Raw genomic sequence first — 56,614 nt, 5'->3', positions numbered from 1 at the left:
GCACCGGGTCGGCCGGGAAGCCGAAATCGGCACTGCCGGCCAGGTTGAGATGTTCGCTGTAGCGCCGGTCGAACACGTTGTCGATGCCGGCGCTCAGCCGCAGCCCCTCGCTGACCCGGTAGCCGCCGCTCAGCCCCAGCGTGGCGAAACCGGCGCTGCGGCCGAGGTCGCGGCCGACCACGTTGCCCTGGCCCAACGCCACCCGACCCTGCCGCGCGACCGCGCGCAGCAGCGCCCCGGCCGACCAGCGTTGCCCTTCCCACTGCACCTGCAGCCGCGATTCCAGCGGCGGCATCTGCGGCAATGGCGTGCCGTCGCTGCGGTTCTCGCCCCAGGCATAGGCCAGCGTGCCGCCAAGGGTCAGGCCCGGCAGCGGCTGCCAGTCCAGTCCAGCCTCGGCGCCGGCGATGCGCGCATCGACGTTGTCGACGCGGGTGGTGGTGCCCATCATCCCGCCCTCGGCATAGGTGAACAGGATGAAGTCCTGCACCCGCCCGGCGTAGGCGGAGACCCAGCCCTGCACGGTCGCGCCGCGGTACTGCAGGCCGAGATCGAGCTGGGTGGTGCGCTCGGGGCGCAGCCCGGCAAAGGCGTTGGCCGCGCCGCTCGGGCCCATGTCGGCGGAAAACAGTTCCCAGTAGTCGGGCATGCGCGCGCTGCGGCCGAGGCCGGCATACCAGACCGTGTCGGCCGAGAGGGTGCGCTCCACGCGCAGGAAGCCGCTGCCCAGGTCTTCGCGGCGCGTCTGTCCGGCGGTGGGATTGGGCATGCCCATCATGCCGACGCTGCGGCGGGTGTCCTCGACCTGCGCGCGATCCAGGCGCAGGCCTGCGATCCAGCGTTGCGCCGTGCCGGCGCCGAAGGTGGCTTCAGTGAACGCGCCAAGATTGTCGAAGCGCGCGTCGGTACGCCACGGCACGCTCCGGTACGCGCCCTCGCCGCTGGCGCTGCGGTCGCGGTGGCGGCTTTGCTGGCTGTCGAGGCCGGCCTGGACCACGACCTGGTCCCAGCGCCACTCCGACTCCACGCGCCCGCCGCGGATGCGCCGGTCGACGTTGGAAGCCATCGGCATCGGCATCGCCGACTGCGGGTTGGGCCGGCGCAACGTGTAGTTGTCCATGACGTGGTCGGCATCGTTGACGTAGGCGTTGGCGCGCAGCGCCTCCCAGGCGCCGGGCAGGTCGGTGCGCTCGAAGCGCGCGGCGTAGCTGGTGCGGCGGAACTGGGTGCCGTCCATGCTGCGCCCGGCGTAGCGCGCCAGGCCATCGCCGCTACCGGCGGAGAACTCCAGCACGGTGTCCGGGTCCGGGGTCCAGCCGACCGCGGCATCGGCATTCCATTTGCGCCAGCGTGCGGGCACCACCGCACCGTCGCCATCGCGGTAGTCGCCGGACTCGGAGCGGTTGGCGTCCACGCGCGCGTAGCCGCTGCGGTTGCCGCCGCGCAGGTCCAGGTTCTGGTCATTGCGGTTCCAGGAGCCGACCAGCGCACTGGCCTCGCCCTCCAGCGTCGGCCCGGCGTAGTGCGGTGTATCGCGCTCGAAGCGCACGGTGCCGGCGGAGGCGCCGGGTCCCCAGCGCACGGTCTGCGGGCCCTTGACGATGGTGAGCCGGTCGAAGGTTTCCGGGGCGATGTAGGACAAGGCATTGTCCATGCGCGCCGGGCACGCCCCGACCAGGGTGCCGTCGTTGCTGAGCACGTTGAGCCGCGAGCCGAACATGCCGCGCAGCACCGGATCGCCGTTGGTGCCGCCGTTGCGGATCGCGGCGAAGCCGGGCACGGTCTTCAGATAGTCGGCGCCGTCGCTGGCCGGCACCGGCTGCCGCGGCAACTTCGGATCCACCGTCCAGGTCAGCGGCGCGACCGGGGCGGTGGCGGTCACCTGCATCCGGTCGAGGGTGGTGGCGTCGGGCGTCTCGGCATGGCCGAACGCAGGAAACAGACTGGCGAGGATGCAGCACGACAACGCCGCCCGCGTGGGCGACGGCAGGAAGTGGGACATGGATTGGACTCCAGAAAGGAACGGCGCCGGCGCGCCTAGCGCACCGGAAACAGGAGAGCGTTCTGGAGATTGAGTGGCGGTGCGCGTGCGGCGTGCGCGCGCCAGCGCACGGCAGCGTGGATGCGATGGCGCAATGGCGTCGCGGCTGCAGGCGCGGGCAGCGCAGCGGCCAGCAGCAGAACGATCGCCAGCCACGGCAACAGCCGTGCGGCGAGCAGGCAGTAGTCGCAGGCGGCGTGCGCCAGGCCATGGTCGCGCTGCACACCCGACGCGTCTTCATGGCCGGCATTGACGGCGCCGTGCTGCGGCGGCACGTCCGCGTCGGCCTGCAATCCGATCGAGGTGCACAACGGCACCGGCAGTACCGCCGCCTCGAGCAGGCGGCTGGCCACCGGCGCGACCACCAGCAACAGCGCGGCCAGCAAGGCGGGCCAGCGCATCAGGCGGCGCAGTCGGGCGGGAGCGCGGAGGGCGGACACGGCGCCATTCTAGGCGGCACTGACAGCAGCGAACGGACCAGGGAAGCGGGTGCGACAACGTGACGCAGGGTGGCAAGGCCATGCGCTACTTGGCCTACGCGGCGCTTTCATGTGTGTGGCACACCACGCGAACGGCCAGTGCGCCTGCCCAATCCATGCAGCGTTAGTTCGACTCCCAGGTCGAAGGCAAGGAAAAAGCGCGCGCGCTAGTGCGGATGGTGCGAGCGCCAGCGCGATGCACTAAGAACGCAATCGAAAACCCCGCAACCGACGCCAGCCAACGCGGCCGCCGACATCCGGCGCGACGCCCCGCGTCGCCACTCACATCCAATCGGTAATGCCCTCCCGCCGATAGGCTTCGTGGAACGCCGGGCGCGCCTTCATCCTGTCGGCCAACGCCTTTAGTGCCGACCAGGTGTCGGTGGGCCGCGACATGTTGCGCGACCAGCGCATCAGCATGACCAGCACGAAGTCGGCGGCGCTGCAGTGCTCGCCGAGCAGGTAGGGACCGCCCTGCTCCAGTTGGGTCGCCACCTCGTCCCAGGCCTTTTCCAGGAACGCGCGGGCGTTGGCGCGCACGCGCTCGGCATTCTCGGCGCCGGCCGGTTCGTCGGGATAGAACCAATCGCGGTAGGCCGGCATCAGGGTGTAGGCGCCGAACAGCATCCAGCGGTAGTAGGCCGCGCGCTCTGGCGTGCCGGGCGGCGGCGCCAGGCCGGCATGCGGATACAGGTCGGCCAGGTGCATGGCGATGGCGACCGATTCGGTCAGCACCTGTCCGTCCAGCACCAGGGTCGGCACGCGTCCCTGCGGGTTGAGCGCCAGATACTCGGGACTTTTCTGCTCCTGGCGGTCGAAATCGAGCATGCGCAGTTCGAAATCGACCTGCAGTTCGATCAGCAACCAGTGCACGACGAACGAGGCGGTACTGGGCGAGCCGTAAAGCACGATGGACACGACGCTTTCCCCGGAGGCGAACCAGCGCCGATTATTGCCGCGACGCCGGCGCACCGCCAGCGCCACGCACAACGCCGGCATCCACGCCGGCGTTCGCGCTGCCGCCGATCAGGCCTCGACCACCACCGGGATCTTGCCGATGCGCGCCTGCCACTCGCGCGGGCCGGTCTTGTGCACCGACTCGCCGCTGGCATCGACCGCCACGGTCACCGGCATGTCCTTGACCTCGAACTCGTAGATCGCCTCCATGCCCAGGTCTTCGAACGCCAGCACCTTGCTGGCCTTGATCGCCTTGGACACCAGATAGGCCGAGCCGCCGACCGCCATCAGGTACACGGCCTTGTTGTCGCGGATCGCGGCGATCGCCGCATCGCCGCGCTCGGACTTGCCGACCATGCCCAGCAGGCCGGTCTGCTCCAGCATCTGCCGGGTGAACTTGTCCATGCGCGTGGCGGTGGTGGGGCCGGCCGGGCCGACCACTTCGTCGCGCACCGGATCGACCGGACCGACGTAGTAGATGAAGCGGTTGGTGAAATCCACCGGCAGCGTCTCGCCGCGGTTGAGCATGTCGATCATGCGCTTGTGCGCGGCGTCGCGACCGGTCAGCAGCTTGCCGTTGAGCAGGATGGTCTCGCCCGGCTTGAAGCTGGCCACGTCCTCGCGGGTGATGGTGTCCAGGTTCACCCGGCGCGCGTTGGTCGGGTTGTAGGTGAGCTTGGGCCAGTCTTCCAGCGAGGGCGGATCCAGCATCACCGCGCCGCTGCCGTCCAGGGTGAAGTGCGCATGGCGGGTGGCCGCGCAGTTGGGGATCATCGCCACCGGCAGGTTGGCGGCGTGGGTCGGATAGTCCTTGACCTTGATGTCCAGCACCGTGGTCAGGCCGCCCAGGCCCTGCGCGCCGATGCCCAGCGCGTTGACCTTCTCGTACAGCTCCAGGCGCAGTTCCTCGGCACGGTTGGACGCGCCGCGGGCCTGCAGATCGACGATGTCGATCGGCTCCATCAGCGCTTCCTTGGCCAGCAGCATCGCCTTCTCGGCGGTGCCGCCGATGCCGATGCCGAGCATGCCCGGCGGGCACCAGCCGGCGCCCATGGTCGGCACGGTCTTGAGCACCCAGTCGACGATGGAGTCGGAGGGATTGAGCATGGCGAACTTGCTCTTGGCCTCCGAGCCGCCGCCCTTGGCCGCGACGATGACGTCCACCGTGTCACCGGGGACGACCTTCACGTTGACCACGGCCGGGGTGTTGTCCTTGGTGTTCTGGCGCTTGCCGGCAGGGTCGGCCAGCACCGAAGCGCGCAGCTTGTTGTCCGGATGGTTGTAGGCGCGGCGCACGCCCTCGTTGACCATGTCCTCCACGCCCATGGTGGCGTCGTCCCAGCGCACGTTCATGCCAATCTCGAGGAATACGGTGACGATGCCGGTGTCCTGGCAGATCGGCCGGTGGCCCTCGGCGCACATGCGCGAATTGATCAGGATCTGCGCGATGGCGTCCTTGGCCGCCGGCGACTGCTCGCGCTCGTAGGCCGCGGACAGGTTCTTGATGTAGTCGACCGGGTGGTAGTAGCTGATGTACTGCAGCGCGTCGGCGACGGACTGGATGAGGTCTTCCTGCTTGATCGAGGTCACGGCTGGCTCTGCGGCTGGCGGGGGGAAACCCGCTCATTTTAGGGCAAAGTGGCGGCCCCGCCCGCTGTCACGCCGGCACGCCCTGTTCCGTCCTGGTCGTCATGACCCACGATCCGACCTTCGAATCCCACCGCCCCCGGCTGTTCGGCCTGGCCTACCGCCTGCTCGGCAGCCGCGCCGACGCCGAAGACACCGTGCAGGATGCCTGGCTGCGCTGGCAGGCCAGCGACCGCGGCGCGATCCGCGACCCCGAAGCCTGGCTGGTGACCGCCACCACCCGGCTCGGCCTGGACCGCCTGCGCGCGGCGCGCAGCGCCCGCGTCCACTACGTCGGCCCGTGGCTGCCCGAACCGCTGGAGATCGCCGACGCCGCCGACCCGGCCGAGCGCCATGACCGCACCGAACAGGTGTCGCTGGCGTTCCTGGCGCTGCTGGAGCGGCTCGGCCCGCACGAGCGCGCCGCGTTCCTGCTGAAGGAGGCGTTCGACTACGACTACGCGCAGATCGGCCGCACCCTGGAGCGCAGCGAGGCCGGCTGCCGGCAACTGGTGCACCGGGCGCGCGCGCGGCTCGGCCAGGGCCAGGCGCGCTTCGCGGTCACGCCCGAGCGCCACCGCGAGTTGCTGGAGCGCTTCCTGCACGCCTCGCAGCGCGGCGACCGCGCCGCCATCGCCGCCTTGCTACATGCCGACGCGCAGTTGCGCTCCGACGGCGGCGGCAAGGTTACCGCCAGCCTGCGCCCGTTGCACGGCGCCGAGCGCATCGGCCGGCTGTACTGGGCCGTGGCGCGGCGCAACCTGGGCCTGCAGGCGCGGATCGGCACGGTCAACGGCGAACCGGCGATCCTGCGCTTCCTGGGGCCGCGGCTGCATTCGGCGACCGTGCTGGTGATCGACGGCGAGCGCATCGCCGAGGTGCTGACCCTGATGAACCCGGACAAGCTGCCGGTGCCGACGGCCCCGCCTGGCGCCGACGACTGAGCTTCGCGGCCCTGTCACGCCGGCGCGCCCCGCCGCGTCCTGGAGGGGAAGGCGGCCATGGTGGCCGCCATGGGCGAGCCGCCATGCACTTCCACCGTATCGACTACACCCGCCACGAACCCGAGGCGTACCGCGCCCTGCTCGGCGCCAGCCAGCAGGTCCACGGCGGCCCGCTCGGCAGCGCCCTCACCGAACTGGTGTTCCTGCGCGTCTCCCAACTCAACGGCTGCGCCTACTGCATCGACATGCATGCCACCGCGCTGCGCCGCGCCGGCACCGAACCGCGCAAGCTCGATACCCTCGCCGCCTGGCGCGACAGCCGCTTCTTCGACGCCCGCGAGCGCGCCGCGCTGGACTGGGCCGAGGCGCTGACCACGCTGCCCGCGGGCGCGCCGGCGCAGTCCGTCTATGAGGCACTCGCGGCGCAGTTCGACCCGGCCGGGATCAGCGCACTGAGCATGGCGGTGGCGGTGATCAACGCCTGGAATCGGTTGGGCGTCGGGCTGCAGCCGGCGCTGCCGTAAAGGCGCTGCGCGCTGGGATCGGGGATTCGGGATTCGGGATTCGGGATTCGGGATTCGGGGGCAGGATCGCGCAGTCGACAAGGATGCGTGGTGCTTCCCGAATCCCGAGTGCTCGCCGCTGGACACTACCCACGCGCCAATGCAGGCAGACCCACAGAGCGCGCGGTTCTGCTTCCACGAATCCCCAATCCCGAATCCCCAATCCCGCAACACGCCCACCGACATGTCCTCGCAACACGGCGCCGCTAGCGTGGCGCGCATCCCCGACGCGGAGCGCGCGCATGATCGAGAACGTCCTTGCTGTCGGCCTGGCCGATGAGGCCGACCTGGCCCTCGCTTCCCCCGAACCGCAGTCCCGCGCCAGCGCCAGCTATCGCCACCGCCTGCTGATGTGCGCGCCGCAGCACTTCGCGGTGGACTACGTGATCAACCCCTGGATGGAAGGCAACGTCCACGCCGCCAGCCGCGAGCGCGCGCAGGCGCAGTGGAACGCGCTGGTGGCCGCCGCCGAGGCGGCAGGTGCCCGCGTCGAGTGCATTGCTGCCGCGCCGGGCCTGCCGGACATGGTGTTCAGCGCCAACGCCGGCCTGGTGCTCGGCGACGGCTTCGTGCCCAGCCGCTTCCGCCACGCCGAGCGCCGTGGCGAGGAAGCCCTGTTCACCGCCTGGTGCCGCCAGGCCGGCCTGCGCATTCGCGAACTGCCGGAACAGGTGTATTTCGAAGGCGCCGGCGATGCGCTGCTGGACCGCGGCGCGCGCCGGCTGTGGATGGGCCACGGCCACCGCAGCGACCTGGCCGCGGCGCACGAACTGACCGACTTGCTGGACATCGAGGTGGTGCCGCTGCGTCTGACCGACGCGCGCTTCTATCACCTGGACACCTGCTTCTGCCCGCTGCGCGACGGCTACCTGCTGTACTACCCGGCCGCGTTCGACGCCGCCGCGCAGCAGGCGATCGCCCAGCACGTCCCGGCATCGCGGCGCATCGTCGTCAGCGAGGCCGACGCCCTCGCCTTCGCCTGCAACGCGGTGGACCTGGACGACACCCTGCTGCTCAACCGCGCCTCGCCCGGACTGTGCGCGGCCCTGGCCGCGATCGGCTACCGCGTGGTACAGACCCCGCTGGACGAGTTCCTCAAGGCCGGCGGCGCCGCCAAGTGCCTGACGCTGCGGCTGGACGAATAAGCCGAAAGAGGCCCCCTCAAGACGCCGCGATCAGCCCCTCTCCCACCGGGAGAGGGGTTGGGGTGAGGGTACGGGACAATGCATGCCACGGCCGTCGCGCCAAGCAGAGCGACCACCACCAACACCCCATCAGCACAGACCGAGCACCGCATCGAGCACCTCGCGCCACAACTCACCGAGATCGATGCCGCCGCGGCCGCCGAACAAGCGAAACAGGCTGTAGCCGATCGCGAAGCCCACATAAGAAAGCGTCAGCACCACCATGACGACGTTGCCCCACCACAGCAGCGCGGCGGCGAACAGGACCAAGACCGTGCAACCGAGCAGCTCGCGCCGCGACGGCAGGTACGCACCCAGGCGGGCGACGATAGGCGCGACGGGATCGGACATGGCAACGGCCTCGGCGGGACATCGACGAGACTAACCGACGCCTCGCCTTATGAGATCGCGCGCCAGCCACCGGCGTCAGCCCCTGTGCAGCCTCTGACCCGGCGCAGCCCACACTCCCCGCCCACACCCGCCCCCGGCACAATGCGCCGATGGCATCTTCTTCCCCTTCTCACGGCGGCGCCCGCACCGCGCCCCGCACCGGCCCGAGCCTGCGCGAGCGCTTCGACGCGATGCGCAACCTGCCGCCGTTCCTGCGCCAGATCTGGCAGACCAGCCGCTGGCTGACCCTCAGCAGCATCGGCTTGCGCGTGATCCGCGCGCTGCTGCCGGTGGCCTCGCTGTACGTCGGCAAGCTGATCATCGACGAGGCGATCCACCTGGTCGGGCAATCGCCCGGCTTCGACGCGCTGGGCCAGGCCCTGGCCAGTGGCCGCCTGAACCGGCTGCTGGAACTGCTGGCCCTGGAACTGGCGCTGGCGATCGCCTCGGACCTGCTCGGGCGGCTGGTCAGCTATGCCGACACGCTGCTGTCGGAGCTGTTCAACAACACCACCAGCGTGCAGTTGATGGAGCACGCCGCGCAACTGGACCTGGAGGATTTCGAGGACCCGGAACAGCAGGACCGGCTGGACCGCGCGCGGCGCCAGACCATGGGCCGCATGAACCTGATGAGCCAGTTGTTCGGCCAGGTGCAGGACGCGATCACCGTGGTCAGCTTCGCGGTCGGCCTGCTGGTCTATGCGCCCTGGCTCATCGCCCTGCTGGCGGTGGCACTGGTGCCGGCCTTCATCGGCGAGGCGCACTTCAACGCGCTGGGCTACTCGCTCAACTTCCAGTGGACGGCCGAGCGCCGCCAGCTCGACTACCTGCGCCAGCTCGGCGCCAGCGTCGAGACCGCCAAGGAAGTGAAGATCTTCAACCTGCACAACTTCCTGATCGCGCGCTACCGCGCCCTCGCCGACCGCTACTTCCAGGCCAACCGCGCGCTGGCGCGCAAGCGCATGCTGTGGGGCACGCTGCTGGCGGCGCTGGGCACGCTGGGCTACTACGGTGCCTACGGCTACATCGCCTGGCGCACCGTGCGCGGCGACTTCAGCATCGGCGACCTGACCTTCCTGGCCGGCAGCTTCCTGCGCCTGCGGCAGTTGCTGGAAGGGCTGCTGATCGGCTTTTCCCAGGTGGCCGGGCAGGCACTGTACCTGGACGACCTGTACTCGTTCTTCCGCATCGTCCCGGAGATCCGCACCCGCCCCGGCGCGGTGCCGGTGCCGCGACCGATCGTGCAGGGCTTCGTGTTCGAGAACGTCGGCTTCCGCTACCCGGACGCCGAGCAGTGGGCGGTGCGGCACCTGGACTTCGCCCTGCGCGCCGGCGAAGTGCTGGCCCTGGTCGGCGAGAACGGCGCCGGCAAGACCACCCTGGTCAAGCTGCTGGCACGCCTGTACGACCCGGACGAGGGCCGCATCCTGCTCGACGGCCGCGACCTGCGCGACTACGACCTGGACGACCTGCGCGCCAACCTCGGGGTGATCTTCCAGGACTTCGTGCGCTACCACTTCAGCGCCGGCGAGAACATCGGCGTCGGCCAGGTCGACGCGCTGGACGACACCCCGCGGATCCGCGCCGCCGCGCAGCGGGCGATGGCCGCCGAGTTGATCGACGGCCTGCCGCAGGGCTATGCGCAGGTGATCGGGCGCCGCTTCAAGACCGGCGTGGACCTGTCCGGCGGGCAGTGGCAGAAGATCGCCATCGCCCGCGCCTACATGCGCGACGCACAAGTGATGATCCTCGACGAGCCGACCGCCGCGCTGGACGCGCGCAGCGAGTTCGAGGTGTTCCAGCGCTTCAAGGAGCTGTCCGACAACCGCACCGCGGTACTGATCTCGCACCGTTTCTCCAGCGTGCGCATGGCCGACCGGATCCTGGTCCTGGCCGACGGCCGGATCGAGGCCAGCGGCACCCACGACGAACTGATGGCGCAGGGCGGCCGCTACGCGGAACTGTTCGAATTGCAGGCCGCTGGGTATCGTTGAGCCTGGTCCGCCCCCTTCCGACGCCGCCATGCTCCGCACCCTGCCCTGTCTGTTCGCCGCCGCCCTCGCCGTCCCGGCCGTTGCCGCTCCCGCCGCGGAGACGCCAGCGCCCTCCGACTACGCCGCGGCCAAGGCCCTGGCCGACCGCGACGAGGCCAGCCTGCCTGCGGCGATGGAGGAACGCCTGCAGACCCTGCAGCGCGCGGCGCTGGACGAGGGCGTGGCCAGTTGCGCCACGCCACGCCCGGACACCTCGCCGTTCACGGTGGTGGTGCAGGTGCAGGCCGACGGCAGCGTCGGCGCCAGCTGGCGCAACGGGACCACCCCGCTCGCGCTGTGCCTGGAGCGTTTCCTGCGCCAACGCCCGCTGCTGGCGCCGCCGCAGGCGCCGCTGTACCTGTCCTACGAGGTCTCGTTCGAGAAGTGAGCCGCTTCGCCAGGATCGGCACGGCGCCACAAATGAGAGTTGATCTCATTTGAACCCGCATGGGGTAGAATGGCCGCCGTTCCTTCCCCATCACGATCAACGGCATGTCTTCCGCTTTTGGCCCCGAAACGGTGCTCGATGTCCGCCACTGGACCGAGGACTACTTCAGCTTCACCACCACCCGCAACGACGGCTTCCGCTTCGACAACGGCCAGTTCGTGATGATCGGCCTGGAGACGGAGACGCGGCCGCTGCTGCGCGCCTATTCCATCGCCAGCGCCAACTGGGAAGAGCAACTGGAGTTCTTCAGCATCAAGGTGCCGGACGGCCCGCTGACCTCGCGCCTGCAGCACATCAAGCCTGGCGATTCGGTGCTGGTCGGCAAGAAGCCCACCGGCACCCTGCTGATCAGCGACCTGCACCCGGGCCGCCACCTGTACCTGCTGGGCACCGGCACCGGCCTGGCGCCGTGGCTGTCGGTGATCAAGGACCCGGAAACCTACGAGCGCTTCGACAAGGTGATCCTCACCCACGGCGTGCGCTTCGAGAAGGACCTGGCCTACCGTGACTATTTCGAAAAGGAACTGCCGCAGCACGAGTTCCTCGGCGAGACCATCCGCGAGAAGCTGCTGTACTACCCGGCGGTGACCCGCGAGGACTTCCGCAACCGCGGCCGCCTCACCGAGTTGCTCGAGAGCGGCGAGATGCAGCGCACCCTCGGCCTGCCGCCGCTGAACCCCGAACACGACCGCGCGATGATCTGCGGCAGCCCGCAGATGCTGGCCGACCTGCGCCACACCCTGGACGCCCGCGGCTTCGTCGCCTCGCCGCGCATCGGTTCGCCGGGGCACTACGTGTTCGAGCGCGCATTTGTCGAGAAGTAAAGCGGCTGTGCATCTCCCGTCGTACGTCGTAGGAGCGGCTTCAGCCGCGATGGGCGTTACCGGTAAAGCGTCGCGGCTGAAGCCGCTCCTACCGGCATAAGCGACACGACGGCAGGTCAAAGCGAATAGTGGCGAAATATCGTGGGAGGGACTTCAGTCCCGACGCGTTTAGCTGAAAAGCGTCGGGACTGAAGTCCCTTCCACAAGAGCAGCCACCGGTACCCGCAGCTACCCCAGTTCCCCACTTACCCCAGCGCCCGCTCGATAGCGTCGGCCAGCGCTTCCGGCTTGTCGGTCGGTGCATAACGCGCCAGCACCTGACCGTCGCGGCCAACCAGGAACTTGCTGAAATTCCACTTGATCGCGGCGATGCCGAGCAGCCCGGATTTTTGTTGCTTGAGCCAGCGCCACAGCGGATGCGCGCCGTCGCCGTTGACCTGCACCTTGGCAAACATCGGGAAATCGACGTCGTAGCTGAGCGAACAGAACTGGCGGATTTCCGCGGCATCGCCCGGTTCCTGATGGCCGAACTGATCGCAGGGAAAACCGAGCACCACCAAGCCGCGATCGCGATAGCGCTGCCACAGCGCCTGCAGCCCGGCGTACTGCGGCGTGAAGCCGCACTTGGAAGCGACGTTCACGATCAGCAACACCTTGCCGGCGTACTCGGCGAGCGGCTGCGCCTGCCCGTCCAGCGTGGTCGCAGTGAAGGCGTAGGCGGTGGTCGGCGTGTCCATGGATCCTCGTGGCGCGGCGCGCCGCTGCGGCGCTGGGTCGACCCGATGCTACGCGGTGGCCGCAGGCGTCGCCAGCAGGCAGCCACACGCGCGCGCCCGCGTCATCCGCGCGGAGGAAGACAACACGCTGCCAACGCACCACCCATACGTGCCTGCACCGGCACAGCATGCTGGAGAGCGTACTGCATCAACGTTCACGCCAGATGCCGCAAAGCCCCGTGAAATACGCGCAGATGCTGCAGCGCTCCCATGGCTTTCGTCACGGGTCACGCCTGCCGGCCTGGGGTAGCCTGCCCGATCACCATGATTGCGGATACCGCTTGATGACCTCTCGCCTCGCCCTTGCCCTCGCCGCCACGCTCGGACTCGCCATGCCCGCCTACGCCGCTCCGGCCACCACGCCCACCGCCGCCACGGCGGCCACGCAGGCCAACCCGTTCTTCGCCGAAAGCCCGCTGCCGCTGCACTACCCGCAGTTCGACAAGATCAAGGACAGCGATTTCGCGCCTGCGTTCGACGCCGGCATGGCGCAGCAGCTGAAGGAAATGCAGGCCATCGCCGATCAGACCGCCAAGCCGACCTTCGACAACACCATCGTGGCGATGGAGAAAAGCGGGCAGATCCTGGATCGCGCCACCACCGTATTCTTCAACCTGGTCGGTGCCGACACCAACGACACGCGCAAGAAACTGCAGGCCGAGTACGCCGGCAAGCTGGCCGCGCACCGCGATGCGATCGCGCTCAATCCCAAGCTGTTCGCCCGCATCCAGACCCTGTACGACACCCGCAACCAGCTCGGCCTGGACGCGGAAGGCGTGCGCCTGATCGAGAAGTACCACAGCGACTTCGTCCGCGACGGCGCCAAGCTCAACGACGCCGACAAGGCCAAGCTCAAGGCGATGAACGCCGAACTGGCCGAGTTGGGCACCAAGTTCAGCCAGAACGTGCTGGCCGAAGTGAACGCGGCGGCGGTGGTGGTGGACGACGTCAAGCAGCTCGACGGCCTGTCCGACGCGCAGATCGCCGCAGCCGCCGAAGCGGCCAAGGCGCGCAAGCTCGACGGCAAGTACGTGATCGCCCTGCTCAACACCACCGGCCAGCCGCCGCTGGCGCAGCTCAAGGACCGCGCCCTGCGGCAGAAGATCTACGAAGCCTCGGTGTCGCGCGGCAGCCATGGCGGCCCGTACGACAACACCGCGCTGGTGTCGCGGATCATGACGCTGCGCGCCGACCGCGCCAAGTTGCTGGGCTACCCGAACCACGCCACCTACTCGCTGGAAACCCAGACCGCCAAGACCCCCGAAGCGGTCAACGCCATGCTCGGCAAGCTGGCCCCGGCCGCGGTGGCCAACGCCAAGCGCGAAGCCGCCGACCTGCAGGCGATGATCGACCAGGAGCAGAAGGCCGCCGGCAAGCCGAGCTTCAAGCTCGAAGCCTGGGACTGGGCCTACTACACCGAGAAGGTGCGCCAGGCTAAGTACGACTTCGACGAGGCGCAGCTCAAGCCCTACTTCGAACTGAAGAACGTGCTGGAAAACGGCGTGTTCTACGCCGCCAACCAGGAGTACGGGCTGACCTTCAAGCAGCGTACCGACCTGCCGACCTACCGCGACGACGTGCTGGTCTACGACGTGTTCGACGCCGACGGCAGCCAGTTGGCGATCTTCATCGCCGACATGTACGCGCGCGAATCCAAGCGCGGCGGCGCCTGGATGAGTTCCTACGTGTCGCAGTCGGCACTGACCGGCGACAAGCCGGTGGTCGCCAACCACCTCAACATCCCCAAGCCGCCGGCCGGGCAACCGACCCTGCTGACCTGGGACGAGGTCACCACCGCGTTCCACGAGTTCGGCCATGCGCTGCACGGCATGTTCTCGAACGTGAAGTACCCCTACTTCTCCGGCACCAGCGTGCCGCGCGACTTCGTCGAGTTCCCCTCGCAGGTCAACGAGATGTGGGCCGACGATCCGGCCATCCTCAAGCACTACGCCAAGCACTACCAGAGCGGCGCGCCGATGCCGCAGGCGCTGCTGGACAAGGTGGTGGCCACCGCCAAGTTCAACCAGGGCTTCGCCACCACCGAGTACCTGGGCGCGGCCATGCTGGATCAGCGCTGGCACCAGCTCGGCGCCGGACAGGTGCCGCCGGCATCGGGCGTGATGGACTTCGAGGCCAAGGCGCTGGCCGCCGACGGCATCGCCTATGCGCCGGTGCCGCCGCGCTACCGCACGCCGTACTTCAGCCACATCATGGGCGGCTACGCGGCCGGCTACTACGCCTACATCTGGTCCGAGGTGCTGGACGCCAATACCCAGCAGTGGTTCAAGCAGCACGGCGGGCTGAGCCGCGCCAACGGCGACCGCTTCCGCAAGACGCTGCTCTCGCGCGGCGGCAGCGTGGATGCGATGCAGCTGTTCCAGGACTTCGCCGGGCACGCCCCGCAGATCGAGCCCTTGCTGGAGAAACGCGGCCTCAACGCCGCGCCTGCCGCCACGCCGAGCGCCCACTGAGGCGTGCCGCGGCACGGCCCATGCGGCCGTGCCGTGGCCCGGTTGCGGCGACAGCGCGGCAACATACACCGGACCAACCGCTTCACGCACCACGCCCGGCTCCGCCGGGCGTGGTGTTTGTTGTCCGCAATCCTGACGGCGACGCGTGCTGCGTCGTGCGCGGCCACGGCGTACTGGCCGTCGCTGGAGGCGTTGACGCTCGCGCCCGGCGAGGCCGCGCCACCGGACTGCCCCTGCGCCTGCCCGTTGTCGGCCTGCGCACCGCCCTTGCCGCCCGCACCGGCCTGGTCCGACACCGACCCGCCACGCGTGCCCGCGCGATGCGAGGCGCCACGACTGGCCGCGTCAGTGACATTGCCACTTCCAGACAGCGCCGTCGTCCCACCCTCGTTCACCGCAGCGCGGTGGTCCGCGAGTGGCCGCGCCACGCGCCGCCGCCCGCTGCGCCGCCATGCGCGCACGCTGCGTTTGTTGCTCGATCCCGCTGCGCGCCGCGGTCCAGCGGAACCCTGGCGTCCAGGCAGCCGGCACCCATGCGGTACAGAAGAGGCTGCGGGACGGGAAACGCGCGCCCTGGGCGGCGGCGCCTAGGTCATCGACTCGGCGGCAGCGTCGAGGCCGTCGATGCCGGCCAGCATCTTCTTCAGCAGCATCTCCAACTGTTGCTGCTCGCCGGCATCCAGCGCCGCGGTCTCGGTATCCAGGAACGTGCAGACGTCCGGCAGCAGCCGCTCGATCAGGGCGATGCCGGCCGGCTGCAGGGTCAGCGCGACCTTGCGACGGTCGTCCGGACTGGCGGTGCGCGACAGCAGCCCCTTGCTGCACAGGCTGTCGGTGAGACGGGTGATGTTGGCCGGCTTCTCGCCCGCGGCCTCGGCCACCTCGGTAGGGGTGATGCGCTGCTCGGGCGTGCCGTACAGCATCATCAGGATCTCGTACTCCGGCGGGCTGATGCCGTAGTCCTTGAGCACGCCGCTGGCGTTGGCATGCACGCGCTTGTACAGATGCTTGACCAGCCGGACCAGGACGGCGGGTTCGCGTGGGAAGGCCGGATAGCGCGCGCAGGTGTGCGCCACACGTCGCTCGGTCTGATCGAAACTGCCCATGAGACATCGATTGCAAGTGGGGTAGCCGTCAATCCTACCCATTGCGCCGCGCGCCGACGAGGGCATGGGTTGCGTTCCCGCGCGCTGTCGACGCCATGCACCGGAGGCACACGCCGACGCGCAGCGGCGCGCCGGCGAACGCTCAGGCGGCGAACAGCGGCGCGTACTCCGGCGCCACCAGTTCGCGCAGCACGCTGGCCGGCACGTCAACGGTCTGCGTGCCATCGGCGTATGGCCCGACCTGGTACGGCGGGAACACGAAGCGCAGCGCGGTGATCTTGCCCGCCGCATCGACCAGCGGCTGGAACTGGCTGAAGTTGCTGGCCTGCGGCTCGGTGCCTTCGGCGATCATCTTGCTGGCGCTGCGCACCTGCTCCTCCTGATCCTCCGGCGGCACCTGCTCGGCATCGACCCGCGTCTGCACGGCCTGGCGCAGCTGCGCGGCGACATAGGCGGCCACCTGCTTCCAGTGCGTCGCATCCGGGATCAGCGTCTCGGCGGTGAGCATGCGCTGCTGCTGCGGCAGCCATACCCAGCGCGCCACCAGCGGCTCGCCGTGCGCACCGCCGGTGTAGCGGCTGCCATCGGCGCTCAACGCCACCAGGTCCGGACGCTCCAGCAGCATCTCGAACTGCAGCGAGAGTTCGTAGGGCGCGCGCGGGCGATCGTTGCCGAGCCCGTCGACCGCTTCCATCAGTTCGCTGCGCGCGTTCTGCGCATAGCGGTTGGCCGCGTCGGCCAGCCCCGGGTAACGGTTGATCGACGGCGGGAAAGTGATACCGACCACATAGCTGGGGCTGTGTTCGACGATGTCCTTGAGTTCCGGCGGTGCGGTCTGCGCCTGCTCCGATGCCGCCGGCGTGGCCGCCTCGCTCTGCGCCGGTGCCGCGGCGGGTGCCGGTGCGGCGGCCGGTTCCTCGCGCTTGCAGCCGGCCACTGCCAGCGCCGCCGCGACCGCCAGCGCCGTCCATGCCATCCGCCCGTTGCCCATCGTCTCTGCCCTGCTCACGTCGACTGCCCCTGTTCCTGCGATTTTTGTGGAAGTGCGCGCATTATCGCGCCGTTGCGATGCCGCGCGCTCAACCGAGCAGGGCGGCGTAGTGCGGATGCCGCTGGATGAACACCGCCGCGTACGAACACGCCGGCACCACCTTCCAGCCTTGCGCCTGCGCGTGGTCCAGCGCGGCGGTCACCAGCTGCGCCGCCAGGCCGCGCCCGCCGATCGGCGTCGGCACCCCGGTGTGGGTGATGACCATGCGCCCCTGCTCCAGCACGTAGTCGAGTTCGGCGCGGTGACCGTCGACCTCCAGGGTGAAGCGGCGCTGCTGCGGATCGTGCGCGATCGGGACGTTGGCTGCGGACATGCGGAAATGGACGTGGCGCGGAGACGCAGTGTCCTCTGCCGCGTGCCGCGGCCATGTGAAGCATCTGCCCCAACGCGTCATGCCACCGACGCGGCGGGTCAGCCGCGCGCCGCTCAAGTCGTGCCGCGCGCGGCCGATACCGCCAGGACAGGCCGCAAACCTGGCATGGGAGTTGCACCTCCCATTACGCAGCGATCCAACAGGAAGCCACGCGCATGAGCGAGAACGAGAGCAAATACGACCAGGGCGACCACAACGCCTCCCTGCTGGAAGGGCTGTTCCAACTGTCGGTCAGCGGCGACCACCAGGGCGGCGAGTTCCAGCAGCTCGACGACGAGGTCTACCAGCGCCTCAAGCGCACCTACGAGAACGCCGCCATCGGCAGCGCCAAGGTGCAGCTGCGCGGGCAGCAGACCCGCTGAGCGCCAACGGCGGCCACACGGGCCGCCGCAGCCAGCCCATGCGCAATGCAGTGGCGGTCATCCGCGGCCGCAGCGAAGCGCCAGCATCCACCTCAACGCCTCGAACCCGACCCGGTCGAACGCGCGGCGCCGCCCATTCGCGCAGGCGCCGCCGCGCAGCACATCACCCGCGGCCGAAGCGCGGGTTCGCCAGCTCGCCCAGGAAGTGCTGCAGCACCGACGGCTCCATGATCAGCAGGAACATCACGCCGAACGCGGCGCCGGCCAGGTGCGCGCTGTGGTTGACGTTGTCGCCGCCGCGGCGGTCCATCCAGATGCTGTAGCCGACATAGAACACGGCATACAGGATCGCCGGGATCGGGATCGGGATGAAGAAGAAGAAGATCCCGGTCCACGGCGCCATCAGGATGAAGGCGAACAGCACCGCCGACACCGCGCCGGACGCGCCCAGGCTCATGTAGTTGGGGCTCTTCTGGTTCTTCAGGTAGCTGGGCAGGATCGAGACCACCAGCGCCGACAGGTAGAACAGCGGGTACACCAGCATGTTGCCGGTCATCCGCTCCATCAGCACCTCGATCGGGCCGCCGAAGAAGTAAAGCGTGACCATGTTGAACAGCAGGTGCGGGAAATCGGCGTGGATGAAGCCGTAGGTCACCAGCCGGTCGTACTGCTTGTGGCGGTCGATCGCCGGCGGCCACAGGATCAGCCGGTCGAGCAGCCGGCGGTTGTTGAACGCCGCCCACGACACCAGCACGGTGAGGACGATCAGGATCAGGTTGACGGGGGTGACGGAGGGCATGCGGGGTCTCAGGCGGGGCGGTAGTGGTCGACCATGCGGTAGCGGCGCGCGTACAGCCCGAACAGCAGTGCGGCGACGAACGCGAAGGCGGCGAAGAAGAACATCAGGAACGCGGTCTCGCTGAGCCCGGTGCTGCCGATGTGGGCGGTGACGCGGTCATTGCGCACCGCCGCGTTGGACAGCAGTACCCACAGGTTGCCGACGGTGGTGGTGAGGTTCCAGAAACTCATCACCACGCCCTTCATCGACTGCGGCGCCTGGCTGTAGGCGAACTCCAGGCCGGTCGCCGAGACCAGCACTTCGCCGAAGGTCAGCAGCGCATACGGCAGGATCTGCCAGGCGATGGACAAGGCGTCGCCACCGTCCATCATCACCTGCAGGCTGCCGACCACGATCCAGGCCAGGCCGCTGAAGGCGATGCCGGCGGTCATCCGCCGCAACGCGGTCGGCTCGTAGCCGCGCCGGCGCAGCAGCGGGTACAGCACCAGGTTGTTGAACGGGATCAGCAGCATCACCAGCGCCGGATTCAGCGCCTGCATCTGCGAGGCGCTGAACCAGTCGGGCATCTGCATCTGCTGGCCCTGCAGCACCCAGGTCGAGGCCTTCTGGTCGAACAGCGAGAAGAACGGGGTGACCAGCGCGAACACCACCAGCACCCGCAGCACCGCGCGCACGCCGTCCACTGCGGCGTCCGGATGCACCGCGCGGGCGCGTTCCAGTTGCCACCAGGTGCCGCCACCGATGCCCGCCAGCAGCAGCACCAACGCCAGGCACAGGCAGATCACCAGGCCCAGCGTCGGCACCAGCGCGAACGTGCCCAGCGCCAGCAGCACCGAAACGCCGGCCAGGGCCAGCCCGGGCCGGCCCTGCCCCGGCGCCTGCCGCAGCAACGCGGTGCGCACCACCTGGGCGAAGCCGTGCGGATCCTTGGGCGGCAGCGGCACGCGCACGTAGCGGTGGCGCCCGGCCCAGAACACCAGGGTCGCCACCAGCATCAGGATGCCGGGAATGCCGAACGCCCACGCCGGACCCAGGTTCTTCAGCGCCAGCGGAATCAGCAGCGAGGCGAACAGCGAGCCGAAGTTGATGATCCAGTAGAACGCGTCGAACACCACCTTGGCCAGGTGCTTGTTGCCCTGGTCGAACTGGTCGCCCATGAACGAAGCCACCAGCGGCTTGATCCCGCCCGCGCCCAGCGCGATCAGGCCCAGGCCGAGGAAGAAGCCGGTGCGATGGCCTTCGAACAGCGCCAGGCACAGATGCCCCGCGCAGTAGATGAGACTGAACCAGAGGATGGTGCTGTACTTGCCGAAGAAGCGGTCGGCCAACCAGCCGCCGAGCAGCGGGAAGAAGTACACGCCGATCATGAAGCTGTGCATGATGTGCTTGGCCTCGGCCTCGCGGCCGGGCGCGGTCACTTCCTGCAGCAGCAGCGAGGTGATCAGGAACTGCACCAGGATGTTGCGCATCCCGTAGAAGCTGAAGCGCTCGCAGGCCTCGTTGCCGATGATGTACGGAATCTGCCGCGGCATGCGCGCAGTGGCGCGCTCTTGCGCCGCGCTCATGCGGCGTGTCTCGTGGTGGCTTGGCTGCTCACGGGCCCTCGTCCAGGCAAAATTTTCAGAAGGTTACCCGATCGTTCCGGCGAATCGAACCGCTAGGGCGTGTCACCCATTCCCGAGGATGCCGCGTTGGGTCTGGCAGGCGCGCGGCCGGCGTTGCGTGGCGCAGCGCCTGACTGGCCGTCAGGTCAAGCCGCGCGGCGCCGGCCGCGCGCCTGCCAGGCCCAACCCGAAGGGCCGCGATTGCGCGTGCCAGTGGCCGCGTCGTCGCTCGGGCGTGGACGCACGTCCACGTCCTCGCTCTTCCCTGCCACAGGCACGCGCAATCGCGGCGCGGCATGCTCGGGAATGGGCGACATGCCCTAGGGTGCTTTCGCAATCGGCGCGCTGCCCGCATCATGGGGGTCTGTCCCGAGACGGTGCCGAGATGATCCGAGCCAGGCTGGCCTCCCTGCTGTTGCCGATGCTGCTGTGCAGCATGCCGTCGCTGGCCAGCGAGGCGGGCCTGTCCACCGAGGCCGAGCGCAGCGGGTTCGCGCGCACCGGCCGCTACGCCGAGACCATCGCCCTGTGCGATGCGTTCGCGCAGCGCTATCCGCAAGCGGTGCGCTGCTTCGACGTCGGCACCACGCCGGAAGGCCGGCCGATGAAGGCGCTGGCGGTGTCCACCGCGGGCGCGCTGGATCCCGCGGCTGCACAGGCGCGCAAGCTGCCGGTGGTGCTGATCCAGGGCGGCATCCACGCCGGCGAGATCGACGGCAAGGACGCCGGTTTCCTGGCCCTGCGCCAGTTGCTCGACGGCCAGGCCGCACGCGGCGCGCTGGACAAGCAGGTGTGGCTGTTCGTGCCGGTGTTCAACGTCGACGGGCACGAGCGCTTCGGCGCCTGGAACCGGCCCAACCAGCGCGGCCCCGAGCAGATGGGCTGGCGCACCACCGCGCAGAACCTCAACCTCAACCGCGACTACGTCAAGGCCGATGCGCCGGAGATGCAGGCGATGCTGCGCCTGGTCGAGCAGTGGGATCCGCTGCTGTACGTGGACCTGCACGTCACCGACGGCGCGCAGTTCGAGCACGATGTGTCGATCCAGGTGGAACCGCTGCACGCCGGCGACGCCGCGCTGCGCGGCGACGGCCTGCGCCTGCGCGACGGCGTGCTCGCCGACCTCAAGCGGCAGGGCTCGCTGCCATTGCCCTACTACCCCTCGTTCGTGGTCAACGACGACCCGGCCTCCGGCTTCGAGGACGGCGTGCCGACGCCACGCTTCTCGCACGGCTATTTCCAACTGCGCAACCGCTTCGGCATGCTGGTGGAAACGCACTCGTGGAAGCGCTACCCCGAGCGCGTGCGCATCACCCGCAACACCATCGTCTCGGTGCTGCAGCAGGTGGCGCGGCACGGCGCGCAATGGCGCGCCGACGCACTGGCCGCCGACGCGCGCGCGCAAGCGCTGGGCGGTAAGACGGTGGCGTTGGATTACCGCACCACCGACGCCTCGCACCTGGTGGACTTCCGCGGCTACGCCTACACGCGCACGCCCTCGCCGGTCTCCGGCGCGCTGATGACCCGCTACGACGAACGCACCCCGCAACTCTGGCGGGTGCCGCTGCGCGATCAGATCGTACCCAGCGTCGAAGTCGCCGCGCCGCGCGCCGGTTACGTGGTGCCGGCGGCGCAGGCCGCCCTGGTCGGCGCCAAGCTGCGCCAGCACGGCATCGCCTTCCGCACCCTGGAGCACGACGCCACCCTGCCGGTGCAGACCTTCCGTGCCGAGACCGCCGACTTCGCCGCCCGCTCGTCCGAAGGCCACCAGCGGCTCAGCGTCACCGGCGCCTGGAAAGCGGAGACCCGCGCGGTCGGCGCCGGTGCGCTGTTCGTGCCGATCGCCCAGCCCAAGGCGCGGCTGCTGATGGCGCTGCTGGAACCGCAGGCGCCGGATTCGCTGCTGCAATGGGGTGAGTTCAACAGCGCGTTCGAGCGTGCCGAATACATGGAAGACTACGTCGCCGAGGACGTGGCCCGGCAGATGCTGGCCAGCGACCCGGCGCTCAAGGCGGAGTTCGAGGACAAGCTCGAACACGACGCGGCCTTCGCCAAGGATCCGCAGGCGCGGCTGGAGTTCTTCTACCGCCGCCACAGTTCCTGGGACGAGCGCTACCGCCTGTACCCGGTCATGCGCAGCGACGAAGCCCCGTCCTGACGCGCGGTTCCACTCTCCCCCCGACTCCCCCGATGCGCCTTCCCTTCATCTGCTTAGAGAGGCTGTTCGCCCCGATATGAAAACGTTTACAGGATCCCTTTGCCTGACCCTCGCGCTGGCCGCGCCCGCCACCGCCGCGCCGCCGGCGACCGCCGCGCGCGCAGCCTCCGCGCCGCACGCCAGCGCCGCTGCGCAGCGCCCGTGGAACGACCGCAGCCTGTCGCCGGACCGGCGCGCCACGTTGTTGGTGCAGGCAATGACCCCGGACGAGAAGTTCCAGATGCTGCACAGCTACTTCGGCCTGGGGAAGGACGGCGGCCCGCGGCCGCCTGGCGCGGTCGGATCGGCCGGCTATGTGCCGGCGGTCGAACGCCTGGGCATTCCTGCGCAGCAGTTGGCCGATGCCGGCGTCGGCGTGACCAACCCCGGCAACATCCGCCCTGGCGACCACGCCACCGCGATGCCGTCCGGTCCTGCCACCGCCGCCACCTGGAACCGCGAACTGGCCTTCGCCGGTGGCGCCACCATGGGCCGCGAGGCCTGGCAGCAGGGCTTCAACGTGCTGCTGGCCGGCAGCGTCAACCTGCAGCGCGACCCGCGCAACGGCCGCAACTTCGAGTACGCCGGCGAGGATCCGCTGCTGGCCGGCGTGCTGGTCGGCGAATCGATCCGCGGCGTGCAGAGCCAGCACGTGGTCTCGACCATGAAGCACTTCGCGATGAACGACCTGGAGACCGGGCGCAACACCCACAGCGCCGACATCGGCGAGCAGGCCATGCACGAGTCGGATCTGCTGGCCTTCGAGCTGGCGCTGAAGATCGGCCAGCCCGGCTCGGTGATGTGCTCCTACAACCGCATCAACGGCGTGTACGGCTGCGAGCACGACTACCTGCTCAACCAGGTGCTGAAGCGGGAATGGAAGTTCCCCGGCTACGTGATGTCCGACTGGGGCGGCGTGCACAGCGGGTCCAAGGCGGCGCTGGCCGGCCTGGACCAGCAGTCGGCCGGCGAAGTGTTCGACAAGGCGGTGTACTTCGACCAGCCGCTGCGTATGGCGGTGGCCGCCGGCACCGTGCCGCAGGCGCGCCTGGACGACATGGTCAAGCGCATCCTGCGCGCGTTTTTCGCTACCGGCAGCTTCGACAACCCGCCGCAGCACCAGCCGATCGACGACGCCGCCGGCGGCCTGGCCGCGCAGCGCGTGGTCGAGGAAGGCACGGTGCTGTTGCGCAACGAAGGCAAGCTGCTGCCGCTGTCGCGCAACCTGCGCCGCATCGCGGTGATCGGCGGGCATGCCGACAAGGGCGTGATCGGCGGCGGCGGCTCGTCGATGGTCGGCGTCACCGTCAACGGCGGCAACGCGGTGCCGGGCATCGCCCCGACCACCTGGCCGGGCCCGGTGATGTTCCATCCATCCTCGCCGCTGCAGGCGCTGCGCAAGGCCCTGCCCGACGCGCAGATCGACTACGCCAGCGGCGATGACCCGGCCGCGGCGGCCAAGCTGGCGCGCGAGGCCGAAGTGGCCATCGTGTTCGCCACGCAGTGGTCGGCCGAGTCGGTGGACCTGCCGGACATCAGCTTGCCCGACAAGCAGGACGCGCTGATCGCGGCGGTGGCCAAGGCCAATCCGAAGACGGCGGTGGTCCTGGAGACCAACGGCCCGGTGGCGATGCCGTGGCTGCAGCAGGTGCCGGCGGTGCTGGAGGCCTGGTACCCGGGCATCCGCGGCGGCGAAGGCCTGGCGCGGCTGCTGCTGGGCGAGGTCAACCCGTCCGGGCGCCTGCCGGTGACCTGGCTGCGCGACGTGTCGCAACTGCCGCGGCCGTCGATTCCCGGCCTGGGCTTCAAGCCGGCGCAACCGCCGGGCAGCAGCGTCGACTACACCATCGAAGGCGCCAACGTCGGCTACCGCTGGTTCGCCGCGCGCGGCCTGGAGCCGGTGTATCCGTTCGGCTATGGCCTGTCCTACACCACGTTCGCCTACGCCAACTTCAAGGTGCAGGCCGACGGTAGCCGCGTCGTCGCCAGCTTCGACGTGCGCAACACCGGCGATCGCGAAGGTGCCGACGTGCCGCAGCTGTACCTGCGCCTGCCACAGGGCCACCACACCCCGATCCGCTTAGTCGGCTGGGACAAGGTGATGCTCAAGCCGGGCGAGAGCCGCCACGTCAGCATCGTCGCCGAGCCCAAGACCCTGGCCGACTTCGATCCGAAGAAGCGCCACTGGCATATCGCCGCCGGCGACTACGAGCTGCTGCTGGGTCGTTCGGCGACGCAGGTGGAGGCGCGCGCGCCGCTGCATCTGCAGGGCGGCGTGCTGCAGCACTGAGCAAGGGCCGCAGCGCCGACGCCGCGTCCCGCTTCCCGTCCCGCCTCCGCGCCTGCGCGCCGGAGGCGGGGCGATATGCGCGAGTGCCACCTGCGCCGCAGCGATTGTGTGGCGGCTGCCGCAGCACCGCTGGCTGTATACGCAACCCTGAGACCCTGCGCCGTAGCATCGCCCGCATGACTCCCCGCGTCTTCCGATGGCATCGCACCGGCTGGCTGTTGCTGGCCGTGGCCGCATTGGCACAGGCGCACGTGGCGGCGGATGCGGCGCCCGCGGTCTCCGCAACGCCGGGCCCTCCCCTCACCGTGGTCACCCTCACCCTCGCCGGCGATCCACGCCAGGCGCAGGACGGCGACGACTGGAGCGCGCGCCGCGAGCGGATCGTCGAGGCCCTGCAGCGCCTGCATCCCGACGCCGTCGCGCTGCAGGAGGTGCTGCAGACGCCGGAGCTGCCGAACCAGGCGCAATGGCTGGCCGCGCGCTTGGGCTACCACTGCCATTTCATCAGCCCCGATCCGCCGAGCCGGCCGCAACGCCGCGGCAATGCGCTGCTGACCCGCCTGCCGGTGCTGGAGGAAGCCGAAACCCTGCTGCATCCGCTGGAGGACTACAGCGTGGCCGGCCTGGTGCGGGTGGATCTGCATGGGCAGCCGGTGAACCTGTACTTCACCCGCCTGCACGCCGCGCGCGACGGTGGCGCCAGCCGTCGCGAACAGGCCGAGGATCTGATGGCATGGATCGATGCCACCGCCGAGGACGTGCCGTCGGTGCTGGCCGGCGGCTTCTTTGCCGCCGCGCGCGCGCCCGCCCTGGCGCCGCTGGCGGCCCGCTTCGAGGACGCCAGCGTGCGCGGCGAGGCGGCGCGCAACCGGATCGACGTGCGTGCGCGTGCACCCGGCACGGCGGCGGCCGCGGACCATGTGTTCTTCGAACGCGGCCACTTCCGTCCCGTGCACGGCGCACGCCTGTTCGCGCCGGCGCCGGAGCTGCCCCCAGCCGGCACGCGCGGCTTGCTGATGGTGCTGCAGCCGCTCGACCAGATACCGACATCGCTGCAACCGGCGCCGTAGCGGACGGCAAGCTGGGCGCGTTCCTGCGCCGCGCGATCACGGCCGTGCGATGCGGCGGATGGGATGGACCGGCATCGACATGGCATCGGCCCGGAGCGATCGGGCACCACTGATGCCATGCGTTCGTCACGCATCGCTGCATCTGTTGTAGGAGCGGCTTCAGCCGCGACGGGCATTCCCGGTAACGCCCGTCGCGGCTGAAGCCGCTCCTACAAGTGGCCCTTTGTCGTTGTTTGCGCTGCCCTGAAGCCGCTCCTACGCATGTACACCCAGGTTTTAGCGGTGCCCTGGCGACGCAGCAACACAAGCGGTCACCGATGCGGCGCAGACCGCCATCGCTGCGAAGCAGCCTGCGCACGCGCGCGAAGGCGACGTACCAAGCTGCCTTTCTTTGCCTCGCAGCCACACCCCGTCCGCACCTCCAGCGCATCTGTCTGGTATCCACACAAAAAAGGCCGGGCGAACCCGGCCTTTTTCATTTCGCGATGCTGGCGCGCGATCAGCCGATCGCGGCGTGGTAGCGGCGCTCCACTTCCTTCCAGTCGACCACGTTGAAGAACGCACCGATGTAGTCCGGACGGCGGTTCTGGTACTTCAGGTAGTAGGCGTGTTCCCACACGTCCAGGCCCAGGATCGGCGTGTTGCCCTCGAACAGCGGGCTGTCCTGGTTGGCGGTGCTCTCGACCACCAGCTTCTTGTCGGGGGTGACGCTGAGCCAGGCCCAGCCGCTGCCGAAGCGCGTCAGCGCGGCCTTGGTGAAGGCGTCCTTGAACTTGTCGAAGCCGCCCAGTTCGCTGTCGATGGCCTTGGCGACGTCGCCGCTGGGGGCGCCGCCGGCGTTGGGCGCCATCACCGTCCAGAACAGCGAGTGGTTGGCATGGCCGCCGCCGTTGTTGCGCACCGGACCCTGCAGGTTCTCCGGCAGCGACTTCAGCTTGGACACCAGCGCCTCGATCGGCAGATCGGCGTACTCGGTGCCTTCCAGCGCGGCGTTGACGTTGTTGATGTAGGTCTGGTGATGCTTGGTGTGATGGATCTCCATCGTCTGTGCATCGATGTGCGGTTCCAGCGCGTCGTAGGCGTAGGGCAACTTGGGGAGGGTGTAGGCCATGCGGTTCTCCTGGACTTTCGCCGTCGAAAGGACGAGCGTTGCGTGAGCAATGGTAGGGACGGTCGGCGGCCTTACCAAGGGCGCGGCCGGGGAAACATCGTCCCATCCCGCGGTGGCGGTGCCGGCCGGCCTTGCGAATCGGCGCCTACCATGCCCCACGCCCCGGTTAGTCGGATGTGAATCGCCTGCGTCACCGGCATGACCGGCGGCGTTTAGAGCCGGAACAGGCAGGCCGGCCCATACTGTGCGCGATGGCGCCATGCCGCGCGCCGCTGCCGTTCCTGCAGGAGAGTCCATGCGCAAGCCCGTGCTGTTGATCGCCGCCATCGTGTTGCTGGTGGGCGGGCTGTGGGGCATCCGCGGGCTGCAGCATCCGCCGCACCAGCAGTTCGCGCCCTCGCTCGACGCGGCCGCACAGGCGCCCTACACCGCGCCCGGCAGATCCGCGCCCGCAGCCGACGCGGCATCGCCCGACCTGCCGGCGTTCCTGCCGCCCGAGGCACGCGCCACGGTGGCGCTGATCCTGCGCGGCGGGCCGTTCCCGCATCGCCAGGATGGCAGCGTGTTCGGCAACCGCGAGAACCGGCTGCCGGCGCAACCGCGCGGCTACTACCGTGAATACACCGTCGATACCCCAGGCCTGTCGCATCGCGGCGCGCGCCGCATCGTCACCGGCGGCGCGCCGCCGCAGGTCTGGTACTACAGCGACGATCACTACGCCAGTTTCCGCAGCTTCCAGGTGGGCGGTGCGAGGCCGGCGCCGTGAGCGGCTTCCCGTTCGCACTGAATTTGGCCGAGCCCGCCGCTTCCGGCGTCTACCGCGTGGCCAACCGCGACCTGGACAGCGTCGCCGCGCTGGCCCGCGACGCCGGCCTGCGGCTGTGCCGGATCGACCTGCACGGCTGCACCGGCAAGGCCATGCTGCTGATGCGGCTGGCCGCGCAACTGGACTTTCCGCCCGGCTTCGGCCGCAACTGGGACGCGCTCACCGATGGCCTGCGCGACCTGTCCTGGCTGCCCTCGCCGCGCGGCTATGCGCTGCTGCTGGAGGACGCCGGACAGTTGCAGACCGTGGCGCAGCCGGCATTCGACGTGCTGCTGGAGATCCTCGACGACGTCGCCCGCGAGTGGGCGCAGGACGGCGTCAGCTTCGTCGCGTTCGTGGGTGGCAGCGAGGAACCGGAAGCGCCTGCGGAGTCCGACTGAGCGCAATGCGTAGGAGCGGCTTCAGCCGCGACCGGCCGTCGGAGCGACCGCCATCGCGACCGGCGTGCGAACTGACGCCATTGCTCACTATTGGTGGCACAGGCACATCCGTGGACGCGAGCCTGCGCGCACATCGTGTAAGAGCGGCGTCAGCCGCGACTGCATTCACCGGGAACGCCCGTCGCGGCTGAAGCCGCTCCTACGACGAGCGCACACGCGGCGCTCCAGCCGGAGCCGCCTAGCAGTGGCGGCTGCCGTTCCGGGCCCCGGGTCCCGGCCTTTCAGCCGTCCAGTTCGCTCCACCGCGCATACGCCGCATCCAGGTCCGCCTGCGCCTGGCTCAGCGCCTGCGTGTGCGCGTTCACCGCCGCCGCGTCGCGCTGATAGAACGCCGGGTCGGTCATCGCCTCGGTCAGCGCCGCGACCTGCTGTTCCAGCGTTTCGATCCGCGCCGGCAACTGCTCCAGTTCGCGCGCGTCCTTGTAGCTGAGCTTGCGCTTGGCCGGTGCGGACGCGGGCGCCGCAGCCGCCGCCACCGGCGTGGTCGCCGCGGCGGTGGCCGAAGCCTTGGCCACCGCCATCGCGCTGGCCGGCGCCGCCGGGCGCTGGCGCACCCAGTCGCTGTAGCCGCCGACGTATTCGCCGATGCGGCCGTCGCCTTCCATGACCATGGTCGAGGTCACCACGTTGTCGATGAAGTCGCGGTCGTGGCTGACCAGCAACAAGGTGCCGCTGTAGTCGCCGAGCAGTTCTTCCAGCAGCTCTAGGGTTTCCACGTCCAGGTCGTTGGTCGGTTCGTCCATCACCAACAGGTTGGACGGCTGCGCGAACAGCCGCGCCAGCAGCAGGCGGTTGCGCTCGCCGCCGGACAGGCGGGTGATCGGCGCGCGCGCGCGTTCCGGGGTGAACAGGAAATCCTGCAGGTAGGCATGCACGTGCTTGCGCTTGCCGTTGACCTCGATGAAGTCGCGGCCCTCGGCCACGTTCTCGATCGCGCTCCAGTCCTCGCGCAGGGTGGCGCGGTACTGGTCGAAATACGCCACCTGCAGGTTGGTGCCGGCGCGCACTTCGCCCTGATCCGGGGTCAGTTCGCCCAGCAGCAGCTTCAGCAGCGTGGTCTTGCCGCTGCCGTTGGGGCCGATCAGGCCGATGCGGTCGCCGCGCAGGATGGTGGTGGAAAAATCGCGCACCATGCTGCGCGCGCCGAAGGCGAAACCCAGGTCCTTGGCCTCGATCACCTTCTTGCCGGAGGATTCGCCTTGCGCCGCCTCCATGCGCACGTTGCCGCCGAGTTCGCGGCGCTGGGTGCGCTCGCGGCGCATCGCTTCCAATCGCCGCACCCGGCCCTCGTCGCGGGTACGCCGCGCCTTGATGCCCTGGCGGATCCACACTTCTTCCTGCGCCAGCAGCTTGTCGAAGCGCGCGTTTTCCTGCGCCTGCGCATTGAGCCGCTCCTCGCGGCGGCGCTCGTAGTTGGCCCAGTCGCCCGGCCAGCTGCTGACCTGGCCACGGTCGATCTCGACGATGCGCGTGGCCAGGGCACGCAGGAAGCGCCGGTCGTGGGTGACGAACACCACACTGCCGTTCCAGCCCTTGAGGAAGCCTTCCAGCCAGTCGATGGCCTCGATGTCCAGGTGGTTGGTCGGTTCGTCCAGCAACAGCAGGTCCGGCGACGACACCAGCGCCCGCGCCAGCAGCACGCGGCGCTTCATGCCGCCGGACAGCCGCGCGAACTCGGCATCGCCGTCCAGCTCCAGGCGGGTCAGGGTCTCGTTGACCCGCTGATCCAGGGCCCAGCCGTCGGCCGCATCGATCTTCGACTGCACCGCGCCCAGCGCATCGCCGTCGAACTCGGCCGCATGGCTGAGCCGGTGGAACTCGGCCAGCCAATGGCCAAGCGCGCCGAGGCCGTCGGCGACCACGTCGAACACACTGCCGGCAGCGCCGTGCGGCACCTCCTGTTCCAGCCGCGCGATGCGCACGCCCTGCTGGACCCGGACCTCGCCGTCGTCGGGCTTGAGCTCGCCGGCGATCAGTTTCATCAACGTGGATTTGCCAGCGCCGTTGCGGCCGATCAGGGCGATCCGTTCGCCCGGCTCGATCGTCAGGTCGGTCTTTTCCAGCAACAAGGGGCCGCCGACGCTGTAGTCGAGGTTCTGCAGAGTGATAAGAGGCATCGCAGCATTGTACGTGGATGCGCCCGTCGCCGAAGCCGAACGCGTGCCGTCCTGCCCGTCAGCCACCGGCGCCGCCCAGCGCATCGCGCTGGAGCGGATCGGGGCGCGGTTCGGCGAGGATGCCTGCAACACGCCGGTCGACGCCTCGTGGAACGCGCCTCTCGCCACAAGCACGACAGGCTCGGCCGGGCGCCTGTCGCGGCTAAAGCCGCTCCTACGACCAGCGACTGAGCACCGCGCGACGCCCAGCACGCGCCGGACCACCCAATCCCGAATCCCCACTCCCGAATCCCGGCCTCTCACCGGCTAAAATGCCGCATGACCGATTTCGCCACCCTCTCCCTCTCCCCGGCGCTCGCGCCCGGCATCGATGCGCTCGGCTACACCAGCATGACCCCGGTGCAGGCGCAGAGCCTGCCGCCGATCCTGGCCGGACGCGATGCGATCGTGCAGGCGCCCACCGGCAGCGGCAAGACCGCCGCGTTCGGCCTGGGCCTGCTGCACAAGCTGGATCCGGCGCTGAGCCGCGCGCAGGCGCTGGTGCTGTGCCCGACCCGCGAACTGGCCGATCAGGTCGGCAAGCAGTTGCGCAAGCTCGCCACCGGCATTCCCAACATGAAACTGGTGGTGCTGACCGGCGGCATGCCGCTGGCGCCGCAGCTGGCCTCGCTGGAGGCACACGACCCGCAGGTGGTGGTCGGCACGCCCGGCCGCATCCAGGAGCTGGCGCGCAAGCGGGCACTGCATCTTGGCGGGGTGCGCACGCTGGTACTGGACGAGGCCGACCGCATGCTCGACATGGGCTTCGAGGAGCCGATCCGCGAGATCGCCAGCCGCTGCGACAAGCACCGGCAGAGCCTGCTGTTCTCGGCCACCTTCCCCGAGGCGATTCGTGCGCTGGCGCGCGACCTGCTCAAGGAACCGGCGGAGATCACCGTCGAGGGCGCCGACAGCGCGCCAGAGATCGACCAGCAGTTCTTCGAGGTCGATCCCACCTACCGGCAAAAGGCGGTCGCCGGCCTGCTGCTGCGCTTCACGCCCGAGTCCAGCGTGGTGTTCTGCAATACCCGCAAGGAGGTCGACGAGGTCGCCGGCTCGCTGCAGCAGTTCGGTTTCTCCGCGCTGGCGCTGCATGGCGACATGGAGCAGCGCGACCGCGACGAGGTGCTGGTGCGCTTCGTCAACCGCAGCTGCAACGTGCTGGTCGCCAGCGACGTGGCCGCGCGCGGGCTGGACGTGGAAGACCTGGCGGCGGTGATCAACTACGAACTGCCGACCGATAGCGAGACCTACCGCCACCGCATCGGCCGCACCGCGCGTGCCGGCAAGCACGGCCTGGCCCTGAGCCTGGTGGCGCCGCGCGAGACCGCGCGTGCGCAGGCGCTGGAGACCGAACAGGGCCAGCCGCTGCGCTGGTCGCGCGCGCCGCTGGCCACCGCACGGCCGGCGCAGTTGCCGCAGGCGGCGATGGTCACCCTGCGTATCGACGGCGGCAAGACCGACAAGCTGCGCCCCGGCGACATCCTCGGCGCGCTGACCGGCGATGCCGGGCTGTCCGGCGCGGCGATCGGCAAGATCGCCATCTACCCCACCCGCTCCTACGTCGCCATCGCCCGCGCCCACGCCGGCAAGGCGCTGGCGCAGCTGCAGGCCGGCAAGATCAAGGGCCGCCGGTTCCGCGTCGCCAAGCTGTGAGCACGACGGCGCAGATCCTGGCGTCGCTGCGCCCGGACGAGGACGGCAACCTCTGGAGCGAGGCGGTGCCGGTGCCGTGGATGCACGACACCTGCTGTTTCGTGCTGGAGGATTGCGACGCTGGCGAGGTGCCAGCGGACGCAGCTTCGGCCATCGAGACGTTCCTGCAGCTCGACGCCGCGGTGTTCGCCGCGGCGGCGCCGCACGTGTTCGCCTACTACCGGCACACGCAGGCGTTGTGCGCCAAGTACGGATGGCCGTCGCCGGAGATCTCCGGCCCCGCCGAGGTGTGGGCGCACGTGCAGTTCGGCAACGAGGCGTATGTCGACCGCCACCGCGACGGCCGCCTACGCATCAGCCTGGAATGCAATTGCGACTGGGAACAGGAACACGGTCTGCAGCTGGTGTTCGCCGACGACGGGCGGATCTGCAAGGTCGGTCCGTTCGATGGCCAGCTGAGCCATGCCGCCGCGCATGCCGACCCGGCGCTGGAGGATGTGATCTACCCATATTGAGCCGGCTGCCGGCGCGGGCGCGACCGATCACGGCCTCGCCCAGCGCCGCGCCAGCGTCGGCGTCAGTAGCGCAGCGGCGCGGTGAGCGGAATGTCCGCGGGCCAGCGCGCCCGCGCGCCGAGCCCGGCCAGTTCCACCAGCACCGTCGCCGCGACTACTTCGGCGCCCATCCGCTGCGCCAGCGCCAGCGCCGCCAGCAAGGTGCCGCCGGTGGCGAGGACGTCGTCGACCAGCAGCACGCGCATGCCCGGCTGCAGTGCATCGGCATGGATCTCGATGCGATCGCGGCCGTACTCCAGGCCATAGTCCTGGGCCAGGGTCTGCGCCGGCAGCTTGCCGGGCTTGCGCACCGGCACGAACCCGGTGCGCAGTTCGTGCGCCAGCGGCGCGCCGAGAATGAAGCCGCGCGCCTCGATGCCCAGCACCGCGTCCAGCGGGGTGCCGCGCCAGGGCTGGGCCAGCGCATCCAGGGCGGAGGCGAAATCCGGCCCGTCGGCGAGCAGCGGGGTGATGTCCTTGAACAGGATGCCGGGCTTGGGAAAGTCCGGCACATCGCGGATTCGGGTGGCCCAGGACAGTGGTTCGGCAACGGTATCGGTCATGGTCGCGCGTCCCGGCGAGCCGGGACGATCCAGTGAGGGCGTGCCATCCTACCCGCTGTGCGCCGGCCTTGCCGCATCCGCCGGGCTGCGCCGCAGCGCACGCCGCACCAGCACGAAGAACAGCGGCACCAGCAGCACCGCCAGCACGGTGCCGGTGACCATGCCGCCGATCACGCAGACGCCGATCTCGCGGCGGCTGGAGGCACCGGCGCCGGTGGACAGCGCCAGCGGCAGCACGCCGGCCACGAACGCCAGCGAGGTCATCACGATCGGCCGCAGGCGCAGCCGCGCGCCTTCCAGCGTCGCCTCCAGCAACGGCATGCCGGCGCGCTGCCGCGCTTCGGCGAACTCGACGATCAGGATCGCGTTCTTCGCCGACAGGCCGATCGTGGTCAACAGGCCGACCTGGAAATAGATGTCGTTGACGAAGCCGGCCAGCGTGGTCGCCAGCACCGTGCCGACCACACCCAGCGGGATCACCAGCAGCACCGCCACCGGGATCGACCAGCTCTCGTACAACGCCGCCAGGCACAGGAAAATGAACAGGATCGAGGCGGTGTACAGCCACAGCGTCTGGTTGCTGGACAACTGCTCCTGGTAGGACAGCCCGCTCCACTGCAGATCGAAGCCCTCCTGCTTGGCCACCAGCGCCTGCATCCGCTGCATCGCCTCGCCGGAACTGCTGCCGGCCGCCGCGCCGCCCTGGATCTGCGCCGCCGGCAGGCCGTTGAAGCGCTGCTGCAGCTGCGGGCCGCGCGTCCAGTGGGTGCTGGCGAAACTGGCGAACGGCGCCATCTGCCCGCCGCTGCCGCGCACGTACCACTGCGCGATGTCCTCCGGCAGCGCGCGGTACGGTGCATCGCCCTGCACGTACACGCGCTTGACCCGGCCGCGGTCGATGAAGTCGTTGACGTAGCTGCCGCCCCAGGCGGTGGCCAGGGTCGCGTTGATGTCGCTCTGCGCCAGCCCCAGCGCGCTGGCCTGCGCATGGTCGATGTCCACCTGCAGCTGCGCCTTGTCGCCCAGGCCGTTGAGCCGCACCGCGGTCAGCTGCGGATCGTCGCCGGCGGCCTTGAGCACCTGCTGCTGCGCCTTCAGCAGCGCCGCGCGGCCGGCGCCATCGCTGTCGCGGATCCACAGTTCGAAGCCGCTGGACTGGCCCAGGCCGCGCACCGCCGGCGGCGACAGCACGCTGATCTTGGCGTCGCCGACACCGCGGAAATGCGCGTTGGCGCGGTCGATGATGGCCTGCGCGGTGTTGTCGCGGTTGCGCTCGCCCCACGGCTTGAGCGCCACGAAGGCTTGGCCGGCGTTCTGCCCGGTGCCGGCGTTGTTGCGGCCCACCACCATGAAGATCGCGGTCAGGTTCGCCTTCTCGTGGGTCATGAAGTAGTCGCTGATGCGCTTGCCCAGGGCCTGGGTCTTGGCCAGCGGCGTGCCTTCCGGCGTGGTGAACTGGATCTGCACCTGGCCCTGGTCCTCCACCAGCAGGAAGCCGGTGGGCATGCGCATGTACAGCACGACCATCGCCAGCACCACCAGCGCATACAGCGCCAGCCAGCGCCGCGGCCGCTGCAGCACGGTGCCGAGGCGGCGCTGGTAGGCCTGCTGGCCGCGCTCGACGCTGCGGTTGAACCATTGGAAGAAGCGGCCAAGCTTGCGCTCCTGCTCCACCGGCTTGAGCAGGGTCGCGCACAGCGCCGGGGTCAGGGTCAGCGCGACCAGCGCCGACAGCGCCATGGCCGAGGCGATGGTGATCGAGAACTGCCGGTAGATGATGCCGGTGGAGCCGCCGAAGAACGCCATCGGCAGGAACACCGCGCCCAGCACCACGGTGATGCCGACCAGCGCGCCGGTGATCTCGCCCATCGAGCGCTCGGTGGCCTCGCGCGGCGGCAGATGCTCCTCGTGCATGATCCGCTCGACGTTCTCCACCACCACGATGGCGTCGTCGACCAGCAGGCCGATCGCCAGCACCATCGCGAACAGGGTCAGCGTGTTGATGGTGAAGCCGGCCGCGGCGAGGATGCCGAAGGTGCCCAGCAGCACCACCGGCACGGTGATCGCCGGGATCAGCGTGGCGCGGGCGTTCTGCAGGAACAGGAACATCACCACCACCACCAGCACGATCGCCTCGGCCAGGGTGTGCACCACGTTCTCGATCGAGATCCGCACGAACGGCGTGCTGTCGCGCGGATAGGCCACGTCCAGGCCCGGCGGGAAGGTCGGCTTGAGCCGTTCGATGGTGGCGTGGATCGCGTCGGAGGTGGCGATCGCATTGGCGCCGGCCGACAGCGTCACCGAGAAGCCGGAGGCCGGGTGGCCGTTGAGCGTGGCGTTGTTCTGGTAGTTCTCTGCGCCGATCTCCACCCGCGCCACGTCGCCCAGGCGCACGCTGGAACCGTCCGCGCGCGTGGCCAGGATGATCTGCCGGAACTGCTCGGGGGTCTGCAGCCGCGACTGCGCGGTGACCGTGGCGTTGAGTTCCTGCTCGGCACCGGTGGGCAACGCGCCGAGTTCGCCGGCAGTGACCTGGGTGTTCTGCGCCAGGATCGCGCTGCGCACGTCGCCCGGCATGAGCTGGTAGGCAGTGAGCTTGTGCGGGTCCAGCCACACCCGCATCGCGTACTGCGCGCCGAACACGTTGATCTCGCCGACGCCGTTGATGCGGCTGATCGGGTCCTGCAGGGTGCTGACCAGGTAGTCGGAGATGTCGACGTTGTCCATGCGGTCGGTGCGGTCGTAGATCGCCACCGCCATCAGGCTGTCGCCCTGCGACTTGGCCACGGTCACGCCCTGCTGCTGCACTTCCTGCGGCAGGCGGTTGAGCGCCTGGTTGACCGCGTTCTGCACCTGCACCTGGGCGATGTCGGGATTGGCCGCCTGGTCGAAGGTGATGCTGATCCGCGCCTGCCCGGACGAGGAACTGGTCGAGGAGAAGTACAGCAGGTGGTCGATGCCCTTGATCTGCTGTTCGATCACCTGGGTGACGCTGTCCTCCACGGTCTGCGCCGAGGCGCCGTTGTAGGTGGCGGTGACGTTGACCGAGGGCGGCGCGATGTCCGGGTACTGCTCGATCGGCAGGGTCAACACGGCGATGGCGCCGGCGGCCATGATGCAGATCGCCAGGACCCAGGCGAAGATCGGGCGGTGGATGAAGAAGCGCGGCAGCATGCCGGCTCAGCCCTGGCTGGTGGCAGGCGCGGCCGCGGCGGCGGTCTTCACCGTCACCTTGGCGCCGTCGCTGAGGCCTTGCCGGCCCGCGACCACCACCCGCTCGCCGGGCTTGAGGCCAGTGCCGACCAGCCATTGGTCGCCGACCGCGCGCAACGTGGTGAACTCGCGCTGGCGCACCACGTTGTCGGCGCCCACCACCCAGGCCACCGCCTCGCCGCGGGGGGTGCGGTCCACCGCGGCCTGCGGCACCAGCAGCGCCTGCTGGCGCACGCCCTGCCCGACCAGCGCGCGCACGTACATGCCCGGCAGCAGTTGCGCATCGGGATTGGGGAAACGCGCGCGCAGGGTCACCGCGCCGGTGGTCTCCTCCACGTCGAGGTCGGCGAATTCCAGCGTGCCCGGCAACGGGTACTCGGTGCCGTCGGACAGGGTCAGCCGCACCTGCGTGCTGGCTGGCTGCACGCCGCCGGCGGCGATCGCCCGGCGCAGCGCCAGGAACTGGTTGCCGGACTGGGTGATGTCCACGTTCATCGGATCCAGTTGCTGGATCTTGGCGATGGCGTCGCTCTGGTTGGCGGTGACCAGCGCGCCCGGCGTCACCCGCGCGCGGCCGATACGCCCGCCGATCGGCGCCAGCACCGTGGCGAAGCGCAGCTGCGTGCGGGCGGTGTCCAGCGCCGCGCGTTGCGCGTCGCGACTGGCCAGCGCCTGCTTGTAGGCGGCCTGTGCATCGTCCACATCCTGCTGCGCGGCCAGTTGGGACTTGCCGAGGGTGCGGTAGCGCTCGGCACGCAACGTGGCTGCGGCGAGCGTGGCCTCGGCGGTGGCCAGATTGGCCTGCGCCTGGTTGGCCGCGGCCTGGTACAGGGTGGGCTCGATCTGGAACAGCGGCTGCCCGGCGCGCACCGTGGCGCCTTCTTCGAACAGCCGCTGGCGCAGGATGCCGCTGACCTGCGGCCGCACCTCCGATTCTTCCGACGCGACGGTGCGCCCGGCCAGCTCCACGCTCAACGGCACGGGCTGCGGCTGCAGGGTCACCACCTCCACCGTCTTCGCGGCCGGCGTCGGGGCCTTGCCTCCGCCCTTGCAGCCGGCGAACGCGAGCACGACGGCGGACAGCAGCAACGGCAACGCGCAGCGGCGCTGGACGAGAGGCGCGGGCATGCGCTTGATCCTGGGGACGACGAGGAGGATCATTTAATTTACTCAAAGACAAAAAAACAAACATGAAGGGAGGCACAACCCTTCGCGGCAAGGAGGGGCGGTCAGCGGCCACGACGCCCGCGTCGTCGGCATCGGTCACGCCTGTGCGGCCGCGTGGCCGGCCGGCGCTGGCGCGACCGCGCCTGCTGGCGGCGGCGCGCACCCTGCTGCTGGAGCATGGGCTGGAGGTGTCGCTGGAACAGATCGCCAGCCAGGCCGGGTTGACCCGGCAAAGCCTGTACAACCATTTTTCCAGCAAGGCCGAGCTGTTGATGCAGGTATTCGAGGCCTTGAACGAGCAACTGCAGGCACGCTTCGAGAACATCGGCAGTGCCACCGCGCAGGATCTGCCCGCGACCCTGCGGCAGATCGCGGTGACCGTGCCGGCGCACCTTTACGCGCCCGACGCCCTGCGCCTGCATCGCCTGCTGGTGCAGGCCAGCGCGCAGATGCCGGACTTGCTGCAGTCGCTGCACCAACGCCGCGCCGGCCGCCTGCGCGAGCGCCTGGGCGCCTTGCTGCAGGCGCTGCACGCACGTGGCGACGTGCAGGTCGACACGCCCTTGCTCGCCGCCACCGCCTTCATCGGCGCCACCTTCGGCTACGCGTACCCCGGCGCGATGCTCAATGGGCAGGCGCCGGACGCGGCCACCCAGCAGGCGCTGGCGGAGGAAGTGGTGGCGACCTTCCTGGCCGCCTGGCGCTACCGCGGCGCGACGCCGCCCTGAGCGCACGCGCCGGTCCCGCTCAGGAACTGCACGACAGCATCGAACAACCGGCCCGCGTGCGCGCCCAGTCCGGACGCTTCGCCGCGAAGGCCTCGCGCCCTGGCTGCTCGTCATAGGGATGCCGCATCACCTCGAGCAGTTCGTCGATGCCGCCGGTGTCGCCCTGTTCGGCCCGATCGATCGCCTGCTGCGCCAGGTAGTTGCGCAGCACATAGCGCGGATTGGCTGCCCGCATCTTCTCCACGCGCACGGCGGCAGGCAACGGATCCTGCTGCAGCCGCTGCGCATAGCGCGCCAGCCAGGCCTCGAACGCCGGCGCCTGCGCCGCCCGCTTGGCGGGGTCATAGAACGCCTCGCCCAGCGCCGCCAGCGCCTGCGTCGGCGTCCACGGCTGCAGCGGCAACGCGCTCAGTCCGCGGAACCATAGGGTCATGTCGACCTCGCCCTGCTGCAGCAGGTCCAGCAGGTCGCGCATCAGCGCCAGGTCGGCGTCGCCGCACTCCTGCAGGCCGAGCTTGGCCGCGATGTTGTCGCGCTCGGCCTGCGCATAGTCGGCGCGGAACCGCTCCAGCCCGTCGTGCAGCGGCGCGACGTCGTCGAACAGCGGCGCCAGCGCCTGCGCCAGCCGTCCCAGGTTCCAGTACGCGACCTGCGGCTGGGTGCCGAAGCGGTAGCGGCGCCCCTGCGCATCGGTGGTATTGGGGGTCCACTCCGGATCGTAGTCGTCGATCCAGCCGTAGGGGCCGTAATCGATGGTCAGCCCCAGGATCGACATGTTGTCGGTGTTCATCACCCCGTGCACGAAGCCGACCCGCATCCAGTGCGCGACCATGCGCGCGGTGCGCGCGCAGATCTCGGCGAACCAGGCGGCATCGCGCGCGCCACCGGCGCCTTGCAGCTCCGGGAAATCGCGTGCGATCACCAGGTCGGCCAGGCGCCGCAGCAACGCGATGTCGCCGCGCGCGGCGGGCAGTTCGAAACTGCCGAAGCGCACGAACGAGGGCGCCACCCGGCACACCACCGCGCCCGGCTCGGCACGCGGATGGCCGTCGTAGAACATGTCGCGCACCACTGTCTCGCCGGTGCCGACCAGGCTCAGCGCGCGCGTGGTCGGCACGCCCAGGTGGTGCATGGCCTCGCTGCACAGGAACTCGCGGATCGAGGAACGCAGCACTGCACGGCCATCGGCGCCGCGCGAATACGGCGTGGGCCCGGCGCCCTTGAGCTGCAACTCCCAGCGCCGCCCGTCCACGCCCAGGGCCTCGCCCAGCGAGATCGCACGGCCGTCGCCAAGCTGCCCGGCCCAGTGCCCGAACTGGTGGCCACCGTAGTTGGCCGCATAGGGCTGCATGCCCGGATAGCGCGCATTGCCGGCGAACACCGCGGCGAACTGCGGCGACCGCACCTCCTGCTCGGACAGCCCGAGCGAGGCCGCCACCTCCGGCGAATACGCCAGCAACCGCGGCGCCGCCACCGGCGTCGGCTCGACCGGCGACCACAGCGCTCCCAGCACCTCGCGGCGCCGTGGCCCGGTTTCCGGATCGCCGGGCAGCTCGGCGACGAAACGATTGTCGAAACGCAAGGAAGACATGGGGCACAGCCTAGAAGTCGCAGCCTGCATTGGAAAGGCCGAAGAGTGAGCATACGGTGCACGCCCTGTGCCCCGCGCGCATTCCGAGCCCCTCTCCCCACGGGAGAGGGGTTGGGGTGAAGGTCCGACCGCCGCGAAGTCCCACCGCAAGTGCTGCAACCCCACCGCTTTTACCACTCCCCACTCCCGAATCCCCGCCCCACCTCCACTCGCCGCCGACACCCGCATCGGGCATGCTCCGCGCTCCTCTCCGGGATCGCCCATGTCCGACCGTCCGTCTCCGCCCCGCTGGCCCCGCAATGCCCTGATCGCCCTGTCCTCGCTGCTGGTCTCGGCCTGCAGCAGCCTGTTCTTCGGCGGCCTCAACGCCAGTTCCTCGCGGCACGGCCTCAGCGAACAACGCGGGATCGTCTACGACGCCGCGCACGGCCTGGCGCTGGACGTGTACCGCCCGGCCGGGGTGCAGCACGCGCCGGTGGTGGTGTTCTTTCACGGCGGCACCTGGAAGACCGGCAACCGCCAGAGCTACCGCTGGGCCGGCGAAGCGCTGGCGCGGCACGGCGTGGTCGCGATCGTGCCGGACTACCGCAAGTATCCGCAGGTGACCCTGGACGGCTTCATGCGCGACGCCGCCACCGCGGTGGCCTGGAGCCAGCGGCATGCCGTCGACTACGGCGGCGATCCGCAACGGCTGGTGCTGATGGGCCACTCCGCCGGCGCGCACATCGCCGCACTGCTGGCCACCGATGGCCACTGGCTGCAGGCGCAAGGCCTGTCGCCGCGGCAGCTGTGCGGCCTGGTCGGGCTGGCCGGCCCCTACGACTTCCTGCCGCTGACCGACCCGGACCTGATCGGCATGTTCGGCCAGGACCCGGCGCAGCAGCGGCGCTCGCAACCGGTGAACTTCGTCGACGGCGACGAGCCGCCGGCGCTGCTGCTGCACGGCGACGCCGACACGGTGGTGGAGCCGCACAACAGCCAGTCGCTGCAGGCCGCGCTGCAACGCGTCGGGGTGCCGGCGGAGCTGAAGACCTATCCCGGCGTCGGCCACATGCGCCTGGTGCTGGCGCTGCGCAAGGACGACCCGGCGCTGCCGGTCATGGCCGACAGCATCGCCTTCGTGCGCGCCTGCCCGGCGCGTCCCGCCGCGCCCTGACCCGGCCAGCGCCGCGACCGACGCACGCCAGGCTCAGTCCGCGCTGCCGAGCAACTCGAACGGGCCGCCCTGCTGCAGCGCGCGCTGGTAGGCGGGACGCTGCTCGATCCGCTGCACGAACCCGGCCAGGTTCGGATGCGTCTGCAGGCCGATCCGCGCCGCCGCGGCCTGCACCGGGAAGCTCATCTGCACGTCCGCGGCGGTGAAGCGGTCGCCGGCGAACCAGCCGGTCTCGGCCAGCTCGCGCTCCATCCAGTCCAGGTGCAGGCGCACCTGCGGCCCGACGAAGCCACGCATCGCCTTGTCGACGATGGCCTTGGCGATCGGCCGGGCGAAGAACGGCATCTTCGCCGAGCGGATCCGCCCGAACACCAGGCTCATCAGCAGCGGCGGCATCGCCGAGCCCTCGGCGTAGTGCATCCAGTAGCGGTAACGCAGGCGCTCCGGCGAATCCAGCGGCTGCGGCGCCGGCGACAGCGTGCAGCCGGTGTCGTAGCGATCCACCAGATAGTCCAGGATGGCCCCGGACTCGGCCAGGACATGACCGTCGTCCACCAGCACCGGCGACTTGCCGAGCGGATGGATGGCGCGCAGTTCCGGCGGCGCCAGCATGGTCTTGGGATCGCGCTGGTACTTGACCACCTGGTACGGCAGCGCCAGTTCCTCCAGCAACCACAGCACGCGCTGCGACCTGGACTGGTTGAGGTGATGCACGGTGATCATGGCGACGGCTCCGGAACTCGGGGGCGGCCATGGTAGCCGGATGCAGGTGTGAACCCGCGCATGCAGGCGTATCGCCGCTGCGCCTGCGACATGGCCGCGGTGCCGCCGCAGGCGACGCGACCGATGCCCGAGACAACCGATCGCCCAAACAAAAACGCCGGAAGCTTGCGCTTCCGGCGTCTGGCAACCTTGCGGTGGCGGGCGTCCTTAGACGGCCTGCACCTGGTCAGCCTGCATACCCTTCTGGCCCTGCACGGCGACGAAGGTCACCTTCTGGCCTTCCTGCAGCGACTTGAAGCCGGTGCCCTGAATGGCACGGAAGTGCACGAACAGGTCCGGGCCGCTTTCCGGGGTGATGAAGCCGAAGCCCTTGGCATCGTTGAACCACTTCACGGTACCGTTCTGACGATCAGACATTGCTAACTCCTGAAACATTGAATTGAAGAAATCGCAGCCATCGGAAATCGAGGCCGAGACTGAGTTGCAGGCGTTAGTAAAGCGAGCGGAACGATGAAGTGGATCGCGAGATCTACTGCACCAAGCCACGATTCACGGTGACTCTAGCAAACACAGTGGGGTCACCATACGCGGGTCGCGGTCAAAAAGCGACATGTTTGTGTAGACAAACCGGGATCCACCACAAGGAAGCTGAACCCAACCCTAAAGTTAGCGCCAGCGCGGCCGATCCGCCTGCCGATCCGCGGAAACTGCGCAAATCCGCCCGCGTACCGGGCAACGGCGGATGACCCTGCGACCTGCAGAATGCGTCCGCGTCAGCCGATTGGCACCCCGCTCGCCTCGGCGAAGCCCGCGCCCGGCACCCATCTCCTGCGTCCCAAGCACGGTCCAGGCCCGGCGCCGCTGTACACCGTATCCTATTGCGCCCTCGATCCCGGTAGCCGCATGGCCCTCACCGCCACTCTCCGCAAGGCGGAGCTGCAGATTTCCGACATGGACCGCGGCTACTACGCCGCCCATTCCCTGACCCTGGCGCAACACCCGTCCGAGACCGACCAGCGGCTGATGGCACGCCTGCTGACCTTCGCCCTGTACGCCGATGAGCGCCTGCTGTTCGGCAAGGGCCTGAGCAGCGACGACGAGCCCGACCTGTGGCGGATGGACTATACCGGCGCCATCGAGCAATGGATCGAGGTCGGCCAGCCCGACGAATCGCGGGTGCGCAAGGCCTGCGGCCGGGCGCGCTCGGTGGTGGTCGCCAACTACGGCGGCCGCGCCGCCGACATCTGGTGGGACAAGAACGCCTCGGCGCTGGGCAAGCTCAAGCAGGTGCAGGTGATCGACCTGCCGGCCGACGCGGTCGCCGCCGCGGCCGAGCTGATCCAGCGCAGCATGCGCTTCGACGTGATGATCCAGGACGGCGAAGTGCAGTGGCTGGGCGACAACGGCAGCGTCGTGTTCGTGCCCACGGTGCGCAAAGCCGCGACATGAGCGCCGGGACCGCCCCCCTCCGCACCGATGTCGTGGTGATCGGCGCCGGCGCCGCCGGGCTGATGTGCGCGATCGCCGCCGGCCAGCGCGGGCGGCGGGTGCGGGTGATCGACCATGCCAACAAGGTCGGCAAGAAGATCCTGATGTCCGGCGGCGGCCGCTGCAATTTCACCAATACCGGCACCGGACCGGGCAACTTCCTGTCGGCCAACCCGCACTTCTGCAAGTCGGCGCTGGCCCGCTACCGCCCCACCGACTTCATCGACCTGGTCGAACGCCACGGCATCGCCTATCACGAGAAGGAGCTGGGGCAGCTGTTCTGCGACATCTCCTCCAAGCAGATCGTGCGCATGCTGGTGGACGAGTGCGCCGCGGCCGCGGTGACGGTGCGCACCAGCTGCAGCGTGCGCGCGGTCGAGCGCGGCAGCGAGGGCTTCCGCCTGGACACCGACGACGGCCCGGTGCATGCGGATTCGCTGGTGGTGGCGACCGGCGGCCTGTCCATTCCCAGCCTCGGCGCCAGCGGCTTCGGCTACGAGCTGGCGCGGCAGTTCGGCCATGCGCTGCTGCCGACCCGTGCCGGGCTGGTGCCGCTGACCCTGAGCGGCAAGCATCAGGAACGCCTGCACGACCTCTCGGGCCTGGCCTTGCCGGTGGAGGCCAGGTGCAACGGCGCAAGCTTCCGGAACTTCATGCTGGTCACCCACCGCGGGGTCAGCGGCCCGGCGATCCTGCAGATCTCCTCCTACTGGCAGCCGGGCGACGACCTGCGGCTGGACCTGCTGCCGGGGCAGGACGCCGCGGCCTGGCTGCGCGAACAGAAACGCCTGCGCGGCGCCGCCGAACTGCGCACGGTGCTGGGCGAGGCGCTGCCGCGCCGCTTCGCGCAGCGGCTATGCGAGGTGTGGCTGCCGGACAAGCCGGTACGCCAACTGGACGAGCCGCAGTTGCGCGCCGCCGCCGAACTGCTCGGCGCCTGGCCATTGGTGGCCAGCGGCACCGAGGGCTACCGCACCGCCGAAGTCACCCTGGGCGGCGTGGACACCGATCAGGTGTCGTCCTCGACCATGGAATCGCGGCGCGTGCCTGGCCTGTACTTCGTCGGCGAAGTGCTCGACGTCACCGGCTGGCTGGGCGGCTACAACTTCCAGTGGGCCTGGGCCTCGGGCCATGCGGCTGGCATGGCGGCGTGACCGCCGCCGGGATTGGGGATTCGGGATTCGGGATTGGCGGTGAAGCGGGGATTGGAGATTCGGGATTGGGGATTCGCCAAGGCCTACTCCCCTCATCTTGGTCGGCCTTGGATAACACGCGCACCTTCAGACATCGCGAACCCGCCTTTGCCAATCCCGAATCCCCAATCCCGGCCCCTCATCCATGGACGCCGCAGCGGCCATCGTGTATTAAACCCCGTCCCCGGGAGGCTTCATGCACACAGGCAAAGACATCACCCTCCGCCTGATGATCGTCGACGACAGCGGCGAAGACGCCGAGGCGATCGTCAGCAGCCTGCGCAACAGCGGCATCGCCGTGCGCCCGTCGCGGCCGCAGCACGCCGAGGAGTTGGGGGCGATGCTGGCCGCCCAGCCGATCGACCTGGTGCTCAGCGCGCAGGCCCAGTCGATCCCCTTGCCGCAGGTGCTGCAAAGGGTCGCGGCCAGCGGCAAGGACATCCCGGTCATCGTGCTGGCCGAACGCATCGACGAGGAAGAATGGCTGGAGGCCGTGGCCGGCGGCGCGCGCGCGATCGCGCTGCGGCAGCGCCCCGAGCACCTGCTGGCGGTGGTCCGTACCACCTGGGCCGATCTGCAGGCGCGGCGCGGGCTGCGCCGGATCGAGGCGCAGATGCGCGAGACCGAGCGCCGCTGCGACGCGCTGATCGCCTCCTCGCGCGACCCGATCGCCTACATCCACGAAGGCATGCACATCCGCGCCAACGACGCCTATTTGGAGATGTTCGGGTTCGACACGTTCGACGACGTCGAAGGCGTGTCGCTGCTGGACATGGTCGCCCCGCAACACGTGGAAGGCTTCAAGCAATTGCTGAAGTCGCTCAGCAAGGGCGAGCCGCCGCCGGCACAGTACCAGGTCGATGCACGCACCCTGGAAGGCGACAGTTTTCCGGCGACGATGGAATTCGCCACCGCCAGCTACGAGGGCGAGGCCTGCGTGCAGGTGGTGTTCCGCCGCCGCGAGGAGTTCGACCCGGAACTGGCGCGCGAGGTCGAGGACCTGCGCCAGCGCGACCAGGTCACTGGCCTGCTCAACCGCCCGACCTTCATGCTGGCGCTGGAAACGGCGGTGGCCCAGGTCGGCCGTGGCGAAGGCCAGTACGGCTTCCTGCTGGTCGAGCCGGATCATTACGCGCGGCTGCTGGCCGACATCGGCCTGGACTCGGCCGACGCGCTGGTCGCGGCGCTGGCCCAGCACCTGGCCGCGGCCATCGACGGCGACGTGCAGGCGGCGCGCTTCGGCGAGCACAACTTCGCGCTGTTGCTGGAAGGCGACTACGCGCGCACCGCGGCGCTGGCCGAGCGCCTGCTGCAGGCCTACGCCAGCCACGTGTTCAGCGTCGGCGAGCGCTCGGCCACGGTCACCGTCAGCATCGGCGGCGTGCAGATCGGCGAGAAGATCGCCAGCGTCGGCCAGGTCCTGGCCCGCGCCAGCGAGAACGTGCAGGCCACCGTCGAACTCGGCGGCAATGCCTGCAAGATCTTCGATCCCGGCGCGGCCGACCGGCTCGAGGAAGAGCGCGTGCAGCGCTGGGTGCAGCACCTGCGCGAGGCCCTGGCCGGCGATGGCTTCCTGCTGCACTACCAGCCGGTGCTGAACCTGCAGGGCGACCAGCACGAGTTGTACGAGGCCTACCTGCGCATGGAGCGCAACGACGAGTTGATCGGCCCGTCGACCTTCCTCGGCATCGCCGCCGAGCATGGCCTGACCGCCGAGATCGACCGCTGGGTGGTCGCCCGCGCGATCGCCGTGATCGGCGAACGCCAACGCGCCGGCCACGCCACCAGCCTGCTGGTCAAGGTCAGCCCGGAGGCCTTCGCCGACACGCAGATGGTCGACCTGATCCGGCGCGAGCTGGCCGCGCACGGCGTGCCCGGCGACCGCCTGTGGCTGCAGACGCCGGAAGCCAAGGTCTTCACCCACCTGCGCAATGCGCAGCAGTTCCTGGCCGACGCGACCGCATTGGGCTGCAAGGTCGGGCTGGAGCAGTTCGGCTCCGGCCTGGATTCGTTCCAACTGCTGGCGCACTTCCAGCCCTCGTTCCTGAAGCTGGACCGCGGCTTCACCCAGGACCTGACCCAGACCCGCGAACACCAGGACAAGATCCGCGAGATCACCGCACGCGCGCAGTCGGCGAGCATCCGCACCATCGCCGAGTTCGTCTCCGACGCGACTTCGATGAGCCTGCTGTTCAGTGCCGGCGTCGATTACGTGCAAGGCGAGTTCGTCGGCCTGGCCGGGCCGGGGATGAATTTCGATTTTACCTGAGGGGCCGGGATTCGGGATCGGGGATTGGGATTCGCAAAGCGCCGACCGGCTTCGCCGGTCGGCGTCTCGATCCCACGGTGGATCAGCTCACAGTTGCGTTGACCTGCGCGGCGCGCAGGGTGGCGATGCGCTCGGCCAACGGCGGGTGGCTCATGAACAACTTGCGCAGGCCCTGCCCCAGGCCGCCGGCGATGCCGAACGCCTGCACCTGCGACGGCAGCGTGCTCTGGCCGTGGTTGAGCTCCAGCCGCTGCAGCGCGGCGATCATCTTGCCGCGGCCGGCCAGGCTGGCGCCGCCGGCGTCGGCGCGGAACTCACGGTAGCGCGAGAACCACATCGCGATCATGGTCGCGAACAGGCCGAACACCAGTTCCAGCACCATCACGATCGCGTAGTAGGCCAGGCCGCGGCGGCCGTCGCGGTTGCCCGACAGATAGCTGTCGACCACGCCGCCGACCACCCGCGCCAGCACGATCACGAAGGTGTTGAGCACGCCCTGCAGCAACGCCATGGTCACCATGTCGCCGTTGGCGATATGGCTGATCTCGTGGCCCAGCACCGCCTCGGCCTCGTCCTCGGTCATGTTCTGCAGCAGACCGGTGGAGACCGCGACCAGGGCGTTGTTGCGGTTGGCGCCGGTGGCGAAGGCGTTGATCTCCGGGCCGTCGTACACGGCGACCTCGGGCATGCCGATGCCGGCGGCCTGCGCCTGGCGCTGCACGGTCTGCAGCAACCAGCGCTCGGTGTGGTTGCGCGGCTCGGTGATGACCTGCGCGCCGGTGGCGCGCTTGGCCATGAACTTGGACAGCAGCAGCGAGACCAGCGAGCCGCCGAAGCCGAAGATCGCGGCCATCACCAGCAGGCCGCCCATCTGGTTCGGGTTGACCCCGAACACGGACATGACAATGCCGGCCAGTACCAGCACCGCCAGGTTGGTGATGAGGAACAGGACGATGCGATTGAACATGTGAGCGTGGGCTCCGCACTGATTAAATGGAAGGATTGGCGCGAATCTGCGGGGTCGGCCGCTTGAATTCAAGCGCGTACCTGACCGAGGATTCAGCTTGTCCATGTCACCGCCCCCCTACCGCGGCCGCTTTGCGCCCTCGCCCACCGGCCCGCTGCACCTGGGTTCGCTGCTCGCCGCCTTCGGTAGCTGGCTGCTGGCCCGCCACGCCGGCGGCCAATGGCTGCTGCGCATCGAGGACGTGGACCGCCCGCGCAGCGTGCCCGGCGCCGCCGAGCGGCAACTGGCCAGCCTGCGCGCCTGCGGCCTGGAGGCCGACGGACCGGTGCTGCGGCAGAGCGAACGCGACCCGGTGTACCGCGACGCGGCGCAGCGGCTGCTGCAGGCCGGCCTCGCCTTCCCCTGCAGTTGCAGCCGCAGCGACCTGGCGGCGCAAGGCGGCGTGCACCATGCCTGCGTGGCGATGCAGGCGCGGGCGCATCCGGCACTGCGCCTGCGCGTGTCGCCGGGTGCGGCCAGCGTGGTCGCCTTCGACGACGCCCTGCGCGGCCGGCTGACCCAGGACGTCCATGCCGAGGTCGGCGATGTGGTGCTGCTGCGCGCCGACGGCTGCTGGGCCTACCAACTGGCGGTGGTGGTCGACGATGCCGCGCAAGGCATCACCGACGTGGTGCGCGGCGCCGACCTGCTCGATTCCACGCCAAGACAGATCCTGCTGCAGCGTGCGCTGGGCCTGCCGACGCCGCGCTACCTGCACCTGCCGCTGCTGCTCGGCGCCGACGGCCGCAAGCTGTCGAAGTCGCACGCGGCGCTGCCGCTGGACGATGCCGACCCGCTGCCGGCGCTGCGCCTGGCCTGGGCGACGCTGGGCCAACCGCCGGCGGCGTTGGCGGGCGCCGGTTCGGTGCCGGCGCTGTTGGCCGCGGCGCTGCGCGCCTTCGACCCGGCGCGGCTGTCCGTGCAGGACCGAGGGGTGGACGATGCGGCGCAGGTGGCGGCCGCTATCCCCAGCGACACCGAGGCTGACTAGAATCGGACCCTCGGCCGCGGTGCGGCCCCCACTTTCTTCATCCGGAGCGACATCCATGACATCACGCGTTGCGCTGGTCACCGGCGGCACCGGCGGCATCGGAACCGCGATCTGCGAGCGGCTGGCCGCGCAGGGCCACCGTGTGGCCAGCAACTACCGCGACCAGGCCAAGGCGCTGGCCTGGCAGCAACGCATGCGCGAGCGCGGCCATGACGTGGCCATCGTTCCCGGCGACGTCGCCTCGCCCGAGCATGCGCAGGCCCTGGTCCGCGAGGTCGAACGCCAGCTCGGCCCGGTCGAGATCCTGGTCAACAACGCCGGCATCACCCGCGACACCACGTTCCACAAGATGACCGCCGAGCAATGGCACGAGGTGATCAACACCAACCTCAACTCGGTGTTCAATGTCACCCGCCCGGTGATCGAAGGCATGCGCCAGCAGCGCTGGGGCCGGGTCATCCAGATCAGTTCGATCAACGGCCTCAAGGGCCAGTACGGCCAGGCCAACTATGCCGCGGCCAAAGCCGGCATGCACGGCTTCACGATTTCGCTGGCGCGCGAGAACGCCAGCTACGGCATCACCGTCAACACGGTCTCGCCGGGCTACGTCGCCACCGACATGGTGATGGCGGTGCCGGAGGAAGTCCGCGCCAAGATCGCCGCCGACATTCCCACCGGGCGCCTCGGCAAGCCGGAGGAAATCGCCTACGCGGTGGCGTTCCTGGTCGCCGAGGAAGCGGCCTGGATCACCGGCTCGAACCTGGATATCAACGGCGGCCACCATATGGGGTGGTGAGCGGCTGAATTGCTCAGTCGGCGGCCTTATCGCGCGAGGTAACGCTACCCGCAGGCGGCCGCTGACGGCGGCGGGCGCCTTCGCGGCGCCGCGAATGCTGCGCAGCATGATTTTTATGCTGCACCCGCGTGTTCAGGCAGGAACGGCGGTTGCAAGCCCTGCTGCGCTGCGCCATGCTGCGCGTCTACCGTCACAGAGCGACCGCTTCATGGCTGAGATTCGCATCATCAAGAAGTATCCCAATCGCCGCCTCTACGACACCGAGATCTCCAGTTACATCACCATCGAAGACGTCCGCCAGCTGATCATCGACGGCGAGGAATTCGAAGTCCGCGACGCCAAGACCGGCGAAGACCTCAGCCGCGCGGTGCTGCTGCAGATCATCGCCGACCAGGAACAGGACGGCGAACCGATGCTGTCCACGCAGTTGCTGAGCCAGATCATCCGCTTCTACGGCGACTCGCTGCAGGGCTTCATGGGCAACTACCTGGAGCGCAGCATGCAGGTGTTCCTCGACCAGCAGCAGCAGTTCCGCCAGCAGATGGGCAATCTGCTGGGGCAGACCCCGTGGACCATGATGAACCAGCTCACCGAGCGGAATCTGGAGCTGTGGCAGGAGTTCCAGCGCAACCTCGGCGCCGGCTTCGGCCGCCCGACCGCCGGCACCAGCAAGCCCGGCGAACCGCCGGCCGGCGCCGCTCCGAAGTCGCGTCCGCGCTGAGGTCTGCGCGCGGGTGAGGTTCGGCGGAGCGCTTCGCGCCCTACCCTCACCCCAACCCCTCTCCCGGTGGGAGAGGGGCTTGGCTCTTCCCTTCTCCCACTGGGAGAAGGTGCCCTGCAGGGGCGGATGAGGGTCGGGCGAAGCCTGCGGATTCGGTTGGGCGAGGCGCTTCGCGCCCTACCCTCACCCCAACCCCTCTCCCGGTGGGAGAGGGGCTTCGCTCTTCCCTTCTCCCACTGGGAGAAGGTGCCCCGCAGGGGCGGATGAGGGTCGAGCGAAGCCTAGCGGATTCGATTCGGCGGGGCGCTTCGCGCCCTACCCTCACCTCAACCCATCTCCCGGTGGGAGAGGGGCTTGGCTCTTCCCTTCTCCCACCGGGAGAAGGTGCCCCGCAGGGGCGGATGAGGGTACGGCCGCACGCTGATAGGCGTGGGACGCGCGTTTGACTCAGCGCGACCTCGCCGGCTTGCAGCTCGCGCAGATCCGCTCGACCTTGTACCCGCGCGCGCGCAGGCCGTCGACCACGCCGTCCGGCCCCAGCAGGTGCAGCGCACCGACCACCACCAGGGTGTCGCCGCCGTCGTCCTTCAGGCGCTGCTCCAGGCGCGGCAGCCAGGCCTGGTTGCGCTCCACGTCGATGCGTTGGTACAGCCGCGGGTAGTCGCGCTTCATCTGCGCGCCGATCTCCTGCCACAGCTGGCGTTCGTCGCCGCGGCGCCAGGCGTCGTGCAGGCGCAGGGTCTGCGCCGCGCCCTGCTCGGCGTCGCCCAGCGCCTCGATCAGCATCTGCTTCTGCTCCACCGGGTCCATGCCGTCGAGCAGGTCGATCTGCGCCTGTGCGGTCTCCAGGCCCTCGGCGGTCTTGCCGTCCTGCAGGGCCAGGGTCATGAAGTGGCGGTCCAGCCCGGCATCGGCCTGCAGGCCCTGCGCCTTCATGTCCGCGATGCTGATGCTGAGGCCGACGAACCACGGCTCGAAGCCGCTCATCTGCGCCAGCGGCAGACCGTGGCCGGCGGCGTAGCGGCGCAGCCGCTCCCACGTCGCCGGGTCCAGGTCGTCCTGCAGCCGCTTGCCGTCGTGGCGCTGAGCGGCCTGCAGCATCTGCGCGCCCAGTTGCGGCGCGTCCACGTCCTTCGGCGCCAGTTCGAACAGCAACCGCGGCGACGCCGCATAGGCCGCATCGACCTCGCGCGCCAGCGGATAGTCCTCCGCCTTGAGCATGTGGAACGAGCCGAGCAGGTACAGCGTGCCGCGCGGGCCGCTGACCTTCCACAACAACGGCGTGGGCGCCGCCACGGCGGGCGCAGCGGCGGCGGGTGCGACAGGCGTCGCGGCCACCGGCGGAGGCGTGCGGGCCAGTGCCGGCAGGGCCAGGCACAACGACAGCCCCAGCAGCAGGCGGCGCAACGGGCGCGGGAATGGGGTCATCGGCATCCTCGGTTCAATGGGCGGCGGCGTAGGCCTTCTCGCCGGCGTCCACCGCCAGGTCGAGGCGGTTCTCCGGCGGCGGCAGCGGACAGGTGGCGAACGGGGTGAACGCGCATGGCGGGTCGTAGGCGCGGTTGAAATCCAACACCACGCTGCCGTCGGCTGCGGGTGCGTCCACGTCCAGGAAGCGCCCGGCCGGGTAGCTGCCGTGGCCGCTGGTGCGGTCGGCGAACACCACGAACAGCGGCTGGCCGGGTTCGCCGATCGCCTGCAGGCGGTAGCGCTTGCCGCCGCGCTCGAACTCCAGCGCGCCGGGATTGGGCGACGGCGTGGTGACGCCGATGATGTCGACGATGGGCAGGGTAGTGCCCGGCGGATTGGGTACGAAGCGCCCATGCACCCGCCAGGATTCGGCCAGCGGCCAGTACGGCACGCCAGTGAAACTGAGCCGGGTCGGCGCATCGGCGTGCTTGACCCGCAGCGCGTAGCGGCCGCCGCGCTCGATCAGGCTGAGTTTGCCCTTGCCGTCGTCGAAGTCGACCACCGTCGGCTGCGGGTCGTGGTCGCTGTACAGACGGATCCGCCCCTGCACCGGCGCACCGGCGACGCTGAGGCCGGCGCCGCGTTCGGGGGTCAGATACACCTCGCGTTGCGCCTGCGACACCAGCGCCATTCGCGCCGGCCCCACCGCCAGGCGGATACCGCTGTCCGGGCCGCTGCCGATGTAGTGGTCTTTCAATTCCAGCCAGTGCAGGCCGACCAGGCTGGTCCAGCCATCCGGCGCCTGCAGTTCGCGCTGGCGCTGCGCGCGCCAGGCCTGTTCTTCAGACACAAACTGCGCGTCCAATGCGTTCGGCGCGGCCGCTGCCGGCACCTGCTTGCCGCAGCCACCCAAGGCGACAAGCGCTATCAACAGCGCCGTCGTCCATACCCGCTTGTCCATCATCGCCCCCGCAAGAACCAACGATCGATCTCGCCCAGGGTGAACCGCGCCCAGGTCGGACGCCCATGATTGCATTGTCCGGAGCGCTCGGTGGCTTCCATGTCGCGCAGCAAGGCGTTCATTTCCGGCACGGTGAGGCGGCGGTTGGCGCGTACCGCGCCGTGGCAGGCCATGGTCGACAGCAGCGCGTCGCGCGCACCGGCGACGCGGCTGCTGTGGCCATGTTCGCGCAGGTCGGTGAGCACGTCGCGCAGCAAGGCCTCGGGCTCGGCCTGCGCCAGCAACGCCGGAATGCTGCGCACGTGCAGCGATTGCGGCCCGCTGCGGGTGACCTCGAAGCCGAGCGCGGCCAGCGTCTCCGCCTCGCGTTCGGCGGTATCGGCATCGCGTTCGCCGACCGCCAGGGTGATCGGCACCAGCAGCGGCTGCGCGTGCAGGCCGATGCCATCGTGTGCGGTCTTCAAGCGCTCGTAACCGATGCGTTCGTGCGCGGCATGCATGTCGATTACGATCAGGCCGTCGGCGTTCTCGGCCAGGATGTAGATGCCGTGCAACTGCGCGATGGCGTAGCCGAGCGGCGGCACGCCGCTGTCGGCGGCGGTCGGCGGCAGGCCGCCGGCCGGATCCTGGGTCTGCCGCGGCAGGCCGGCGGCGCTTCCCGCGTCCGCGGCGGGCGTGTACAGCGCCGCATACGCGGCCGGCGCCTCTTCCACGCGCAAGCCCAGCGGCGATTGCGCCGGACGCCACTGCGCGCCGTAGCCATCGCCCTGCCCGCTACCACTCTCGCTATTGCGGCCGCCGGGCATGCCTGCGGGCGCCCAGCCAGCGGCGCCCGCGGCCGGGACGGCTGCCGCCGCGTCAGCGCCGAGCGTGCCGGGCAGGCTGCCGGCGCGGGTCTGCGCCAGCGCATCCTGCAGCGTGCGGTAGACGAAATCGTGGATCAGCCGTGCGTCGCGGAAGCGCACCTCGTGCTTGGCCGGATGCACGTTGACGTCGACCCGCGCGGGTTCCAGCTCCAGGAACAGCACATAGGCCGGCTGGCGGCCATGGAACAGCACGTCGCCGTAGGCCATCTTCACCGCGTGGGCGACGCTGCGATCGCGCACCGAACGGCCGTTGACGTAGAGGTACTGCTGGTCGGCACTGGCACGCGAATAATGCGGCTGCGCGATCCAGCCATGCAGGCGCAGGCCGGCGCCACTGTGATCCACCCGCAGCGCCTGCTTTGCGAAGTCCTCGCCCAGGGTCTCGCCCAGGCGCGCATCCGAATACAGATCGCCGGGCTTGTAGCGCCGCGACGGCTTGCCGTTGTGCGAGACGCGCAGCTCCACGTCCGGCCGCGCCAGCGCCAGCGAACGCAGCCACTCCTCGATGTGGCCCAGTTCGGTGCGCTCGGCGCGCAGGAACTTGCGCCGCGCCGGCACGTTGTAGAACAGCTCGCGCACCTCGACCAGCGTGCCCTGCGGCAACGCGCGCGGCTGCACCTCGCCGACCTTGCCGCCGTCGACCTGCAGGGCGGCGCCGTGTTCGTCGCCGGCACGCCGCGAGGCCAGGGTGAAGCGGCTGACCGAGGCGATCGACGGCAGCGCCTCGCCGCGAAACCCGAGCGTGCCCACCGATTCCAGGTCGTCCAGCGAGGCGATCTTGCTGGTCGCATGCCGCGACACCGCCAGCGGCAGTTCCTCGGGCGCAATGCCGCCGCCGTCGTCGCGGATGCGGATCAGGCGCACGCCGCCCTCTTCCAGGTCGATGTCGACGCGGTGCGCGCCCGCGTCCAGCGCGTTCTCCACCAGCTCCTTGACCACCGAGGCCGGACGCTCGACGACTTCGCCGGCGGCGATCTGATTGATCAGGATCTCGGGCAGCTGACGGATGCTCATGCTGTCGTCGCGCTCAGCACGCGATGGCGCGCAGCGGTCTTGGCGACGGGACGAAAACGACAGCAGGGAAAGGACATCGGCACGGCTTGCGGCGCGGACGCCGTCATCGAGGATCAGCCGTGAATGATAGCGCCTCAGCGGCTCCCGCCGGCCACGGTGCTGGCCGCTTCCGCCTCGGCCTGCGCGCGCGCGGCGAACAGCGTGCCCGGCGGCGGCTGCCGGGTGAAGAAGGTGCTGACGCCATCGAGCACGGCGCCGGCGATGCGGCGCTGGTAGGCCGGATCGGTCAGCCGGCGTTCTTCGTCCGGGTTGGAGATGAAGGCGGTCTCGACCAGCATCGCCGGCATGTCCGAGGTGCGCAGCACCGCGAAGTTGGCGCGCTCGATCTCGGGCTTGTGGTTGTTGCCGATCCGCTTCAGCCCGCCGAGCACATGCCCGGCCGCGTCTTCGGAGGCCTTCATGTGGCCGCTCTGGGCCAGGTCCAGCAACACGTTGGCCAGGGTGCTGTCGGTCTTCTGCAGGCGCACGCCACCGATCAGGTCGGCGGCGTTTTCCTTGTCCGCCAGCCAGCGCGCGCGTTGCGACGACGCGCCCTTGGTCGACAGCACGTACACCGAGGAACCGGTCGCGCTGCGGTTCTCGGCGGCGTCGGCGTGGATCGAGATGAAGATGTCGGCCTTTGCCGCTCGCGCCTTCTGCGCACGCATCGGCAAGGGAATGAACACGTCCGTGGTGCGGGTCATGTAGGCCTTCATGCCCGGCGTGGCATTGATCTGGCGCGCGAGTTCGCGGCCGATCGCCAGGGTCACGTCCTTCTCGTGCTTGCCGGTCGGGCCGCTGGCGCCCGGATCCTGGCCGCCGTGGCCGGGATCGATGGCCACGATCAGCGGACGCATGCCCGGCGCCATCTTCACCCGCGACGCCGCGCTCGGCATCACCGGGCGCGCCTCGGCGGCCGCGGCCACCGCTGCGTCGTCGTCCGCATCGTCCCGCTCGGAGGGCTCGTTCGCCGGTGGCGCGACTGCCGTGGGGGCCGGCGGCGGCACGACGCCGGGCGTGGGACGGCCGGGCACCACCGCGACAGCGCTCGGCGCGGACGCCACCACCGTCGGCGCGGGCGTGCTCGTCACGGGCGGCGGCACCGGGGCCGGCGCGGGCTGGCTGGCACGCTGTACCACCGACGAGGTCAGCGCCGCGGTCGCGCGCGCCGCTTCGGCCCGCGCATCCACCGCCGGCTTGGGCGCCGGGACGGGAGCGGCTTGAGGCACCGGGGTCGCGGCTGCCGGCGCCTCGCCAGCCACCGCCCTGCCCGCTGGCGCCTCGCCCGGCCACTCGATCACCAGCACCGAACTGCCGCCGACGGTCTGCATCTGCGGCTTGAACGCCACTACCGAACTGCTCAGATCGAACACGATGCGCAAGGTACCCGGCACCGGATGCCCGGTACGCACCGCGCTCACCACACCGCCGCCGGCCGGCAGCTTCAGGCCCTTGGCGGCGGAGGAATCGGGAAGATCCACAACCAGACGGTTGGGATTGGCCAGCGACAGCGTGCTGAAGCCACCACTGCCCTGCAGGCGGATCTCGGCGCGGGTGCCGGTGGCACCGTTATCGAGCGAGACCGACTGCACCTGCCCGGCGAACGCCGTCTGTGCCGCCAGGCACCAGCCTGCGGCAGCGGCGAAACTGGCGAAAAAACGGGTCCCCGGGCGCATAACGCGATTCAAACATCGCCGGGAGCCAAAGGCAAGCGGTTTTCCCTTAATAATCCATAACCTGCCTTCACTTTCTAGCGTCAGCCGGCAAAAAGTCCCTGCAAGTCGGCCTGTTCGGCCACCCGTGCCAGCCAGGCGGCACCCGCGTCGGTACGCGCCTGCAGGGCCACGCTGCGCCCCTCGCCACGCACCGCCAGCCGCACGTCCAGATCGGCAGGGGCCAGCACGTCGCCGCCGCGCTCGGGCCACTCCACCAGCCACAGCGTGGCCCCGCCCTCGTCCAGCCCCAGGAAATCCAGTTCGCCGGCCGCGCCGATGCGATACAGATCCAGGTGCCAGGCCTCGCCATCGGCCAGCGGGTAGCGCTCGACCAGGGTGTAGGTGGGGCTGCGGATCGCGCCCTGTACGCCGAGCGCGCGCAGCAGCGCCCGCGCCAGGGTCGATTTGCCGGCGCCCAGATCCCCGTGCAGATGCACCGAGGCCTGCGCCGGGCGGGTGGCGGCCAACGCGCGGCCGAGGCGTTCGGTGGCCTCGCTGTCGGGCAGGAACAAGGTGACACTCATGGGGCGGATTCCGGATTGGACAGGCGCCGCAGCGCCGGCAACAGATCGGTGGGCAGCAGCCCGCGCTGGCCCGCAGCGGCCGCGTGGTCGCCGGCACCGGCATGCAGCAGGGCGCCGACGCTGGCCGCCTCGAACGCCGGCAGGCCTTG

General features: G+C 69.8%; 49 protein-coding genes (2 of these 49 only partly in view). 23 read left to right on the top strand and 26 right to left on the bottom strand.

Features of this window, described 5'->3' with window-relative positions:
* From NUG21_RS08580 to NUG21_RS08565, 4 genes are all read right to left on the bottom strand, one after another.
* A protein-coding gene (locus tag NUG21_RS08580; RefSeq protein ID WP_263392814.1) for a TonB-dependent copper receptor crosses the window boundary here: on the bottom strand, positions 1-2,002 show its 5' portion. 53 nt of this gene lie to the left of the window's left edge; only the first 2,002 of its 2,055 coding nucleotides appear in the window; it begins with the start codon at positions 2,000-2,002; the stop codon falls past the left edge of the window.
* Between the two features lie 35 nt (positions 2,003-2,037).
* Complete coding sequence (locus tag NUG21_RS08575) at positions 2,038-2,481, bottom strand: DUF2946 family protein (RefSeq protein ID WP_263392813.1); 444 nt, start codon at positions 2,479-2,481, stop codon at positions 2,038-2,040.
* A 321-nt stretch (positions 2,482-2,802) separates the two neighbouring features.
* Entirely contained in the window at positions 2,803-3,438 is a 636-nt protein-coding gene (locus tag NUG21_RS08570; protein WP_263392812.1) for a glutathione S-transferase family protein, read from the bottom strand.
* Positions 3,439-3,546: 108 nt separating this feature from the next.
* Positions 3,547-5,067, bottom strand: a complete 1,521-nt coding sequence (locus tag NUG21_RS08565) for a fumarate hydratase (protein WP_160946005.1) — start codon at positions 5,065-5,067, stop codon at positions 3,547-3,549.
* Between the two features lie 101 nt (positions 5,068-5,168).
* Here NUG21_RS08565 and NUG21_RS08560 point away from each other — a divergent pair, with 101 nt between their 5' ends.
* The 3 genes from NUG21_RS08560 (at position 5,169) to NUG21_RS08550 (ending at position 7,755) form a co-directional block, all read left to right on the top strand.
* Entirely contained in the window at positions 5,169-6,047 is an 879-nt protein-coding gene (locus NUG21_RS08560; RefSeq protein ID WP_263392811.1) for an RNA polymerase sigma-70 factor, read from the top strand.
* Positions 6,048-6,130: 83 nt separating this feature from the next.
* On the top strand, positions 6,131-6,571 hold the full coding sequence (locus tag NUG21_RS08555; RefSeq protein ID WP_263392810.1) for a carboxymuconolactone decarboxylase family protein: 441 nt from the start codon (positions 6,131-6,133) through the stop codon (positions 6,569-6,571).
* A 281-nt stretch (positions 6,572-6,852) separates the two neighbouring features.
* Positions 6,853-7,755, top strand: a complete 903-nt coding sequence (locus NUG21_RS08550; protein ID WP_263392809.1) for a dimethylarginine dimethylaminohydrolase family protein — start codon at positions 6,853-6,855, stop codon at positions 7,753-7,755.
* A 129-nt stretch (positions 7,756-7,884) separates the two neighbouring features.
* Here the strand turns inward: NUG21_RS08550 and NUG21_RS08545 are convergent, their stop codons facing one another.
* Complete coding sequence (locus NUG21_RS08545) at positions 7,885-8,145, bottom strand: hypothetical protein (RefSeq protein ID WP_019797813.1); 261 nt, start codon at positions 8,143-8,145, stop codon at positions 7,885-7,887.
* Positions 8,146-8,294: 149 nt separating this feature from the next.
* Between NUG21_RS08545 and NUG21_RS08540 the strand changes: the two genes are divergently transcribed.
* The 3 genes from NUG21_RS08540 (at position 8,295) to NUG21_RS08530 (ending at position 11,489) form a co-directional block, all read left to right on the top strand.
* On the top strand, positions 8,295-10,178 hold the full coding sequence (locus NUG21_RS08540) for an ABC transporter ATP-binding protein (RefSeq protein WP_160946000.1): 1,884 nt from the start codon (positions 8,295-8,297) through the stop codon (positions 10,176-10,178).
* Between the two features lie 28 nt (positions 10,179-10,206).
* The gene (locus NUG21_RS08535) at positions 10,207-10,605 is read left to right on the top strand and encodes a hypothetical protein (RefSeq protein ID WP_263392808.1); all 399 of its coding nucleotides are present in this window, start codon (positions 10,207-10,209) and stop codon (positions 10,603-10,605) included.
* Between the two features lie 104 nt (positions 10,606-10,709).
* Positions 10,710-11,489, top strand: a complete 780-nt coding sequence (locus NUG21_RS08530; RefSeq protein WP_026143480.1) for a ferredoxin--NADP reductase — start codon at positions 10,710-10,712, stop codon at positions 11,487-11,489.
* A gap of 245 nt (positions 11,490-11,734) precedes the next feature.
* Here the strand turns inward: NUG21_RS08530 and NUG21_RS08525 are convergent, their stop codons facing one another.
* Entirely contained in the window at positions 11,735-12,226 is a 492-nt protein-coding gene (locus tag NUG21_RS08525) for a glutathione peroxidase (RefSeq protein ID WP_019796315.1), read from the bottom strand.
* A gap of 323 nt (positions 12,227-12,549) precedes the next feature.
* On the opposite strand from NUG21_RS08525, the gene NUG21_RS08520 reads away from it, so the two are divergent.
* Positions 12,550-14,736 carry a M3 family metallopeptidase gene (locus NUG21_RS08520; RefSeq protein ID WP_263392807.1) on the top strand — a complete coding sequence of 729 codons (2,187 nt, stop codon included), beginning with the start codon at positions 12,550-12,552 and terminating at the stop codon, positions 14,734-14,736.
* A 587-nt stretch (positions 14,737-15,323) separates the two neighbouring features.
* Here the strand turns inward: NUG21_RS08520 and NUG21_RS08515 are convergent.
* The 3 genes from NUG21_RS08515 to NUG21_RS08505 form a co-directional block, all read right to left on the bottom strand.
* Positions 15,324-15,842 carry a MarR family winged helix-turn-helix transcriptional regulator gene (locus tag NUG21_RS08515; protein ID WP_160945996.1) on the bottom strand — a complete coding sequence of 173 codons (519 nt, stop codon included), beginning with the start codon at positions 15,840-15,842 and terminating at the stop codon, positions 15,324-15,326.
* 142 nt (positions 15,843-15,984) lie between these two features.
* Positions 15,985-16,818: a PdaC/RsiV family protein gene (locus NUG21_RS08510; RefSeq protein WP_242082964.1), complete on the bottom strand. Its 834-nt coding sequence runs from the start codon at positions 16,816-16,818 to the stop codon at positions 15,985-15,987.
* 103 nt (positions 16,819-16,921) lie between these two features.
* Positions 16,922-17,206, bottom strand: coding sequence for a GNAT family N-acetyltransferase (locus tag NUG21_RS08505; RefSeq protein WP_242160496.1), 285 nt, complete (start codon positions 17,204-17,206; stop codon positions 16,922-16,924).
* A gap of 215 nt (positions 17,207-17,421) precedes the next feature.
* Between NUG21_RS08505 and NUG21_RS08500 the strand changes: the two genes are divergently transcribed.
* Positions 17,422-17,628 (top strand): hypothetical protein, encoded by a 207-nt coding sequence (locus tag NUG21_RS08500; protein WP_019802552.1) that lies wholly within the window; start codon positions 17,422-17,424, stop codon positions 17,626-17,628.
* Positions 17,629-17,791: 163 nt separating this feature from the next.
* On the opposite strand, the gene NUG21_RS08495 is transcribed toward NUG21_RS08500, so the two are convergent.
* A complete protein-coding gene (locus NUG21_RS08495; protein ID WP_019797059.1) occupies positions 17,792-18,427 on the bottom strand; it encodes a rhomboid family intramembrane serine protease in 636 nt (211 codons plus the stop codon).
* 8 nt (positions 18,428-18,435) lie between these two features.
* On the bottom strand, positions 18,436-19,992 hold the full coding sequence (locus NUG21_RS08490; protein WP_263392806.1) for a POT-type proton-dependent oligopeptide transporter: 1,557 nt from the start codon (positions 19,990-19,992) through the stop codon (positions 18,436-18,438).
* A 424-nt stretch (positions 19,993-20,416) separates the two neighbouring features.
* Here NUG21_RS08490 and NUG21_RS08485 point away from each other — a divergent pair, with 424 nt between their 5' ends.
* The 3 genes from NUG21_RS08485 to NUG21_RS08475 all read left to right on the top strand — a co-directional run bounded on the left by NUG21_RS08485 (position 20,417) and on the right by NUG21_RS08475 (position 25,588).
* Positions 20,417-22,189 (top strand): M14 family metallopeptidase, encoded by a 1,773-nt coding sequence (locus NUG21_RS08485; protein WP_263392805.1) that lies wholly within the window; start codon positions 20,417-20,419, stop codon positions 22,187-22,189.
* Positions 22,190-22,265: 76 nt separating this feature from the next.
* Positions 22,266-24,518 carry a beta-glucosidase family protein gene (locus NUG21_RS08480; protein WP_263392804.1) on the top strand — a complete coding sequence of 751 codons (2,253 nt, stop codon included), beginning with the start codon at positions 22,266-22,268 and terminating at the stop codon, positions 24,516-24,518.
* A 176-nt stretch (positions 24,519-24,694) separates the two neighbouring features.
* Positions 24,695-25,588: an endonuclease/exonuclease/phosphatase family protein gene (locus NUG21_RS08475; protein WP_263392803.1), complete on the top strand. Its 894-nt coding sequence runs from the start codon at positions 24,695-24,697 to the stop codon at positions 25,586-25,588.
* Between the two features lie 499 nt (positions 25,589-26,087).
* Here NUG21_RS08475 and NUG21_RS08470 read toward each other — a convergent pair whose 3' ends face one another.
* Complete coding sequence (locus NUG21_RS08470) at positions 26,088-26,699, bottom strand: superoxide dismutase (protein ID WP_160945990.1); 612 nt, start codon at positions 26,697-26,699, stop codon at positions 26,088-26,090.
* Positions 26,700-26,994: 295 nt separating this feature from the next.
* Here NUG21_RS08470 and NUG21_RS08465 point away from each other — a divergent pair, with 295 nt between their 5' ends.
* The gene (locus NUG21_RS08465) at positions 26,995-27,465 is read left to right on the top strand and encodes a guanyl-specific ribonuclease (RefSeq protein ID WP_263392802.1); all 471 of its coding nucleotides are present in this window, start codon (positions 26,995-26,997) and stop codon (positions 27,463-27,465) included.
* The gene (locus NUG21_RS08460) at positions 27,462-27,905 is read left to right on the top strand and encodes a barstar family protein (protein WP_242084613.1); all 444 of its coding nucleotides are present in this window, start codon (positions 27,462-27,464) and stop codon (positions 27,903-27,905) included. The genes NUG21_RS08465 and NUG21_RS08460 overlap by 4 nt, the downstream gene beginning before the upstream one ends.
* A 281-nt stretch (positions 27,906-28,186) precedes the next feature.
* On the opposite strand, the gene NUG21_RS08455 is transcribed toward NUG21_RS08460, so the two are convergent.
* A complete protein-coding gene (locus NUG21_RS08455) occupies positions 28,187-30,082 on the bottom strand; it encodes an ATP-binding cassette domain-containing protein (RefSeq protein WP_160945987.1) in 1,896 nt (631 codons plus the stop codon).
* 318 nt (positions 30,083-30,400) lie between these two features.
* On the opposite strand from NUG21_RS08455, the gene dbpA reads away from it, so the two are divergent.
* Positions 30,401-31,777: an ATP-dependent RNA helicase DbpA gene (gene dbpA / locus NUG21_RS08450; RefSeq protein WP_242084608.1), complete on the top strand. Its 1,377-nt coding sequence runs from the start codon at positions 30,401-30,403 to the stop codon at positions 31,775-31,777.
* Positions 31,774-32,292: a DUF6985 domain-containing protein gene (locus NUG21_RS08445; RefSeq protein ID WP_263392801.1), complete on the top strand. Its 519-nt coding sequence runs from the start codon at positions 31,774-31,776 to the stop codon at positions 32,290-32,292. The genes dbpA and NUG21_RS08445 overlap by 4 nt, the downstream gene beginning before the upstream one ends.
* Positions 32,293-32,354: 62 nt before the next feature.
* Here NUG21_RS08445 and NUG21_RS08440 read toward each other — a convergent pair whose 3' ends face one another.
* Genes NUG21_RS08440 through NUG21_RS08430 form a run of 3 tightly spaced genes read right to left on the bottom strand, consistent with a single transcriptional unit; the run spans position 32,355 to position 37,235 of the window.
* Positions 32,355-32,894 carry an adenine phosphoribosyltransferase gene (locus tag NUG21_RS08440; protein ID WP_242084604.1) on the bottom strand — a complete coding sequence of 180 codons (540 nt, stop codon included), beginning with the start codon at positions 32,892-32,894 and terminating at the stop codon, positions 32,355-32,357.
* A 48-nt stretch (positions 32,895-32,942) separates the two neighbouring features.
* A complete protein-coding gene (locus NUG21_RS08435) occupies positions 32,943-36,068 on the bottom strand; it encodes an efflux RND transporter permease subunit (protein ID WP_263392800.1) in 3,126 nt (1,041 codons plus the stop codon).
* Between the two features lie 6 nt (positions 36,069-36,074).
* Entirely contained in the window at positions 36,075-37,235 is a 1,161-nt protein-coding gene (locus NUG21_RS08430; RefSeq protein ID WP_263392799.1) for an efflux RND transporter periplasmic adaptor subunit, read from the bottom strand.
* Between the two features lie 143 nt (positions 37,236-37,378).
* Between NUG21_RS08430 and NUG21_RS08425 the strand changes: the two genes are divergently transcribed.
* The gene (locus NUG21_RS08425; RefSeq protein WP_263392798.1) at positions 37,379-38,002 is read left to right on the top strand and encodes a TetR/AcrR family transcriptional regulator; all 624 of its coding nucleotides are present in this window, start codon (positions 37,379-37,381) and stop codon (positions 38,000-38,002) included.
* A gap of 19 nt (positions 38,003-38,021) precedes the next feature.
* Here the strand turns inward: NUG21_RS08425 and NUG21_RS08420 are convergent, their stop codons facing one another.
* Positions 38,022-39,593, bottom strand: coding sequence for a protein adenylyltransferase SelO (locus tag NUG21_RS08420; RefSeq protein WP_263392797.1), 1,572 nt, complete (start codon positions 39,591-39,593; stop codon positions 38,022-38,024).
* A 262-nt stretch (positions 39,594-39,855) separates the two neighbouring features.
* On the opposite strand from NUG21_RS08420, the gene NUG21_RS08415 reads away from it, so the two are divergent.
* Complete coding sequence (locus NUG21_RS08415) at positions 39,856-40,749, top strand: alpha/beta hydrolase (RefSeq protein WP_160945980.1); 894 nt, start codon at positions 39,856-39,858, stop codon at positions 40,747-40,749.
* Between the two features lie 33 nt (positions 40,750-40,782).
* Here NUG21_RS08415 and NUG21_RS08410 read toward each other — a convergent pair whose 3' ends face one another.
* Together NUG21_RS08410 and NUG21_RS08405 are read right to left on the bottom strand one after the other, a co-directional pair.
* Positions 40,783-41,472 carry a glutathione S-transferase family protein gene (locus tag NUG21_RS08410; protein WP_160945979.1) on the bottom strand — a complete coding sequence of 230 codons (690 nt, stop codon included), beginning with the start codon at positions 41,470-41,472 and terminating at the stop codon, positions 40,783-40,785.
* Positions 41,473-41,679: 207 nt separating this feature from the next.
* On the bottom strand, positions 41,680-41,889 hold the full coding sequence (locus NUG21_RS08405) for a cold-shock protein (protein WP_019796342.1): 210 nt from the start codon (positions 41,887-41,889) through the stop codon (positions 41,680-41,682).
* 486 nt (positions 41,890-42,375) lie between these two features.
* On the opposite strand from NUG21_RS08405, the gene NUG21_RS08400 reads away from it, so the two are divergent.
* The 3 genes from NUG21_RS08400 to NUG21_RS08390 all read left to right on the top strand — a co-directional run bounded on the left by NUG21_RS08400 (position 42,376) and on the right by NUG21_RS08390 (position 46,422).
* The gene (locus NUG21_RS08400) at positions 42,376-42,921 is read left to right on the top strand and encodes a YaeQ family protein (protein ID WP_019796343.1); all 546 of its coding nucleotides are present in this window, start codon (positions 42,376-42,378) and stop codon (positions 42,919-42,921) included.
* A complete protein-coding gene (locus NUG21_RS08395; RefSeq protein WP_263392796.1) occupies positions 42,918-44,114 on the top strand; it encodes a BaiN/RdsA family NAD(P)/FAD-dependent oxidoreductase in 1,197 nt (398 codons plus the stop codon). The genes NUG21_RS08400 and NUG21_RS08395 overlap by 4 nt, the downstream gene beginning before the upstream one ends.
* A 235-nt stretch (positions 44,115-44,349) precedes the next feature.
* On the top strand, positions 44,350-46,422 hold the full coding sequence (locus NUG21_RS08390) for a GGDEF/EAL domain-containing response regulator (protein WP_263392795.1): 2,073 nt from the start codon (positions 44,350-44,352) through the stop codon (positions 46,420-46,422).
* An 82-nt stretch (positions 46,423-46,504) separates the two neighbouring features.
* Here NUG21_RS08390 and htpX read toward each other — a convergent pair whose 3' ends face one another.
* Positions 46,505-47,389, bottom strand: coding sequence for a protease HtpX (htpX, locus tag NUG21_RS08385; protein WP_242084591.1), 885 nt, complete (start codon positions 47,387-47,389; stop codon positions 46,505-46,507).
* Between the two features lie 103 nt (positions 47,390-47,492).
* On the opposite strand from htpX, the gene gluQRS reads away from it, so the two are divergent.
* The 3 genes from gluQRS (at position 47,493) to phaR (ending at position 49,936) form a co-directional block, all read left to right on the top strand.
* Positions 47,493-48,419 carry a tRNA glutamyl-Q(34) synthetase GluQRS gene (gluQRS, locus tag NUG21_RS08380; RefSeq protein WP_263392794.1) on the top strand — a complete coding sequence of 309 codons (927 nt, stop codon included), beginning with the start codon at positions 47,493-47,495 and terminating at the stop codon, positions 48,417-48,419.
* Between the two features lie 55 nt (positions 48,420-48,474).
* On the top strand, positions 48,475-49,215 hold the full coding sequence (locus tag NUG21_RS08375; protein ID WP_160945973.1) for a beta-ketoacyl-ACP reductase: 741 nt from the start codon (positions 48,475-48,477) through the stop codon (positions 49,213-49,215).
* A gap of 208 nt (positions 49,216-49,423) precedes the next feature.
* Positions 49,424-49,936 (top strand): polyhydroxyalkanoate synthesis repressor PhaR, encoded by a 513-nt coding sequence (gene phaR / locus NUG21_RS08370; protein WP_019797456.1) that lies wholly within the window; start codon positions 49,424-49,426, stop codon positions 49,934-49,936.
* A gap of 447 nt (positions 49,937-50,383) precedes the next feature.
* Here phaR and NUG21_RS08365 read toward each other — a convergent pair whose 3' ends face one another.
* The 6 genes from NUG21_RS08365 to NUG21_RS08340 all read right to left on the bottom strand — a co-directional run.
* Positions 50,384-51,364 carry a TraB/GumN family protein gene (locus NUG21_RS08365; RefSeq protein WP_263392793.1) on the bottom strand — a complete coding sequence of 327 codons (981 nt, stop codon included), beginning with the start codon at positions 51,362-51,364 and terminating at the stop codon, positions 50,384-50,386.
* Between the two features lie 13 nt (positions 51,365-51,377).
* A complete protein-coding gene (locus tag NUG21_RS08360) occupies positions 51,378-52,307 on the bottom strand; it encodes a DUF1684 domain-containing protein (protein WP_263392792.1) in 930 nt (309 codons plus the stop codon).
* On the bottom strand, positions 52,307-54,187 hold the full coding sequence (mutL, locus tag NUG21_RS08355) for a DNA mismatch repair endonuclease MutL (RefSeq protein ID WP_263392791.1): 1,881 nt from the start codon (positions 54,185-54,187) through the stop codon (positions 52,307-52,309). Before mutL ends, NUG21_RS08360 begins: the two co-directional genes overlap by 1 nt.
* 134 nt (positions 54,188-54,321) lie before the next feature.
* The gene (locus tag NUG21_RS08350) at positions 54,322-55,902 is read right to left on the bottom strand and encodes an N-acetylmuramoyl-L-alanine amidase (RefSeq protein ID WP_263392790.1); all 1,581 of its coding nucleotides are present in this window, start codon (positions 55,900-55,902) and stop codon (positions 54,322-54,324) included.
* Between the two features lie 80 nt (positions 55,903-55,982).
* Positions 55,983-56,465: a tRNA (adenosine(37)-N6)-threonylcarbamoyltransferase complex ATPase subunit type 1 TsaE gene (gene tsaE, locus NUG21_RS08345; protein WP_263392789.1), complete on the bottom strand. Its 483-nt coding sequence runs from the start codon at positions 56,463-56,465 to the stop codon at positions 55,983-55,985.
* Positions 56,462-56,614: the 3' end of an NAD(P)H-hydrate dehydratase gene (locus NUG21_RS08340; protein ID WP_263392788.1), read on the bottom strand. The gene runs 1,335 nt beyond the window's last position; only the last 153 of its 1,488 coding nucleotides appear in the window; its start codon lies beyond the right edge, outside the window; it ends in the stop codon at positions 56,462-56,464. The genes tsaE and NUG21_RS08340 overlap by 4 nt, the downstream gene beginning before the upstream one ends.

The organism is Xanthomonas sp. CFBP 8445 (assembly GCF_025666235.1).
Classification (GTDB): Bacteria; Pseudomonadota; Gammaproteobacteria; order Xanthomonadales; family Xanthomonadaceae; genus Xanthomonas_A; species Xanthomonas_A indica.
Note: the sequence above shows the minus strand (reverse complement) of the source record. Positions and strands in the feature narration are given on the sequence as shown.

Coding starts and splice junctions, on each gene's coding strand:
- NUG21_RS08540 (WP_160946000.1), top strand. CDS start 8,295: ATGGCATCTTCTTCCCCTTCTCACGGCGGCGCCCGCACCGCGCCCCGC.
- NUG21_RS08545 (WP_019797813.1), bottom strand. CDS start 8,145: ATGTCCGATCCCGTCGCGCCTATCGTCGCCCGCCTGGGTGCGTACCTG.
- NUG21_RS08365 (WP_263392793.1), bottom strand. CDS start 51,364: ATGACCCCATTCCCGCGCCCGTTGCGCCGCCTGCTGCTGGGGCTGTCG.
- NUG21_RS08470 (WP_160945990.1), bottom strand. CDS start 26,699: ATGGCCTACACCCTCCCCAAGTTGCCCTACGCCTACGACGCGCTGGAA.
- NUG21_RS08515 (WP_160945996.1), bottom strand. CDS start 15,842: ATGGGCAGTTTCGATCAGACCGAGCGACGTGTGGCGCACACCTGCGCG.
- NUG21_RS08480 (WP_263392804.1), top strand. CDS start 22,266: ATGAAAACGTTTACAGGATCCCTTTGCCTGACCCTCGCGCTGGCCGCG.
- NUG21_RS08455 (WP_160945987.1), bottom strand. CDS start 30,082: ATGCCTCTTATCACTCTGCAGAACCTCGACTACAGCGTCGGCGGCCCC.
- NUG21_RS08440 (WP_242084604.1), bottom strand. CDS start 32,894: ATGACCGATACCGTTGCCGAACCACTGTCCTGGGCCACCCGAATCCGC.
- NUG21_RS08505 (WP_242160496.1), bottom strand. CDS start 17,206: ATGTCCGCAGCCAACGTCCCGATCGCGCACGATCCGCAGCAGCGCCGC.
- NUG21_RS08360 (WP_263392792.1), bottom strand. CDS start 52,307: ATGGACAAGCGGGTATGGACGACGGCGCTGTTGATAGCGCTTGTCGCC.
- NUG21_RS08435 (WP_263392800.1), bottom strand. CDS start 36,068: ATGCTGCCGCGCTTCTTCATCCACCGCCCGATCTTCGCCTGGGTCCTG.
- NUG21_RS08350 (WP_263392790.1), bottom strand. CDS start 55,902: ATGCGCCCGGGGACCCGTTTTTTCGCCAGTTTCGCCGCTGCCGCAGGC.
- NUG21_RS08410 (WP_160945979.1), bottom strand. CDS start 41,472: ATGATCACCGTGCATCACCTCAACCAGTCCAGGTCGCAGCGCGTGCTG.
- NUG21_RS08390 (WP_263392795.1), top strand. CDS start 44,350: ATGCACACAGGCAAAGACATCACCCTCCGCCTGATGATCGTCGACGAC.
- NUG21_RS08520 (WP_263392807.1), top strand. CDS start 12,550: ATGACCTCTCGCCTCGCCCTTGCCCTCGCCGCCACGCTCGGACTCGCC.
- NUG21_RS08430 (WP_263392799.1), bottom strand. CDS start 37,235: ATGCCCGCGCCTCTCGTCCAGCGCCGCTGCGCGTTGCCGTTGCTGCTG.
- NUG21_RS08465 (WP_263392802.1), top strand. CDS start 26,995: ATGCGCAAGCCCGTGCTGTTGATCGCCGCCATCGTGTTGCTGGTGGGC.
- NUG21_RS08525 (WP_019796315.1), bottom strand. CDS start 12,226: ATGGACACGCCGACCACCGCCTACGCCTTCACTGCGACCACGCTGGAC.
- NUG21_RS08395 (WP_263392796.1), top strand. CDS start 42,918: ATGAGCGCCGGGACCGCCCCCCTCCGCACCGATGTCGTGGTGATCGGC.
- NUG21_RS08560 (WP_263392811.1), top strand. CDS start 5,169: ATGACCCACGATCCGACCTTCGAATCCCACCGCCCCCGGCTGTTCGGC.
- NUG21_RS08535 (WP_263392808.1), top strand. CDS start 10,207: ATGCTCCGCACCCTGCCCTGTCTGTTCGCCGCCGCCCTCGCCGTCCCG.
- NUG21_RS08485 (WP_263392805.1), top strand. CDS start 20,417: ATGATCCGAGCCAGGCTGGCCTCCCTGCTGTTGCCGATGCTGCTGTGC.
- NUG21_RS08420 (WP_263392797.1), bottom strand. CDS start 39,593: ATGTCTTCCTTGCGTTTCGACAATCGTTTCGTCGCCGAGCTGCCCGGC.
- NUG21_RS08475 (WP_263392803.1), top strand. CDS start 24,695: ATGACTCCCCGCGTCTTCCGATGGCATCGCACCGGCTGGCTGTTGCTG.
- phaR (WP_019797456.1), top strand. CDS start 49,424: ATGGCTGAGATTCGCATCATCAAGAAGTATCCCAATCGCCGCCTCTAC.
- NUG21_RS08550 (WP_263392809.1), top strand. CDS start 6,853: ATGATCGAGAACGTCCTTGCTGTCGGCCTGGCCGATGAGGCCGACCTG.
- NUG21_RS08375 (WP_160945973.1), top strand. CDS start 48,475: ATGACATCACGCGTTGCGCTGGTCACCGGCGGCACCGGCGGCATCGGA.
- NUG21_RS08510 (WP_242082964.1), bottom strand. CDS start 16,818: ATGGCATGGACGGCGCTGGCGGTCGCGGCGGCGCTGGCAGTGGCCGGC.
- NUG21_RS08555 (WP_263392810.1), top strand. CDS start 6,131: ATGCACTTCCACCGTATCGACTACACCCGCCACGAACCCGAGGCGTAC.
- mutL (WP_263392791.1), bottom strand. CDS start 54,187: ATGAGCATCCGTCAGCTGCCCGAGATCCTGATCAATCAGATCGCCGCC.
- gluQRS (WP_263392794.1), top strand. CDS start 47,493: ATGTCACCGCCCCCCTACCGCGGCCGCTTTGCGCCCTCGCCCACCGGC.
- dbpA (WP_242084608.1), top strand. CDS start 30,401: ATGACCGATTTCGCCACCCTCTCCCTCTCCCCGGCGCTCGCGCCCGGC.
- NUG21_RS08490 (WP_263392806.1), bottom strand. CDS start 19,992: ATGAGCGCGGCGCAAGAGCGCGCCACTGCGCGCATGCCGCGGCAGATT.
- NUG21_RS08415 (WP_160945980.1), top strand. CDS start 39,856: ATGTCCGACCGTCCGTCTCCGCCCCGCTGGCCCCGCAATGCCCTGATC.
- tsaE (WP_263392789.1), bottom strand. CDS start 56,465: ATGAGTGTCACCTTGTTCCTGCCCGACAGCGAGGCCACCGAACGCCTC.
- htpX (WP_242084591.1), bottom strand. CDS start 47,389: ATGTTCAATCGCATCGTCCTGTTCCTCATCACCAACCTGGCGGTGCTG.
- NUG21_RS08400 (WP_019796343.1), top strand. CDS start 42,376: ATGGCCCTCACCGCCACTCTCCGCAAGGCGGAGCTGCAGATTTCCGAC.
- NUG21_RS08500 (WP_019802552.1), top strand. CDS start 17,422: ATGAGCGAGAACGAGAGCAAATACGACCAGGGCGACCACAACGCCTCC.
- NUG21_RS08530 (WP_026143480.1), top strand. CDS start 10,710: ATGTCTTCCGCTTTTGGCCCCGAAACGGTGCTCGATGTCCGCCACTGG.
- NUG21_RS08405 (WP_019796342.1), bottom strand. CDS start 41,889: ATGTCTGATCGTCAGAACGGTACCGTGAAGTGGTTCAACGATGCCAAG.
- NUG21_RS08495 (WP_019797059.1), bottom strand. CDS start 18,427: ATGCCCTCCGTCACCCCCGTCAACCTGATCCTGATCGTCCTCACCGTG.